The organism is Pseudomonas sp. 7SR1 (genome assembly GCF_900156465.1).
GTDB lineage: Bacteria > Pseudomonadota > Gammaproteobacteria > Pseudomonadales > Pseudomonadaceae > Aquipseudomonas.
Genome location: NZ_LT707064.1, coordinates 2,258,304 through 2,315,974 on the forward strand (window position 1 = coordinate 2,258,304; position 57,671 = coordinate 2,315,974).

Below are 57,671 nucleotides of genomic sequence, written 5' to 3' on the forward strand. Positions count from 1 at the left end.
TACCAGGCTTCATAGGAGGGGTTCGTGTATTGACCCGAGACAATCCGGACTTTGAGGAGATCGCTAACCACGCCGCTCGTAGTGTGGGCGTTGATCATCTTGGGGTCGCGGAGTATGAGGCCTTTGAGGCCCTCAGTCTCAATGCTGCCGGAGAGCTGATTGGCAGCGCGGCCAGAAACGCGATTGTCGCTAGAGCAGCTCCGGCCTTTTGGCAACGGTGCATTGCACTTGGATATCTCGATTTCTGCTCGATTATCTACAGGTCGTATTTGATCCTCCGGGATCATCCTCTTATCACTAGCTCACTTTGCGCGAAATACGCATGGTTCTTGGTGGATGAGTTTCAAGACACCACGGAGCTGCAGATAGAAATTCTGCGTCTGCTTTACCAAGCGGGACGGTCGCGTTTCTTTTTGGTTGGTGATCTCGCCCAGTCCATCTACGCGTTCACCGGCGCCAGACCCGAGCTAGTGCTTCCCTTTGGTCAGGCCATAAATGCTCGACTAGATCTCACGCTAAGTCAGAACTTCCGCTCTAGCGCTCACATCGTTGAACATGCCGAGCGCCTTTTTCCACGCAATCCGCCTATGACTTCTGTTGGCCGCAACCGCGCCTTCATGCAGCAGCCTGTCCTGATCCGCGACGTATCCAACTTCGTCGCGATTACCGAGCACTTTCTTCCGATGCTCACCGCATATGGCATACCTCTTGGTAAGGCCACGATCTTAGGTCGTGAGTGGAGAGGCTTGATCGACTTGGCCCGAGAGCTCCGTGACTTCGGCACGCCAGTAGTGGGGCCAGGCGCCCGCCCTTACAGAAAATCACGGTTGTTTGCCTCGCTGGCTGAGCAACTCTGTGCTGCGGTTGAAGACACGCAGCCAGGAACCATGAGGCAGCTTGAGCGGGCCGTCTTCCATACGGTCCTTGATATCACTGGGCAACCGCGACTTGATGTCTTCTCTCATGAAGGGCGTGTGCTGATCATCCGGCTGCTCCATGCTGCTCGCCGGCACGCACAGTTCGGAGGTGCATTGGCATGGCTGGAGGGGATGTCTCACGAGGCGGGGAGCCTGATGGTCGAGGCAGAGCTCATAGATCGAACACAGGCCGGCCTACTGGTCGCCTCTGTTCAGGAAATGAGGGCAGACATGGCCAGACAGAATATCGATGTGGCTAACCTGCAGATTGGGGATCTTGGTTTGTTCGCTAATCCGGCTACTGCGCTAAGGCTATCGACGATCCACTATGCAAAAGGCCGGGAGTTCGAAGCTGTAGCCATCATCGACGTCAAGCAGGGTAAATTCCCAGACTTTCGTTCTAGAACCCAGGACGCAATCGATGGTGACAAGCGGCTTCTTTATGTCGGGCTCACACGGGCTGAAAAGCTACTAATGTATATTTCTGATCGGGATCGCTGGGCCAATCCTCCCAGTATATTCTTAGGAGCTACTGGGGTAGGGGTGGTCTGAGAGTTAAAAGCACTGGATAAGCTCGTTAGTTAGCCGTGTCGATCAATCTTGAAGAGTGGTCATGATTTTAAAGATATCTAGGCGATTTGGTGCAATTCAGAGTTTTCAAAAAACGTCCCTAGATATCTGAGGCTTATATTTGCTGACTACCAATAAGTAGTCAGCAAGTCTCTCGGCTCGGTTTCACTCGAGTGCGCTTGGGTTCTGCTCTGGTGTTTGAGATAATTCAAAGTTGTCTTTAATTCCGTTTAATCTTTCACGCTGTTCTTTCAGTGTAGGTCGCCCCTCAATAACTCGGGCGATACGTTCCGTAATGTTTTTCCATCCAGGCCAGTAATTATGGTCTCGAAACTGGTTCTCATCCCAAAAGTCCTCCCACCAGCAGCTTTTCTCCTCATGTCGAAGAACGTTCATAGGGTGGCGTTTTCCGGCTAATAGCGAAGAGTATGCGCTCTCGCTAACCAAGTAGCCTTCAACAAATACGCTGCTACCGCCTTTACCTGTCCAGCGTTTGTATAGGCCTTGAAGTACAAGGCTAAGCGAGGCCAAACTTGACTCACCTCCTGCCCCAATAACCTCGCTAACATGGTATGGGGTTGAGAAGGTTTGGGAGTTCCAGTCAGAGAAACTTTTCACAAAAGCGAACTCTCCGGATTCGCTTTTGTTGCGGATCAAGTGGATTTTTGGGCTTTCCCCCGACTCAGATGGAGTTAGAAGCCAGTCTGAACCTAAAAACGCATCTTCAGGTATACGCGTATAAACGGAAGAATATGGACTGCCCTCGCCATGTAGGAGCCAGTCTTTTTTACATCCTAGCAGATCGGCAATTTGCGAGAGTTCTGTCAGAGACGGCTCTTCTTCCCCTGCGAACCAACGCTCAACATTCCCTGCGTGCGTCCACCCTAACGCCTCTGCGAGTCTAGAAGGCGTTGCCAATTTTGAAGGCCGCAATTCACTTATTTCGGTCTGCAAATAGCGTAGGCGCTGACCTATTAAGGTGACTCGTGTATTACGTTCTTCGCCCGCAATTTGTGGTTGTACCCATGCACGTATAGCTTGCCGGGCCTCCGCCTCAAGTGAGCGGTCATGGCGCTCAGCCAATTGACTCAAGGCGTTTAAGACCTCTGATGGCAGATTCCGAACGGTTATTTTTCCAGAGGGGGCATCGCTATTGAACATCTTAGGCACCGGCACGAAGAGATGAAATCCAAGCCTAAAACAAAATGACCTCAAAATGCATCATTTTGTTTTTGTTCTTCTGGTTTGCTCGAACGCTGCCGCATCCCTCCTGCCTGATTGGGCTACATACCCATATGAGTAGCCAAATCGAGCGCTGCCTTCATTACAGGGAAGCGTGCACGAACGTCGCCCCCGCTTCGCCTCAAGCTGGCGCCACAGGAGCTTCTGGATTTTCTGCTTCGTCTCCTGATACATCCGCAAGAACGAAGCGAGTGCCGAAGCCTGGATAAATGGTGTTCACGTCATCAAGTATGCAGTTCACCAGATGCAATGCGTCATCTGTTGTGGGCTCCAACATGCGATGGAAAGGGAGTGGGATGCGATGGAAGCGATGTAGAGGATTCAGGCAGTGAGTGAAGTTGGTGTCCCGAATTGCTCCCCATTGGCCGTGGACAAATCCAGAGGCCCAGCCGTAGTAGCGGTCATAGTCCTCCTTCGTGCCCGATTCCTCCGCCAGCCGTCGAAGGTCTTTCCCGCACCAGTGGCCCAGGTCAATTTCCACGTATTCTTGGAAGTAGTCTTCGTTCGCCAGCGCCTCGAGCGTCGCTTGGGCAACGAACCGAGGCTTTTGGCCCGACATCTCCTCGTGCTTCAGCAGTGCCAACTTGGCCTGGCCGGCACCGTATGAGCGAAACTTCTTCCACATCTCGTCGGTGCCGTTTCGAACGAGGTAGGCCAGGGATATCCGGCATTCTGTGAGCGAGCGGAGCAGTAGTCGGCCAGTGATCGCGGAGCTCAGCGGTCCCATGCTCATCTCGGCTAGGCAGGCCAGTGCGTAGAACCCAAAGCCGAACACACCGTCGTGTTTGGGATTTAGTCCTGTGCTGCTAAGAGAGTCATACCAGTGCTGGAGTAGCGCCTCTCGGACTTCAATGAGATGCTTTTGAATGTCCTCTGGATAGGACTCGCCCGCTCTTGAGTCGAGGGGGGCAGCCACGCAGGTGGTGTGCTGCAGAACGTAGTCCCAAAATAGGTTCGGCCATGGATGGAGAGCCGCGTCGGCAAAGGTCATTTCCATCGCGCGGATGGACGGCCTAACCGATCGCATATCCCCTCTGTAGGGGTAATCCGTGAGTTCGTACCACTCTTCCTCCGGCATGTGGATTTCGCCCAGCGCCATTCTGAAGAGAATGCTGACCCAACGGACATCCGTGGCTTCCTGCGATTGATGGTCAAAGGTGGTTTGAACCGCTTTCCCGAGGGTTTGCCAATCGTCTTCGTTAGGCTCAACTGCCAAGGCGGTTTTCCACCACTGATGTGCTGGTAAACCTTCAAGCAGGAGCAAGGGACGCAGTGCCTGGACACCCGTATGGGTCTGACGCACGATGCCAACAATTTCTTCTACGAGCTCTCGAGATTGGTATTGGAGATCGGAGTGCCGAAGTGTCCATCCGCTGCCATTCTCCTCCGGCGGCCTTCGGTAGCGCACTCCAATTGAGGCGATCTTCCGGAACAGCTCCAAAGCTGCTTCTCGAGGGACGACAGTGATGATGAGACAAGCCCAGAGCATTTCTGGTAGTCGGTCGTTAGACCATGAAGCGAAGCTGATGCCCGGTATTTGCATGAATGGAGGCACCAGCGCCTTGCCTACCCTTTTATGCCCGGCAAGCGGCGTTGTGTTTCGACCGCTACGATGCGTTTTTTTCTTCTTCTTCGACATGCGTGTTCCCCGTCTTTGATCGTCAGTCGTTGGGTGCATCAATTGGGGCGCTGACTGTCCGCACGAGGCCGGGACTTGATGAATCGCGCAACTCACCCTTGTCGGCATCATCGTTCCAATGGTGCATTTGAGGTTTCCCCCTTTTCAGCCATACGAAGCCTTCAGAGCGACGCCAGGATGCGTGCGAATTACCACCTCCGGGCCAAGCACCACGTTCGGCAACAAACACCCAGACGCAAGAGAGACTGTCTTCCTTGAGGAAAGCGTCGAAAAGTTTTCCATCAATGAATGCGTGCGAACCGTCATCTCGGCTTCTGCCGCTCACGAAGCAAGGCGTGCCTGTGCTGTCCAAATAGACGTTGGGGTTGTCAGCATCAACTTTGAGGCCAAGCCGGTGAGCTAACCAAGGGGCAGGTAGCAACGCTTGAGCTCCATCAGGCAGCGAGGCGTCACAGTGCGATTCCCAGTAATACTGATAGCAGGGATAGGCGATCTCAACTTCGCCGATGTCGCGGAATTCCATCAGCGACCACTGCTCCTGATCCCACGTAGAACGCCAAGGCGCCTCGAGTAAAAAAGCGGAGTTGGTGGCGCCCCGAGTTGACCAATCGTTGACCTCAATGTCGTGCTTGGCAAGCAGGTATTCAATGAGTCTTTTCTCATCTTTCTGCCTCACGACTATTGGCAGAAGGAATCGCCACTCCTGTTTTCTGAGTCCGTGCTCACGTTTAGCTTTGTCCTTGTAGTATTCGGATACAGAGCGATGTTCATTGAGAACGACCCATTTGCGTCCTTCGGAATCCACCCTGTCTATGAGGTTCTTCATGTTCACAGAGGGGTCTTCCTCGAAGGGCCATTTGCACAGCTCGGCCTCAGAGGTGTCCCTCATGGAGATTTCATGCTTGGGGATTGAGAGCTTTGGAGCGCGCCGAGCCTCGTCTGGAAGCGAAACTGTGGGATCGATGTCTCTGTGGAATCCTATATCTAGCGGGCCTGAATACTGACGAGAGCCATGGTAGGCCGACTCAGACATCCAATTATTGTCAGCAAGGCTGCACAGAAGCTCGTCGAGAGCTAGCCATTGGTACTTTTTGCCTATTCGCTCACCAGCGGGGCGCTCGCGGCCATGTTGATGCAGGAAGCTTTGGTCATGGGGGAAGCGCTTGGCTGTCCAACCATAACCATAGGCCCGTTTCGCGACCCAAAATTGAGCGGCTTTGGCGTCTATGTGTGGCTGCCTGTCGTGGCGACCCGCTGAGGCATCAAAGCGCGGCTTGTATTCCTTGGTGTATCTCCTCTTCTCAGTCGGGGTCAGTAGTAAGAGAAGCAGAGTTTCGCACCGCTTGAATAATGTCTTATTTTCTTCAGATTCTTCAGCGTTTTCATATTCTAGGAGCATTCTGAATGAATTTTCTCTGAAGGAATGCATCATGCGGAGAGTCTCGGATCTCTCCTGGCAATGATTGATCACATCCTCTTCAAAACGCTTATATAGCTCATCCGCCGAGAGCGGTTCAGGCTTCCTCAGCGAAATGTTCAGGAATGAACCGACCCGAGGTTGAATCTCATAATTGGCGAAATCCCCAATCCATCCAGTGCAGGAGTGACTGATTTGTGAATCACCAGCCTTTTCGACGACTTTTTTGAGAGAATCTTCCGTGACAGTGAGTCGAATTGGTTTCGTCCCGTACGGCGGACGGGCACGCTGGATGTCGATGCTAACAGGTAGGCTCTCGTGGAATTTGGCAAGCTCGATAATTCCAAGTGCCGAGTCCCTGAGATGTATCGACAGAGGCACCACATCACGGTCAAACACGGATCGGTAGGCAACCTCTGCAAATATCGGCAACCGTTCTTTGCTTGGGTCTATACAGCAGGCACCGTAAGCGGCGGTGTGCAAGCGCTCAACGACGTAAAGGTCATCAACGGTCTGGAAGGCCTCACTCAGTTCTTTGTAGAGGCTCAGGTTGTGACGTAGCAACGAGGTGAGGGCCTTCGTTGCTTTGTCCCGAAGCTCCCTACATGTGCTAGAGGTGAACCAAGTGAGGGTAATAGCACAGAGGTACTGAATATTAGGGGCCGCATCCTCACTTTGTTCAAGTGCGCTCCAGTCAATCAGGCGTCGGGCGATACTTCCCTCGTCAAGAGAGAGATTGTTGATCTGGCGAGTCCAGGATGAATCGCGCTCAGCTATCTTCATGCTGAGCAGCTTTTTGTGAGTGAACTGCGCGTTAAAAGGGTGGTCAGGGATCGTGCTGAGTTGAATAATGATATCGAAGTAATTATTGAAATGGCTCTGGAGTGCTTCGTATATTGCTAAAGTTCGTTCAGTAAAGGCACTGCTGTTGCGCCACCTCAGGCTCTCAATAAACGATTCGCGAACTTCATAATCGTTTGCCCAGCAATTGATGTCGCCAGGCAATAGATCTAGCAGTTCTCTGTTGAAGCGCTCAGGAAGCTGTATAGAAAGAGCTTCAACCAGGCCAGTCCACTCCCAATCGAGTTGCTCGCCATCATGAATAAAGCTGAGAGAGCCATTCTCAAGGGCTGTCGAAGGGTCTTGAACCTCTTTGAGCAGGGCGTCAGCCATCAGATGATCCTGCAATCTCTGGAAGCTGAATCGGATGATGTCTTCTGGGTAATCAAATAGGTTGCCATCATCACCTTGTTGGCCTGGATCTACCCTGAACAACCCATTGCGCTGAAGCACTTCAAGCCAGTTTGTGCCTGTTGGTGCAGGGTGACCCTCAAATCTCTGCCCTACGATTTGTATGGCTTGGCTCTGAGGAACGTAGTCACGGCGTTTGTCCGCCATGTCCAAAGCTATTGCGCCCAGAGCTTGGATAGTAGGCGGTACTAAGGTCTCGGTGCCGTCCTGGCCTACCCCTAGATTTCGAGCGATGCTTTTTAGATAGAATATAAATACGTCTCTAGTTCCATTAAGCCCTAGTGGAAATGAGGTTTTTTTATCTTTTTGAAGGGCGATACATGCACTTCTAAGAAAGAGCGGATTAACAAACTCCTCAGATAGCCAGGGGCTGTTTGGCTGAGATATTCCACGCTTGCTAAGATAGATTCGGGCTGCCCTTGCTTGCTCGCCAGTCGTCTCAAAGCCTCGGACTTCAAAAGAGGGCAACCTGTCAAGCACTGGCTCTGGGATTATATTTTTCGTGTACTCTGTTCGGCAGCTGATTACCAGTACCAAGTTACGGTATTTTTCAACTTTAGTGATGAACTCCGCCAGCTCAGCATTCCAGAGCCTCCGGCCAGCCCCTTCATTTATGGCGTCGACTAAAAGTAGGCCTCGTTTACCAGTAGCCTCACATGCAGCGCTTAGAGTTTTAAGGAAGACGTCAGAGGTGATGTCGCCCAGCTCTAGCCTCGAAGTGATCTGTTTCCAGAGGTTGCCGCTGCTAAGATGCTGCCCCAAGATCAATACCGCCCTTCTTCCCTCCAGCGTGGCCCGTTGCGCGATACTCCCCAGTAGGTGAGATTTGCCCGTTCCCGCTCTGCCATATAAGAGGATAGTTCGTGAGTTTTCTCCGTCAAAATACTCGTTTCCGAGTAACGAGAGCAGAGAATCGACTTCTCCGCCAATTTTGCCGAGTCTGTATTCTAAGTCGCTAGAATCTTGGTCATGCCCATTTTTGGGTTTTTCTTTGGATGCGTCAGACTCCCATTTGGCAGACCACAACTGTGACAGTTGTTTACTGATTTCATTGGCGGATTCTGTGCATTCTGCAATGGGCCATGGGCGCCATGGGTCTGTTGTTATGTCTAGCGCCAATATCTCTAGACTTTTAGCTGCGTCGCGGATGTTAATGGCTATTGGGATTGCCTTTTCGCCTAGATTTCTCTCAACCTTTTCCAGGCTAATCGTGTCACAGAGCTTGGCTATTTGCTTCCGGATCTCAGAAGCTACGCTTTCATCATGAAGCGCTACTTTGAATAGCTTTTCGATTCGTACTTCAACGTGATCCTCGGGATGATAGCGCTCTTCCAAAGACTTAACAGACAGCTCAATTTTTTCTCTGAACCAACATTCCGAAAGCTCAACATCGCCAAACCAAAAATTACGAAGCCCTTCAGCGTTCGGTCGTATCAGTCGGTCAGTAATGGTGGAGGCTGTCCAGGGAACAAATTCTACTTGTTTCCCTGTAGGAACAAGGCTTTCCCACTTAGCCTTGTGCGTTGCCCAGTGCTCCCATCCAGTCATGCCTCCACCCTTTCGACCTGTCTTATCAGTAAGGTCACATGGAATGGCAATAACATACTTTGTCAGAGAAGGATGAATCGTGAGAGCTTGTTTAACTGACTCGTCAATATTAGCCCAGTCAATCTCGCTGGACTTTAAATAGTATTTCGCCTGGTAGCCGATTTCGCTTGTGTCTTTGAGCAACCAGTAGGCCTCGATTCCGCCGTCTCCCCCGGCACCTTCAATTCGCCTGAATTCGGCGTCAGCGGCTGGCCGGTCAAGGTGTGCCAGCTGGCAAATGAGTTCTTCGAAAGCGAGGCGCTGTCCTGATTCCATGCCCCTGATGCGTGAGTAATCCATGTGGGTATCCGTAGCAAAAACTGACTGATGGCACCTTGCTTTATTCGAGTGTAAACGTTTGGGCAGGTATCGACATGCAGGAGTGCAGGAATACGATGTGTTCCACGAGGTTTGGACAACTACCGAACCGGCGCCGAGCTCTGCTGGAGGAGCTATTCAATGGGTAGTCCCCCCGGAAATCAGCACTCGCCGGAAGTAGAGGTCAGGCCACGAGGACCAACTGAATCGCCCCGTCTTTCCTAGACACTCTCCAAGCTCTGGAAATAGCGATTCTCAAACCCCACTGACGATAGCTGCATAACGCTGTTGTAGCGGCGTTTGGGGTTATAGGGCATCTCGATGTAATCGAACACATCACTTCGGGCTTCTTCGCGGGTGCCGTAGATTTTCCGCCGGATACGTTCCCGCTTCAGCAACTGGAAAAAGCTTTCCGTTATCGCGTTGTCGTAGCAGTTGCCGCGTCGACTCATTCCTCTGCAAGCCTCGTATGAGATCAGCTACTCGATCATGAAAGGGGGAGCGGACGGCTGGCTGCGAGAGAGCAAGGCAGAGTGCGTAAGCCTTCTGGTGCACGGCCAGTACGTGGTTCACCCGTTTAACACATCATGGAATGTCTTTGTGCAGAGCATTTGCCTCGCTCCCCCTCCCGGCGGGGAAAATCACTCTAATATCTCCGTCGCGGTACTGAAGTCGGGGTCGGTCAGAGTCACCGGGATTCGTTTTCTCACATTCTTAGCTCAAAAATCTCGTCTACGAACTGATTAACCTCGGCTGCCGCGTAAGAGTTAGGTGCTACATCCAAGACAGAATGGAAGTAGCTAAATCCGGTCCATAGGCTACGATTGCGATTGTAATCGTGAGTTACTGTCTCATGCGCCGATGTGAACTTGGACTTTAGTAGTGGAATGCCTAGCTTGGTGATATTAAACAGTATGCTTTCACGCTTTTCCTTCTCGTCGGCTTTGGATTGATCCAGCTCCATTGCGATCTCTTCGCTGATTTCAACGTAGTCGCCAACGTATTCTTCTAGCTCTATGCTTCTGCCTCCAACATCGCATTTTGTAATAAGGCCGAATAACATTGGGTTTTTCTTTTTCTTGAGTAGGCGCTTGAAGTGTGCAATAAAGTTTTCCGCGCTATAAATGGACTGCTGGCAATTGCTGTCTAGAACTAGCACCATGAGATCGACGAGGTCGCGTACCTTTTCTAGGCTACGGTTCATATCGAAAAGAACGTAGTCATAGTTTTTTTTCAGTTGCTCGTAGGTTTTCTTTGCGTTCCTCTTTCGCTCAAGAATTTCAGATAGTTCGCTATGAATCAGTGGTCTGAAGTCTATAGTCGATGTTGGTCTGTGCGCTCTGTTGCGGTTTAATTCTTTCTCTAATTTTCCAATTTCAGACTTGGAGAAAAGAATATCTAGCTCCTCATAAAAGCTAATTTGGCTTACCAGTGAACCAGGTTCTGGGCTATCCCCTCTCTCAATTTTGCACGTATAAACGGGGTCGTTGGTCACAATGGCTACCTTGAATCCGCGCTGGACCAAGCAGGAGGCTACAGCAACAGTTATTGGGGACTTTCCTACTCCCCCTTTGTATGCTGTGATGGATAAGGTTTGCCCAGACTCAGATTTAAAAATGTAATCTTTCAGTTCAGGCGGAATGGCTATGCCTGAACGGTGAAAGAAGCACCAGAGAGAGCGGCGCGTTGGATTTCTTGATGATGAGTCAAAGGTCGATTCATACGATCTCCATGTGCGGTCTTTCACTCCCGCCCAGTAGGCGGCCTGAGGCACGCTGATGAAGTTCGATTCGCGTGCATGTTTCAAGCATTTACGAAGATGATTATCCATGGTGTCTCCTCATGCGTTTTATCAAAGGATATGAGGAGGGCGAGCGCAGCAACAGTTGAGCTTTGTGCCACGTTTGCGGGCAGCGTCCCTTGAGGGCTCCTCAGCTAGATCCGCTGGGAGCCATTGATTTGCATGAGTCGGCCTGTGGGGATGAGCGTCTGGCCCCCTCCACGATTGGGATGGCACTGCTTTACAGGGTGACGGCCGCTGCTGAAACAAGCAAAATGTAAACAACCCGTCCCGTTGCAGGGGGCTTATTTACATCTTTTCTGTTCGGAGATCGTTATGTGTGTCCAAGGCCTTGATTTTCAAAGGGTATTCGACCTGTTTACGCTCTCCATGTATACAGAACCGTTTTAAGAGTCGCTGAATACCGCATCGCACAAAAAACCGCGCTTCGTTTTCGAAACGCGGTTTTTTTACGCCTGGCCCTTGGTGCTCAGGCCCTGCCACCTAGAAATTGCTCCGCGCTCACGACGTTTGCATAGGCAAACCCCAGCGCCGCCATGAAGGCCGCATGCACTTGGGCGGCGGGGACGACGACGCCGTTGAATTCCAGGTCCAGGGTGGCGCAAGCGTCGTGGATCACCGTGACGTCATAACCCAGATCCGCCGCCGCACGGGTGACACCGTCGACGCACATATGGCTCATGCTGCCGACGATGACCAATTGTTCGATACCGTGCTGGTCGAGGAGGGCCTGCAGCTCGGTTTCACGGAACGAATTGACATAATGCTTGAGCACCACCGGCTCATCGGCGCGGTTGAGCACCTTGGAATGCAGCTTCGCGCCTTCGGAGCCTGGCGTGAAGAACGGAGCATCTTCGGAGGTGAATTCGTGGCGAATATGCACCACTTGCTTGCCGGCCTGGCGAAAGGCTTCAATGATCCGGGCGGCCTTGTCGGCGGCGGCCTCGACTCCGCTCAATGGCCATTTTCCCTGGGGGAAGTAGTCGTTCTGGATATCGACTACGATGAGCGCTTGCTTGGACATGGGGCTTTCCTCGATCAGGTTGGAAGTGAGGCCATCATCGGCTTTTGCCGCCGCGTCGAGGATTGGCCGCAACGACAATAAGCGAGGGAAAACTGACAATGGTGCAACAAAGGGCGGTCGCGGAGCTCGGGGTGTTGATCTATCCGGGCGCGCAGTTGGCGGCGGTGCATGGCTTGACCGACCTGTTCGCCGTGGCGGACCGGATCGCGCTGGAGCATGCCAGCGCGCCGTTGCCGCGTTTGCGGGTCAGCCATTGGCGGGCGGAGCACGGTGAGGCACCGTCACGGGTGTTCGACAGCGCAGCCGGGCCGGCGGGCCAACTGGCCGCGCTGCTGATCCCGCCATCCCTCGACGGTTTCAGCGAAGGCCAGGCTGCCGACGGACTGATGAACTGGCTGCGGATACAGCATGCCGGCGGCACGGTACTGGGCGGGGTCTGCGTCGGTTCGATCCTGCTGGCCGAAAGCGGCTTGCTCGATGGGCGTAGCGCCACCACTCACTGGACGTCCGCCAAGAGTTTCGCCGCCCGCTACCCCAAGGTCAGGCTCCAGGCGGACAAGCCCATCGTCGACGATGGCGACCTGATTACCACGGCCGGACTGATGGCCTGGTCGGAGCTGGGGTTGCGCCTGGTGGACCGCCTGCTCGGGCCGAGCATCGCCACACGCACAGCGCAATTTCTGGTGATCGAGCATAGCGACAGCGCCAGCCAGTGCGGCAGCAACTTCGCGCCGATCCTCGGGCATGGGGATGCGGCGATTCTCAAGGTCCAGCACTGGCTGCAAGGCAGCGGAGCGGTGGATGTGTCTCTGGGCGCGATGGCCGAACGGGCAGGGCTGGAAGAACGCACCTTCCTGCGAAGGTTCCGCGCCGCCACCGGCCTCAAGCCTACCGAATACTGCCAGCATCTGCGGGTTGGCAAGGCACGGGAAATGCTGGAATTCACCAACGGCACCATCGACCACATCGCCTGGACCGTGGGCTATCAGGATGCAAGCGCCTTCCGGGCGATCTTCAGGAAAATCACCGGGCTGGCGCCGAGCGACTACCGGACGAGATTCGGTGTGAGCCCGCCGAGCGGTTCAAAGGGATAGCGACGCCTTTATCCCCAGTCGTGCAAATTGCGGGATGCTTTGCGCTGGTCGTGCAGAATGAAACAGGCCAGATGCTATTAATCCTCCGACGGGACGCCCATTTTCCTGACCGTTCGTCCCCCGCCGAGCCTTGGCCTGATCTCTGCACCCCTTTACTTGAAGCCATCGAGGTAAGGGCAACGCATGACGTCAGTCAAACGCAACAAAACGGTAGTGGCGCATTCCATCAATCCTCACGCGCCCGTCCATGAGGTGCAGACCAATCGAGCCTTGGCCCATTGGTTGGCGCAGATCCTCGGGTTTGAATACGGCGGCAGCTATGACCGCGAGCAACATGCGGGGCGCGACTTGTATCTGCTGCCTACGCAAACCCTGATCGGCGCCGAAGCCGCGCGGCAGTTCGGTGTCCATGGGCCGGACGATCTGTGGGGCGGCTATGTCGAGCATGATTTCATCTGCACCAAGGCCATCACCCACGGTCTGTTGAACAAGTACGCCGTCGCGCCCGAGGGGTGGTCGCCGTTGTTCGCCAAATTGAGCCGCGGCGTGGTGCTCGACGGTGTCAGTGTCTTTTCGCTCAAGGACGCGCGCCCCGCAGCCGAACATCTGCTGTACGCCGGGCCGATCCGCTTCAAGCCCATCCATGCCTGTGCCGGGCGCGACCAGCGCGTGATCGAGAGCATCGCCCAGTTCGACGAAATCGTCGCCGCGCCCGATGCCCAGGCGTTGTTCAGCGCCGGAGTGGTATTGGAGCAGAACCTGCGGGAGGTCAAGACCCAGAGCGTTGGCCAGAGCTGCATCGGCGGCAAGGTCATCAGCTATTGCGGCGTGCAACACCTCACCCGTGACAGCGAGGGGCTGGAGGTCTACGGCGGTTCGGACCTGCTGGTGGTGCAGGGCGGTTACATCGAGTTGCTCAGGCTTGAACTGGCCGACGACGTTCGCGAAGCGGTGCGACTGGCCCAGGTGTTCGACGATGCCGCCAACCAGGCCTATCCCGGTTTCTTCGCGTCGCGGCGCAACTACGACATTGCCCAGGGCCTCGACGCCGGCGGCCAGCCCCGTGGCGGTGTGCTGGAACAATCCTGGCGCATGGGCGGGGCCAGCAGTGCCGAGCTTGCGGCGTTGCAAGTATTCGTCGAGGACCCCTCCACCAGTGTGGTGCGCGTGTCCTCGGTGGAAACCTATACCGACCAACCGCTACCCGCCGGTGCCCGGGAGGTGTATCGCGGCGCGGCGGAAAATGGTGATTTCCTACTCAAATACGTAACGGTTCAATCCCATGACGGCTAGAAGCGAAACCATTCAGATCGAGATCGATGATGAGCACATGAACGGGACGTTCCTCAGTCCCAAATCGAAAGTGCCCGGCGTGTTGTTCGTACACGGTTGGGGTGGCAGCCAGGAGCGTGATCTGGAACGGGCCAAAGGCATCGCCGGCCTGGGCTGCGTGTGCCTGACCTTCGACTTGCGCGGCCACACCGGCGGGGCGGGCATTCCGTTGTCCCGGGTCACCCGGGAAGACAATCTGCGGGATTTGCTGGCGGCCTATGACCGGTTGCTCGCCCATCCGGCCCTGGACACCTCGGCGATTGCTGTGGTGGGTACCAGCTACGGCGGTTACCTGGCAGCCATCCTGACCTCGCTGCGACCGGTACGCTGGCTGGCCCTGCGGGTGCCGGCCCTGTACCGCGACGAGCAATGGCATACTCCCAAGCGCGACCTGGACAAGACTGACCTGCTGGATTATCGCAGCACCCTGGTCCACGCCCATACCAATCGTGCCTTGCACGCGTGTTCGCAGTTCACGGGGGACGTGCTGTTGGTGGAGTCGGAGACCGACGATCATGTACCCCACGCCACCATCATGAGCTACCGCGCCGCGTGCCAGCAGACCCACTCGCTGACGCACCGGATCATCGACGGAGCCGACCATGCCCTGAGCGATCCCGTGTCACAGCAGGCTTACACCTCGATCCTGGTGGACTGGATCACGGAAATGGTGGTGGGAGAGCGGTTGAGCATCATCCAGGAGCGCTGATCATGTGGGTGTGTGCGGGGCTTATCGCGAGCAGGCTCGCTCCCACACCGGACTGCGACGGGCGCCAACCCCATGTCCAATGCCATCTCCTGTGGGAGCGAGCTTGCTCGCGATGGGGCCGGGCGTGGCACCTCAGCGCTTGACCCCAGGCTTGACCCGCAACGCCTTGGCCTTCGCCTCGATCACCAGATACATCACCACCGTGATCAGCAACGGCAGGATGAAATAGATCGCCCGATAGGCGATCAACCCCGCCAGCAAGCTGCCCCGAGAGACTTCGTGTTGCAGCAGCGCGATGAACACCGCTTCCAACACGCCGAGCCCCGCAGGAATGTGCGTAATCACCCCGGCGATGCTGCTGATGAGCAATACGCCCAGCACCAGCGGATAGTCCAGTTTGCTCGGCAGCAAGGTAAAGATCACCGCCGCCATCAGCGACCAGTTCAACGCGCCGAGCGCCAACTGCAGCACCGCCATGCGCAGGGACGGCAGATTGATTTCCATGCCCCGGATCGTCCAGGCCCGACGTTTGGAGAACCGGCAGGCCAGCAGATAACCGGCACTCACCAACAGCAGCAGCACACCGACACCCTGCAAGGCATTGCTGCTGAGTTTCCAGCCCGGTGGCAGGGTGACCAGCCCGCTGCTGAACACCACGCCGGCCAGGGTCATGTAGCCGAACCAGTTGGTGGCCAGGCTCAGGCCTAGGATCTTGGCGATGTTGCCGGTGCTGACCCCCAGCCGCGAATAGAGCCGGTAGCGCATGGCGATGCCGCCGACCCAGGCGCTGAGGTTGAGGTTGAAGGCGTAGCTGATCACCCCCACCGGCAGGATCTGCCGCCACCCCAGTTTCTGCCGGATGTAGGTCCGTCCGATCAGGTCGAAGCAGGCATAGGTAATGAAGCTGGTAATGGTCAGGGCTGCGGCGATGAGCAATGTGCGAATCTTGAAATCGGCCAGGGTGGCCAGGACCTCCGCCCAGTCGATACGCCTCGCCAGGGCTGTGAACAGTACGATCAGCAGCAGGAAGAACGCCAGGGTCAGCGGTCTTTTCCAGCGGCTCCAGCGCGATGCGGGCCTGGATGCGGTGTTGGCCTGGTCCGGCCCGTGGGCGTCCCTCGGCACGGAATGCGCTTCAGAGTGGTTCATGGGGTTCGCTCCGAACCGCCGTCGGCGGCGAAAAAGGTTTCAGACGCGGTTTATGGGCCGGCAGCCATCCGGCCCAGGCCGGAAAATGCCGCAGGAAGTGGAACACCATGAAACCGATGGTCATGCGCCACAGCAGCCCGCGTGGGGCATGGTTGGGGCGCATGACGGTGCAATGGTTGTGGCTCAGGTGTTCGAGCCGCTGGAACAGTTCGCGGTTGAAGGCCCGGTCGCGGATCAGCACATTGGCTTCCAGGTTCAGCGACAGGCTCAGGGGGTCGAGGTTGCTGGACCCGACCGTGCTCCAATCCTCGTCCACCAGGGCCACCTTGCCGTGCAGGGGGCGCTCGCAGTATTCGTAGATCACCACTCCGGCCTTGAGCAGATAGTCGTAGAGCATGCGCGCCGCGAGCTTGGCGATCATCATGTCCGGCTGGCCCTGCAGGATCAGCCGCACCTCCACGCCACGCCGCGCCGCATTGCGGATTTCGCGCAGCAACCGGTAGCCGGGGAAGAAATAGGCATTGGCGATCACCACTCTGCGCTTGGCGCTACGCAGCACTTGCAGGTAGACCTCTTCGATATCGGTCTGGTGCTCGTGGTTGTCGCGATAGACCAGGCGCACCTGGCCATCATGTTCGTTGAACGCCAGTTCGCTGCGGCGGCTGCGGCGTCGCTGCCACCAGTATTTGGCCCGGGCCGGCCGGCCGCTTTGCAACAGGGCGAAGTGATGGATATCCACCACTGCCGGGCCTTTGACTTCCACGGAGTAGTCCTGCTTGGCCTCGGGGCCGAAGTCGCCCAGGTGGTCGGCGGAAAAATTGATCCCGCCAATGAACGCGATCACCCCGTCCACCACCACGATCTTGCGGTGCAACCGCCGGAACCAGTTGGTGCGGATGCCCAGGTGCCGGGGTGCCGGGTCGAACATCTGCAGGCGCACCCCCGCGTCGCTCAGCGATGTCAGGAACTGCGGCGTCAGTTCGCCGCAGCCGAAGCCGTCGAGACTGACGGTGATGCGCACGCCCCGTTGGGCGGCGTCCACCAGCAGGTCCCGCAGTTCGTAGCCGACCTTGTCCTCGAACAGGATGAAGGTTTCCAGGAGGATCTCCTGCTCGGCCCGGCGTATGGCCTCGAAGACCCTGGGAAAGTATTGCTCGCCATTCTCCAGCAGTGTGACGCGGTTATTGCCATGCCAACCGTATTCGATGTCCACCAGCGCCGGATTGCGCTCGGTGGGTGGAACCTCGACCTGTTCCACCGTCGCCTTGTTCATCGTCGCGCTCATAACTCGATCTCCACCGACAAAGGGGCATGGTCGGAAAGGTGTGACCAGGGTCGTACGCTCAAGACCTTGGGATGATGGGCCTTGAGGTTGCGCACGTAGATGCGGTCCAGGCGCAGGATGGGCAGGCGCGCCGGAAAGCTGCGGGCCGGTTTGCCCCATTGCTCGGCGAACACTTCCCGCAGGCCGCAGGGCGCAAGCAGCTCGTTGGCCTTGCCGCGCCAGTCGTTGAAATCCCCGGCCACGATCACCGGCGCCTCGGGCGGCAATTCGCTCAACCGTTGGCAGAGCAGTTTCAATTGCTCGACACGATGGTTCTCGCGCAATCCCAGGTGTACGCAGATGGCATGCACCTGCGGGGCATCGCCATCCGGCAGGCGCAGCACGCTATGGAGCATGCCGCGGTTTTCATGGCCGCTGATGGAGACGTCCAGGTTGTCGTGACGGATGATCTGGAATTTCGACAGCAGCGCGTTACCGTGGTCCCCCGCCGGGTAGACCGCGTTGCGCCCGTAGGCGAACTGTGGCCACAGGCTGTCGGCCAGGAATTCGTATTGCGGCATGCTCGGCCAGTTGCTATAGCGCTGGGGATGATGCTCGTGTGTGCCATGGACTTCCTGCAGGAACACCACATCGGCGGACACGCTGCGCACCGCTTCGCGCAGCTCCGGCAGGATGAAGCGCCGGTTCAGGGCGGTGAACCCCTTGTGGGTATTGACCGTCAGCACCGTGAAACGGCGGATCCGGCCAAGATCCCGGGCCTGGCCCTGGATCGCGTCACCCCTTGGGTCCAGGCCCGTTTCGGAGGGGATCGTGCTCATGGCAACACTCCCTCGGCGGGACGCTGGCCGGGAGCTGTGGCCAGGTCCTTGTCCAGATCGAAGCGCTCCAGCAGATGGCGTGCGTCGTAAGGGGCGCGAACCTTGATGTCGTTGTCGAAATAGCAGAACACTTCCCGGTGCTTGCGCGCCCTGGGTCGGGTTGTCGGATCGATCAGTTGGGCATCCTCCGGTTGCTTGCCGTGGCTCCAGGCTTCGATCCGGTCACCCCAGCGCTTCAAGGCCTCGTCGGTATAACCGCTGGCATACAGTTCCTCGGCGCCGTGCAGGCGCAGGTAGACGAAATCGCTGGTGACGTCTTCGCGATACGGCCATTTACCAGCGGTGTCGGCGATCACCAGGGCGACGTCGTAGCGCTTGAGCAGCGCGACGAAGCGCGGGTCGATGAAACTTTCATGGCGGATTTCGACCGCATGGCGCAGCGGGCGTTTCTTGTCGGTTTCGGTACTGGCGTGGCCTTCCATGCGCGGTTCGTGCTCCCGGGCCAGGGCCGCGGCCGCTTCGGTGTCGTGGGGCAGTTGCTTGAGAAAGTCTTCGAACAGCTCAGGGTCGAATTTGAAGCTGGGGGGGAATTGCCAGAGGATCGCCCCCAGCTTTTCCTTGAGCTCCAGCACCCCGGAGGCGAAGAAATTGGCCAGGGGCTTGCGGATGTCCCGCAGACGCTTGATGTGCGTGATGAAGCGCGGCGCCTTGACGCTGAACACGAAGCCCGGCGGTGTTTCGGCGTACCACTGGGCATACCGTTCAGGGCGTTGCAGGGCATAGAACGATCCGTTGATCTCGATGCTGTTGACCGCTCGCGAGGCGAACTGCAATTCACGCTTTTGGGTCAGTCCCTTGGGGTAGAAGTCCCCCCGCCAAGGCGTGTATCGCCAACCGGAAATACCGATGTGGATCGCCGTCATGTGTCCCTCCCGCGCCAGATGACCTCGTACTGCCTGTGTCTTGTGATGACCTTCGCGCGGTGGAGAAAGTTTCGACGGGATGCCCGGCGGTGAGGCCCATGAGGTCCTGTGGAGAAAGGTATTGATGGCAGTGAGCATTGTGGCGAGGGGATTTATCCCCGCTGCGCCGCGAGGCACGCCTTATAGGGCTGCTGCGCAGCGGGGATGAATCCCCTCGCCAAAGGATCTGGTCTTGACTGAAGTCCCGGAGGCTTTCCCGATTCACCCGGCAAAGCGAACTTGCCGGCTCGTTTTGAATCAGTTCCTTACCAATCCCGTGTGAAGGAGCCTCGCGTTTTGTCTCGATTGAGCACTGCCTTGCTGCTGGTCCTGTCGCTGCTGACGGGCGGTATTGCCCACGCTGCGGCCGCCGCGCCTGCCGCATCGGCGCCCAGTGAGGCCTCCGCCGAGCCCGAGCCACTGGTGCAGGGCGGTTTACTGGGCGCCATCAGTTCGAGCATCGACGATGTCCAGGACAAGCTCGACCTCAACCAGAGCCTGATCGATGCCTGGCGCCTGCGGGCGGACCGAGCGGCGGACGAAGTGGACAGGCTGGTGGACCAGACCGCCCGGTCCTCCTGGCGCGTGGCGGGGGATTTCCTGTTGCTTTCCGGCGTCTGGCTGGGTGCCTTTGCGCTGATCTGGGCCGGGGCCCGGCTGCTGCTGCGCCATCTGGGCCATCGTCGTTGGCTGCGCAGCCGGCAACGGATACGGGACCTGCTCGGCTACCTGCTGCCCTACACCGTGCCGGCGCTGGTCTGCCTGCCGCTGACCCTGTATGTCAGTCACTTCCTGCAAGTTTCGGTCGGGCGTGCCCTGGCCCTGTGTTTTGCCTATGCCACCAGCAGCGGGATCTTCTCCACCTCGGTGCTGCTCTGCGTGATCGTGATGTTCAATGCCGGCCACAAACGTCGGGCGGTGTCGATCATTCGCCATTTCATTCCCCGTCCGTTGTTCCTGTTCGGTTTCCTCGCCGCCCTCAGCGATGCACTGACCAGTCCGCAGATCGCCCGGCAACTGGGGGGCAACATCACCGCCAGCGTCGCGGTGTTCACCGGGCTGTTCGCCTCGGTGCTGTTTGGCTGGCTGGTGATCCGCATGCGCCGGCCCGTGGCGCATCTGATTCGCAACCGCCCGCTGGCCCAACGCTTGAAACAGCCGGCCCTGCAGGAGTCGCTGCGGGTTTTTTCCGGGCTGTGGAACTGGCCGATATTGCTGATGGTGCTGGTCTCGGCGGTGAGCCTGATCGGCGTGGGCGAGGATAACCAGAGGGCCCTGCGCTGTGCGTTGTTCACCACTATCCTGCTGATCGCCACGGTATTTCTCAGCACCGTGTTCCAACAGGTGTTCAAGTCTCCCAAGGCCGAAGCCATCCAGCGCAACAGTGCCTACAAGGGCCGGTTGTTGAGCCTGTTGCATGCCTTGCTGCGGATTGTCATGGCGGTGGCGTTCATCGAGATCCTCGGCAGGATCTGGGGGCTTTCGTTGTTCGAATTCGCTTCGCGCAATGCCGTGGGGCGGGCGATCAGCGATTCCTTGAGTCGCATCGGGTTGATCCTGCTGGTGACCTGGCTCATGTGGGTGGTGCTCGATACGGCCATCCAGGAAGCCCTGAAACCGCCGCTCAACAAACGTGGGGCGCGCCAGCCCAGTACGCGGGTCAAGACCATCCTGCCGCTGTTGCGCAACGCGGCGAAAATCATCCTGGTGGTGATTTGCGCAATCACCACCATGGCCAACCTGGGTATCAACGTCGCCCCGTTGCTGGCCGGTGCCGGGGTGGTGGGGTTGGCGATCGGTTTCGGTTCGCAGCAATTGGTGCAGGATGTGATCACCGGGCTGTTCATCATCATTGAAGACACGCTGTCCATCGGCGACTGGGTGGTGCTCAGCTCCGGCCACGCCGGCACCGTCGAAGGCCTGACCATCCGCACCCTGCGCCTGCGCGACGGCAAGGGGTTCGTGCACTCGGTACCGTTCGGCCAGATTAAGGCGGTGACCAACCAGTCCCGGCAATTCGCCTTTGCATTTTTCTCGGTGCAGTTCACCTACGACACCGATGTCGACCAGGCCATCGAGCTGATTCGCGAGGCCGGGCGTTCGATCGCTGAAGATCCGTTTCTCAAGTTCAACCTGCAAGGGCCGCTGGATGTGTTCGGCGTGGACAAGATGGACCTCAACGGCGTGGTGCTCACGGCGCAGTTCCGCACGGTCTCCGGCGGGCAGTACGCGGTGAGCCGCGCGTTCAACCATCAATTGAAGAAGCTTGTGGATAACCACCCGGCGGTGCACTTTGCGCAGACTTATCCACAGCAGGTGATGATGCCCAAGCGATTCGTGGAAGAGCCGAAAGAGGGGGAGCAGGTGCCTGATCAATCTCGGTAGTGGGTGAGGTTCGGGCGGGGGCCCGTCCAGACACCCTCAACCTTTCTGAATAAGCTTGTTCCGGACCTCAGCCATCCCTTGAGCATCCAGCTCCATCCAAAGATGCTGCTTGCCGGCGATCTGCGCCGCTACCGGCAGCCCATCCAGATACACCAGCCGATTACTCGCCAGCGCCGGTACTTTCGCCCCTGGCAGCAGGGTGCCGGCCAGGTTCAATGGGTCGACCCCGCACACGGCGATCAGGCTGCCGTCGGTGGGGCGGCGGCGCACTTCGCGCAGCAGCGGGATGGCTTCCGGCAGGGCGAATTGCTCGCCTGCCAGGCCGCTGACGAAGCGCCCGCCGCGAATTTCCCCGCGGGCTTCCAGGCGATGGAACGTGCGCAGCAGCTCGCGCCAGCTCGGCAGCCAGTCGGCTTCGCGCTCCAGCATGCGCCAGAACACCACCCCGTAGCGGCGCAACAGGGTCATGGCGATGTGTTCCAGCGTCTCGGGCGGGGTCGATGCGGGGCGATTGCCTTCTTCGGGGGCGGGTTGGCTGCGGCGGAGCAGGGCCCAGCGGCCGGCGTCGTCCATGCCGCCGACAAACGCCCCGCGCCCACGCCGACTGCTGCGGGCCTGGCGTTTGCTGGCAGGGGTGATCAACGCCCGTAACCCGGCGAAACTGTCGGCGTTCACCAGTCCGGCGCCCACCAGCTCCTGCAAGGCGATCTCCAGTTCACTGCGCAACAGATGCGCTTCGTGCAGCAGTTCGTCGAAGAACAGGGCGCCGTGCTCGCTGAGGGCCCGATGGACCTTTTGCGTCTTCAGGGACAGTTCGCCGGGGGGCGTTTGCTCGGCCAGGCCACTCCACAGGGCGACCCGGTTGCGCGGCAGCAATACGATCGGCGTGCTGCGCAGGGCGCCGGCCGATGGTTTCTGCCGGGCATTGAGGCGCGTCCACACCAGTTTGCCGCTGCGACACAGTTCGTCGAGCCAGGTGGGCGAATAGTCCTTGATCCGCGCCGGCAGCAGCTCACCGTCCCAGGCCGAGGCGGCGGCCGGGTAGCCTTCGAACTGACCAACGATCGACGGCAGGACGGCCGCGCCCCGGCCCTGGGTGGCGGGCGACAGGTGTTGCCAGTCGAACAAAAAGCGCATGAAGTCCTTAAGCGACACCGGTTCGATTTCCCGGCGCAGACGCTTGACGGTATAGCGATGGATGCGCGCCAGCAGGTGTCGCTCGCACCATTGCTCCTGCCCGCCACCCGGTGTGAACCGCCCCCGCAGCACGTAGCCTTGCTGTTCGAGTTGCGCCAAGGCCTGGGTGACCTGTGGCGTCGACAAGCCCAACGGGTAAGCGATGGCCATGAGGGGCTGCGGACCGAAGGCGCTGAGGCGAGCGCGGAGCAGTTCCACCACGGCCTCGTCGGGATCCCAGGCTTCGTCGAAACCGGCCAGGGGAGTCAATGGCGGTTGCCATGAAGCCTGTGGATAAATCGCCTGCAGGCAGGTCAACCGTTCCAGGGGCAGCCACAGGCCGCGTTCGGTGCTGAGCTGAATGTGACAGGCGCGACCGCTGTCGGCCAACGTCCGCAACCAACCCGGCCATGAGGCATGGGCGGTGGCTTCGTGGTCGGCGATACAGGCCAGGCTCATCAGCGTTTCATGCATTTCATCGACAGTGGCCGGTGTCGGCCAGGCTTCGTCCTGGACGGCCTGGATGGCCTCGGCGTCCAGCGCGCCAAGGTCATCGGTGGACTGTGGGTCGCTCCAGCGGCGATTGATCACCGCCTGGGTGCGACGCTCTTCCAGCGGTGCATCGTCGAGGAACGTGTAGGGCCGGGCGCTGAGGATTTCCGCCGCCAGGGGCGAGGGGGCCGGCAGGTCCCGGCTGATCAGGCGGATTTCCCCCGCTTCCATGCGTCGCAACAGTGTCAGCCAGCCTTCGCTGTCCATGGCTTCATGCAGGCAATCGTCGAGCGTCTGTTCCACCAGGGGATGATCGGGGATCTCCCGTTCACCGGCGAGGTTTTCCAGGCAGGCGATCTGGTCGGGAAACACGCTGGCGATCAGGTCTTCGCTTTTCATCCGCTGGATCTGCGGCGCGACCTTGCGCCCGCCGGTGTAGCGCGGCAAGGCCAGGGCCACGCCGGCGTTCCAGCGCCAGCGCACGCCGAACAATGGCGCATCCAGCACGGCCTGGACGAGGACCTGCTCGGCGCTCTGGCTGTTGAGGTAGCGCCAGACCTCGTCCAGCTCGAAGCTATGACCGGTGGACAGCGAAAGCACGATGGCGTCTTCGCTGGCGGCGGCCTGCAGCTCGAAATTGAAGGTGCGGCAGAACCGCTTGCGCAGGGCCAGGCCCCAGGCGCGGTTGATGCGGCTGCCGAAAGGGCTGTGGATGATCAGTTGGGTGCCGCCGGACTCGTCGAAAAAGCGTTCCATCAGCAAGGTGTCCTGGGACGGCAAGGCGCCGAAGGCCAGCCGGGCCGGGGCCAGGTAATCCACCAACTGCTCGGCGCTGGCCTGGTTCAACTGCAGGGTGCCGGTCAGCCAGTCCAGGGCCGGTTGCAGATTGCCCGGCGTCGCGCCCAACAGACGGTCGAGCTGAGCCTGCAGGCGCGCCACCGCCATGGACAGCTCGGCGCTGCGCCCTGGCGCTTCGCCGAGCCAGAACGGAATGGTCGGGGGCTGGCCCTGGGCGTCCTCGACCCGCACGCGGCCGGTCTCGACGCGAATGATGCGGTAGGACGTGTTGCCCAGCTGGAACACGTCGCCGGCGATGCTTTCCACCGCGAAGTCTTCGTTGACGCTGCCGATGTTCAACCCCTGGGGTTCGAGCAGCACGCTGTAGTCGGCGTTGTCCGGGATGGTGCCGCCGCTGGTCACCGCCGTCAGCTTGCTGCCCCGGCGCCCGCGCAGGGTACGGCTGACAGCGTCTCGGTGCAGGTATGCGCTGCGCACGCCCTGGCGGCCGTTGACGCCTTCGGCGAGCATCTGCAGCAATGCCTGGTAGTGCCCTTCGTCCAGGGCGGCGTAGGGCGACGCGCGACGGAAGGTCTCCAGCAGCGCCTGTTCCTGCCATTCCTGGCAACTGACCTCCGCGACGATCTGCTGGGCCAGCACATCCAGCGGCGCGGTGGGAATGTGCAGGATGTCCAGCTCGCCACGGCGCACGCAATCGAGCAGGGCGGCGCATTCGATAAGGTCGTCGCGGGTGGTGGCGAACAGGCGCCCCTTGGGCGTCCCTCCGACCTGGTGGCCGGAGCGGCCGACCCGCTGCAGGAACGCCGAAATCGAGCGGGGCGAGGCGATCTGGCACACCAGGTCGACATCACCGATGTCGATCCCCAGTTCCAGGGACGCGGTGGCGATCAATACCTGCAGTTCGCCGCGCTTGAGACGCTGCTCGGCGTCGAGGCGGAACTCCTTCGCGAGGCTGCCGTGATGGGCCGCCACCGCGTCCTTGCCCAGGCGTTCGCTCAGATGGCGACTCAGGCGTTCGGCCAGGCGTCGGGTATTGACGAACACCAGCGTGGTGCGGTGCTCACGGGCCAGGTCGGCGAGGCGGTTGTAGACCAGCTCCCACACATCGTTGGCCATTACCGCCGAGAGCGGTACCGGAGGCACTTCGATGCCCAGGTCCCGGGGGCGGGCGTGGCCGATGTCGACGATTTCACACGGGCGTCCTGCGCCCACCAGAAAGCGCGACACCGCTTCGATGGGTTTCTGCGTGGCGGACAGGCCGATGCGCACCAGCGGTTCGGCACACAACGCCTGCAGGCGCTCCAGGCTCAAGGCCAGGTGACTGCCGCGCTTGCTCGCCGCGATGGCATGTATCTCGTCGACGATGACCGTACGGGTGCTGGCGAGCATCTGCCGGCCCGAATCGGAGCCCAGCAACACATAGAGCGATTCAGGGGTGGTCACCAGGATGTGCGGCGCGGTCTTGCGCATGGCCGAGCGTTCTTTCTGCGGCGTGTCGCCGGTGCGCACGGCGGTGGTGATGTGCAGGGGCGGCAGGTCCATCCGCCGCAGTTGTTCGGTGATGCCGGCCAGTGGATTCTGCAGGTTGATCCGGATGTCGTTGCTCAGCGCCTTGAGCGGTGAGACGTAGACCACCAGCGTCTGGTCCGGCAGGCCGCCCTGTTCAAGGCCGCGATGCACCAGTTCATCGAGCACCGCGAGGAAGGCGGTCAGGGTCTTGCCCGAGCCGGTGGGCGCGGCCACCAGGGTCGAACGGCGCTGGCCGATCAGCGGCCAGGCCCGGGCCTGGGCGGCCGTGATCGCCGGGAATGTCTGGCTGAACCAGGCGCGGACGGCAGGGTGGAAGCCTGCCATGGCGTGGTCGGCGGCAAGGGGCAGATTCATGTGGCAGTTTATGCGGGCGCAGTGGGGAAGATGCAAGTACTGATACTGCGTCTGTGGCGAGGGGCAGTTATCCCCGCCGGGCTGCAAGACAGCCCCGGACGAATGGAATGGACCTGACCCGCCCGGGTGGCAATCAAAGGGGCCGCTTCGCAGCCCAACGGGGATAAATCCCCTCGCCACAGGCCAGCTACCAACCTTGTAGGATGCGATCCACACTTTACGGATGACGGTTGCGCACTAAACCCGCAAAATGCAAGGATTCCGACGACGCCCGTGGGCGTTGTCGACCAAATTCTTGTGCCAACAGACTGGGCCTGCTGACTTTATGCGAATGCGCCTTATGTTACTGGGCGGCGGAAATGCCCTTGGGCAGGCGCTGATTCGCCTCGGTGCGGAAGAAGACATCGGTTTTCTCGCCCCCCGCCCGCCCGAAGACGGCTGGGATGCCGCGAGCCTGACGCAGCTGCTCGACGACACCCGCCCGGACGCCGTGATCAACCTGGCGTACTACTTCGACTGGTTCCAGGCCGAGGCGGTGAGCGAACAGCGCCTGGCCAGCCAGGAGCGTGCCGTCGAGCGCCTGGCCGAGTTGTGCCAGCATCACAATATCGTCTTGCTGCAACCGTCGAGCTATCGCGTCTTCGACGGTTCCCGCGCCACCGCCTACAGCGAAAAGGACGAACCGGTGCCCCTGGGCCTGCGCGGCCAGGCACTGTGGCGGATCGAGCAGAGCGTGCGGGCCACCTGCCCGCAGCATGTGCTGCTGCGTTTCGGCTGGCTGCTGGACGACAGCCCCGACGGCATCCTGGGGCGCTTCCTGGCCCGGGCCGAACACCCCGAGGAATTACTGCTGGCCGACGACCGTCGCGGCAATCCAACGCCGGTCGATGACGCGGCGCGGGTCATCATCTCCGTGCTCAAGCAGCTCGACTGTGCGGCGCCGCTGTGGGGCACCTACCATTACGCCGGACACGAGGCGACCACGCCGCTGGCGCTGGGGCAGGCGATCCTGACCGAAGCCCGCGCCCTGCATCCGCTGGCGATCGAGTCGCCCACGCCCCAGGCCCACGCCGCACGGCCGGACGCCGCGGAAGAACCGCAGCACGCGGTCCTGGCCTGCAAGAAAATTCTGCATACCTTCGGGATCAAGCCCCGCGCCTGGCGCGCGGCCCTCCCGTCTCTCCTGGATAGGTTCTATCGTCATGGCTAAAGGCCCTGTTCTCATTACCGGCGGTGCGGGTTTCATCGGTTCGCACCTGACCGACGCGTTGCTCGCCCAGGGCCATTCGGTGCGAATCCTCGACGATTTGTCTACCGGCAAGCGCAGCAACCTGCCCCTGGACAACCCTGCCGTGGAGCTGATCGAGGGCGATGTCGCCGACGCGGCGCTGGTGGCCCGGGCCATGGCCGGTTGCAGTGCCGTCGCGCACCTGGCCGCCGTGGCCTCGGTGCAGGCTTCGGTGGACGACCCGGTGCGCACCCACCAGAGCAATTTCATTGGCACCCTGAACGTCTGTGAAGCCATGCGCCAGGCCGGCGTCAAGCGGGTGCTGTTCGCTTCCAGCGCGGCGGTCTATGGCAACAACGGCGAAGGCCAGTCCATCGACGAAGACACCCCCAAGGCGCCGCTCACGCCGTATGCCTCGGACAAGCTGGCCAGCGAGTTCTACCTGGATTTCTATCGTCGCCAGCATGACCTGGAGCCGGTGGTGTTCCGCTTCTTCAATATCTACGGCCCGCGCCAGGATCCGTCCTCACCGTATTCCGGTGTGATCAGCATCTTCAGCGAACGGGCGCAGAAAGGCCTGCCGATTACCATCTTCGGCGATGGTGAGCAGACCCGGGACTTTGTCTATGTCGAAGACCTGGTGGACCTGCTGGTGCAGGCCATCGAGAAAACCGAGGTTGAAGTCGGGGCGGTGAACGTGGGCTGGAACCAGGCCACGACCCTCAAGCAGATGCTTCAGGCGCTGGCCGCGGTGGTCGGTGACTTGCCGCCGATCAGCCATGGTCCGGCGCGTCCTGGCGATATCCGGCACTCACGGGCCGACAATCACCGGCTGTTGCAGCGCTTCCGCTTTCCCCCACAGACACCGATGAGCGTGGGGCTGGCTCGGCTGCTGGGCCGCTGAATGAGAAAAGGCGCCTTTCGAGGCGCCTTTTTTTTGTCACGGCATACGCTGTTGTGTGTTTTCAACTTGCCATCGTGCTGCAGGTCAGAACTTGTAGCCCAAGCCCACCATGTAGATCCATGGATCCACGTCGACGTTCACCTTGGCCCGGGTGCCGCCGGCCACGGCGTTGTTGTCGACATAGGCGGTAGTGTCGATGTCGATATAGCGAACCTGACCGTTGATCATGATGTTGTCGGTCAGCATGTAGTCAGCGCCCACCTGCCACGCCATGCCCCAGCTGTTGCTCGCGCGGAAGTTGCTGAAGCCGTTGGCGCTGGCTTCGCTGCCCACGTGTTCGTCGTAGATCCAGGTGTAGTTGATGCCGGCGCCGACATAAGGCTGGAAGGCCGACTTCGCGTCGAGCGGGTAGTAGACCAGGCTCAGGGTCGGAGGCAAGTGCTTCAGGGTACCGAGCTTGTTGTTGGCCGCGCCCAAGGCGGTGCCCTTGATCTTCACATCGTGCTCGAACGGCGACGCCGCCAGCAGCTCGATCCCCAGGTTGTTGGTGATCATGTAGGCGAAGTTCAGGCCCAGTTGAGTGTCGCTGCTCATGGTCGCCTTGCCGCCCAGGTCGGCACCGGCCAGCGGACCACGGTCGACCTTGACGCTGGAACTGTCGGCCTCCGGATTGACGGTGATGGCGCCGGCGCGAACGATGATATCGCCGGCCGTATGGGCCTGGGCGATGGGGGCAGCGAGTGCGAGGGCGACCAGGGAGGCGCTGAGCAAGGACTTGTGCATGGGGGCTCCAGAGAACATTTGAAATTGATGTCCTATGGTACGAAGGCGTCTGCCCCGGTCTTTTGACTCAGCTCAATGAGTCTTGGTCGATTAATTGACTCAGCTCAATGAAGTGATGATGAGCAAGCCTTGACGGCCCCATCGCGAGCAAGCTACCCGACGGACTGCACATCACCAGCCGATTCACTCCGGCAACTCATACACGTAGATCTTCTCGGCCTCCATCTGGTACCCGGCATCGGCCAGTTCACTGGTGGACGGCTTGACCTGCATCGGCCCTTCGACCCAATACGGCTGGTACAGCTCATCGAGCTTGACCCCGACTTCGCTTTTCACATGCACGATCTGGTTCGAGGGCGGAGGCGGTACATGGATGCAGGCGCCGAAATACGGCACCAGCAGGAAGTCCGTGGTCCGGCCTTCCTCGCTCACTTCCAGGGGCACGATGTAGCCCGGCAAACGAATCTGCTGGCCATCGAGTTCCTTGACCACCGGCGCATTGGGCATGTCCTGCCTGGCCGCCGGGGCGGATTCGGCGGCCAAGGCATCGCCCATCTGCGACAGGTCGTGCAGCGGGGTCATGTTCGGCACCTCGGGCGGTGCCCCGGCCGGGATCATTTCCGACCAGGCCAGGTCTCTCGGTTCGGCCGCCCACAGGGGCAGGGCGACCATCAGCAGCAGTGCAAGCACGGCGCGGGGCATGTTCAACGTCCTCATAAACGGATCGACAGGCCATCGGCCAGGGATTGGCGATAGGCGCGCCAGGCCGGCACGGTGCCCATCAGCAGGGCGGCGACCAGGATGCCAGCCATGAGCGTCCATTCATACTCGCTCGGCCAGGCCAGCGGCAGGTACAAGCCGTAGGTCGACTGCACGTAGCCCTGTGCCGCGGCAATGCCGACATAGAGCAAGACCAGCCCCGCGGCCACCCCGGCCAGCGCCAGGGCGAAGGCCTCGAGCACCAGCAGGCTCGCGATGTGCCACGGCCGGGCACCCACCGAGCGCAGGATCGCCATTTCCCGGCGGCGCTCGTTGAGGCTGGTGAGGATTGCCGTGAGCATGCCGATCAGGCCGGTCAGCACGACGAACAGGGATATCACGAACAGGGCCTTTTCCGCCGTGCCCATCAGGCTCCACAGCTCCTGCAACGCCACGCCGGGCAGGATCGCCAGCAGGGGTTCGCCTCGGAACTCATTGACCTCGCGCTGCAGGGCAAAGGTGGAAATCTTGTTGTTGAGGCCGAGCATGAACGCGGTGATCGCCTGGGGCGTGAGGTCCATGTTGCGAGCCTGGTCGGCGCTGATGCGACCGTTGCCCTGGGCCGGCACGCCATTCTTCCAGTCGATATGGATCGCCTCCATGCCGCCGAGGCTGATGTGCAGCGTGCGATCCACCGGAGTGCCGGTGCGCTTGAGGATGCCGACCACGGTGAAGGGCTTGTCGTCATGCTTGACCAGGCTGACTGTCGCCACGCCGTGGGCCAATACCAGTTTGTCGCCGAGCTTGTAGTGCAACGCTTCGGCCACTTCGGCGCCAAGCACCACTTCGAAGGGATCGGTGGCGAACGCCCGGCCATCGGCCAGCGCCAGGTGTTGCTGGCGGCCATACCGGTAATGCTCGAAGTAGGCCTCGGTGGTCCCCATGACCCGGTAGCCGCGATGGGAATCGCCCAGGGACATGGGAATGGCCCATTTGACCTTCGGATTGCTGGCGAAGTGTTCGAAGCTGTCCCAGCGAATGTTATTGGTGGCGTTGCCGATGCGGAATACCGAATACAGCAACAGGTTCACCGAGCCTGAGCGGGCGCCGACGATCAGGTCGGTGCCACTGATGGTGCTGGCGAAACTGGCGCGGGCCTCGGTGCGCACTCGCTCCACCGCCAGCAACAGGCAGACCGACAGGGCAATGGCAAAGGCGGTGAGGAACGCGGTGAAGCGGCGGTTCGCCAGGCTGGCCATGGCTAGACGGAACAGATACATCTCAGACCTCGAGTGGCTTGGCGGCGCGATTGAGATCGGCCAACGAGAGGTTGCGGTCGAACAGCGGCGCCAGGCTCCGGTCATGGCTGACAAACAACAGGCTCGACCCCGCTTCGTGGCATTCGGCGAACAACAGCCGCAGGAAGTTTTCCCGAGCATCGTGGTCCAGTGCCGAAGTCGGCTCGTCGGCGATCACCAGTTCCGGCTGGCCAATCAGGGCCCGGGCGGCAGCGACCCGTTGCTGCTGGCCGATGGATAATGAGTCGGCGCGGCGCCCGAGCAGGTCCGGATCGGCCAACCCCAGGTGCGTCAGCAGCGTAGCGGCGGCCTGGCCGACACTGCCATGGCGCTGCACGGCACGTTGCGCGCGCAACCGGGAAAAGTGGCAGGGCAGCTCGACGTTTTCCCGCACCGAAAGGAACGGCAGCAGGTTGAATTGCTGGAAGATATAGCCGGTGTGGTCCACCCGAAAGCGATCGCGGCTGGCGGCGCTCAGCGTGCTGAGCTCCTGACCGAGCAGGCGAATGCTGCCCCGGTCCGGTGTCTGTACTGCGCCCAGCAGCCCCAGCAGGGTGGTCTTGCCGCTACCGCTGGGGCCTTTCAGGAACAGGGTCTCGCCGGCTTCCAGGCGAAATGCCGGGATGTCCAGCAAGGGCGGATGTCCGGGCCAGCTGAAGACCAGGTCGGACAGTTCGATGAGAGCTTGGGTCATATGAAACCGGTCAGATCAAGGTGAACCCTGTGGGAGCGAGCTTGCTCGCGATGGCGGTGTCAGGCAGCATCCGTTCGGATGTGTCGGCCTGATCGCGAGCAAGCTCGCTCCCCCATGGGGTTTGCAGTGAATCAGAATTTCAGGCTGGCTGCCTTGGGCGTCAATTCCGCGCCTTGCTGGCCGCTCGGGCCGATCAGTTGTACCTGGATTTTCTGGGTGGCGGGGAAGATCTTGAACAGGGGCGCCAGGTCCAGGTGGGTCAGGGCGCCAGGCGCGACACAGGTGAACTGGTAACGGGCGTGGATCTCGCTGTGTTCGTGGTGCTCGTCGCCATCGTCGTCTTCGTCATGGCCTGCATGCTCCGGCTCGTCGCCGAACAGCGGGCTTTCCAGCTCCTGCTGGGCCAGGGAGCATTTGGCATCGGCCAGGTTGAACAAGGCCTGGGGCTTTTCCAGCTGGGCCCGGACGGCGGCGACCTTCTTCTTGTCGGCGTCGCTGGTGGCGGCATGTTCGAAGCCCACCAGGTTCATGGCCGGGCTGTCCAGGTCCAGTTCCAGGGTCTGGCCGTCCAGCACGGCGCTCAAGCGGCCGACCCCGTGTTCGTGGGCGCCGAGGCTGCCATGTTCATGGTCATGGTCGTGATCATGCTCGGCGGCCGCATGGGCGACAGCCAAAGGCAGCAGGGCAAACGGCAGGGCGAGAAGCAGACGGCGCATGACGAGTCTCCGGACAGGTGAATATGTGTTATGTAATCTTATAACGAAAGTGCGGAGAGTTTGACCGGCTGCTTGGCGTCGCGCAAGGCCCATGGGAGCATGGCAACATTAAATCTTCAGGAGCACGGTGATGTTGCGCATACGCGGAACCGTCGGCGATTGGCCGGTGGACTTGTCGATCGAAATGGATGAGGGCGACTGGGCGCAGCTCGGCGCGCAGTTGCAAGTGGCCAAGTCCGAAGGCACGGCGGCACCGGCGACCAAACCGACGAACCAGGACGATGCCCAATGGCAGATCGCCAGGGAACTGCTGCGCAAGGCTGGGCAACTGAGCGGCCCGGACCTGCTGGAACAGCTCGAAGGCCTGACCGGCAGCGCGTCGGCGGGCAAGCGTCTGCTGGTGCGGTTGCGCCATTGCGCCGAGGTGAAAGTATCGAGCGGCGGCGATACGCCGCTCTATAGCTGGGTCGCAGAGTAGGTTTCAAGCTACAGGCTAAAACCGTCTTGACGCTTGTAGCGTGAAGCTTGCAACTGCCTCTTCAATACAACGCTGCGAACAGCTTGCGACGATAGGTCGTCACCAGCGGATGGTCGTTGCCCAGCAGTTCGAACACCTGCAGCAGCGTCTTGTGAGGCAAGCCTTCGCTGTAGGCGCGGTTGCGGGTGAACAGCTTGAGCAGCGCATCGAGGGCCGGTTCGTACTGCTGGCGGGCCAGTTGCTGGACAGCCAGTTGATACACCGCTTCATCGTCCTGCGGGTCCTTGGCCAGGCGTGCCTTGAGGTCGGCGGCATCCGGCAGGTTCCGGGCCAGGGCGAGAAACTGGATCTGCGCCTTGGCCCCGGCAAGGGCGGCCTTGTGCTCATCGCTTTTCACCGCGTCGAGCACGGTTTGCGCTTCGCCCAGTTCACCGCGTTCGGTCAGGCAACGGGCGTACAGGATCAGCGCCTTGGCGTTGGTGTTGTCTTCACCCAGCAGCGTCTTGAGCAGGGCTTCAGCGTCGGCATAGCGCCCCTCGTCGAACAGTGCCTGGGCTTGCTCGAACGGGTCGGCGGCGGCTGGCGGCGGCATCTGTACGTGGGGTTCGAGCATCGCCCGCACCGCCGATTCGGGCTGGGCCCCGGCGAAACCATCGACGGGCTGGCCATCCTTGAACAGCACCACCGTGGGCAGGCTGCGGATACCGAAGCGGGCGACGATGTCCTGTTCGATATCGCAGTTCACCTTGGCCAGCAGCAGTTCGCCCCGATAACTCTCGGCGATCCCTTGCAGCATCGGCATCAGCGCCTTGCACGGGGCGCACCACTCGGCCCAGAAATCGACCAGCACGGGCTTGTGGAAAGAGTTCGCGATCACCGACTGGTCGAAATCGGCGGTGGTGGCGTCGAAGATGTAGGGCGTGTCCTGGGTCATGGGAATCTCATAGAACGCTTGAATGGAGCAACTATACGGCTTGGTGGGGGTGGCTGAAAGCGGGGTGTCGGTAAGAGGCGTGTTGATGGGCAGGGCCCCATCGTGAGCAAGCTCGCTCCCACGGGGCTCGCATGAGCACTTGAGATCCCTTGTGGAAGCGAGCTTGCTCGCGAGGCTTCTAGAACTGGCGCTGCGCGTGGTACAGGCTCACATGCCGAAACTCTTCTGGCTCGGCCAGGTCCGGCAAGGTCATGGCCTCGAGCAGTTCGATACGTCGGTACAGCGGATGCCGGAAGTCCCGTACCCGGGAGTCGGCCACCAGGGCCTCGCGGCCGCGGCTGAGGAAGTGATCGAGCAGTGGCAGGTTGGCCCGGTCGTAGAGCACATCGGCCACCAGGACCAGGTCGAAGCGATCGGCCTCGGCGAAAAAGTCCGTCGAATACCCCAGCTCCACGCCATTGAGCGCCGCATTGGCCCGGCACGCGGCAATCGCCAGCGGATCGAGGTCGCACGCCACCACTTCCAGCGCCCCGGCCTTGACCGCCGCGATGCCCGCCACGCCGGAGCCGGCGCCGAAGTCCAGTACCCGCTTGCCTTCCACCCAGTGCGGCCGCTCAGCCAGATAGCGGGCCATCGCCAGGCCGCTGGCCCAGCAGAAGCTCCAGTACGGCGGTTCGTGAAGGATGCGCCGGGTTTCTTCCGGGCTGAAGGCCCGGTCCATGTTGTCGCCGTCGATCAGCCACAGCCCCAGGTCCGTACCGGGCAGCGGGCAGGCCGTCAGCCGCGCGTCGCCCAGCAGTTCGCCCAGGGCCTGTTGCAGGGTCTGCGGTGCCTGCATGCCTTGGCGGATCACGGCGCCTTGACGAATTGCAGCGAGCCCAGGGCCTGGGTGGTCGGTTGCGTGATCCGCTGTTCCGGCAGGTGCAGGATCAACTGGCCCGACTGGGTGGCGCGTCCGCGCAACTCCACCCGTGCGCCGACCGGGAAGGCCTGTGGGTTGAAGCGCAGGCGGAAGGGCAGGGTCTGGTTGGTACCGATCAGGCTCGAACTGGCGAGCAGTTGCTGGGGACGATCCTTGTCGTCGATCACCAGCAGTGCCAACTCCACTTCGGCCCCGGCCGGTACACCGTCGAGGGTACCGCTCAGCTCTCGTTGGTGGGCGGGCAACGGCCCCAGCTCCGCGGCTTGCCGGGCTTTCTCCTGGGCCTGTTTCGGCGCCGGAGCCGGTGCTGGCGCAGCGGGTTTCGGGGCGTCGCTGCTGCACGCCACCAGCAGGCTGAAAAGACTGAGCAGAACGAGCGATCGTAGCGGCATGTGTGGCTCCAGCAAGGTGAATTCCATGGGTCAGGCGATAAGCCCGTCTGTATACCGTAAACCCTATGGCTTGTCTTGCCAGTGGGATGCGCTACCATGGCCCTCCCTTTTTTTGTTGCCTGCCACCATGCACTGTCCCTTCTGCGGTGCCAACGACACCAAGGTCATCGACTCGCGACTGGTCGCCGAGGGCGAACAGGTGCGCCGCCGGCGCGAATGCCTGGCCTGCGGCGAACGCTTCACCACGTTCGAGACCGCTGAACTGGTGTTGCCGCGCCTGATCAAGACCGACGGCAGTCGCCAGCCGTTCGACGAAGAAAAACTGCGCGCCGGTATGCAGCGCGCCCTGGAAAAACGCCCGGTGAGCGTCGAGCGCCTGGAAGCGGCGCTGGTGCACATCAAGCACAAGCTGCGGGCCACCGGCGAGCGGGAAGTCAAATCCCTGGTGGTCGGTGAGCTGGTGATGGCCGAGCTGCAGAAGCTCGACGAAGTCGCCTATATTCGCTTCGCCTCGGTGTATCGGCGCTTCCAGGACCTGAACGAGTTCCGCGAGGAAATCGACCGCCTGGCCCGCGAACCGGTGAAAGAATGACCGTTACGGCGCAACAGGCCATCCTCGATGCCCGGTACATGGCCCGTGCCCTGGAGCTGGCGCGGCGTGGTCACTACACCACCCATCCAAATCCGCGGGTCGGTTGCGTGATCGTGCGTGACGGACAGATTGTCGGGGAAGGCTGGCATGTCCGCGCCGGGGAGCCCCACGCCGAAGTCCATGCCCTGCGCGCCGCCGGTGAACTGGCCCGGGGCGCCACGGCCTACGTGACCCTGGAACCTTGCAGCCACCATGGGCGTACGCCGCCCTGTGCCGATGCGCTGGTCAATGCCGGTGTCGCCAGGGTCGTGGCGGCGATGCAGGACCCGAACCCGGAAGTCGCCGGTCGCGGCCTGCAGCGGCTGGCCCAGGCCGGCATCGCCACCCAAAGCGGCGTGCTGGAGGGCGAGGCGCGCAAGCTCAACGAAGGTTTCCTCAAGCGCATGGAACACGGCCTGCCCTTCGTGCGGGTCAAGCTCGCCATGAGCCTCGATGGCCGCACCGCCATGCAAAGCGGCGAAAGCCAATGGATCACCGGTCCCGCCGCGCGTTCGGCGGTACAGCGCCTGCGCGCCCAGGCCAGCGTGGTCTTGACCGGCGCCGACACGGTGCTGGCGGACAATGCCCGGCTGACCGTGCGCGCCGACGAACTGGGGCTGGATGCGCAGCAGACGGCGCTGGTCATGAGCCGTCCGCCGCTGCGGGTGCTGGTGGACGGGCGCCTGCGGGTGCCGCTGGACGCGCCTTTCTTCAAGGCCGGTCCGGCGCTGGTCGCCACCTGCATGGCGGTTGAAGAACAGTATGCCAATGGCCCTGAGTGCATGATCGTGGCGGGGGATGACGGCCAGGTCGATCTGCATCGCCTGCTCAAGGCACTGGCGGCCCGTGGCGTCAATGAAGTGCTGGTGGAGGCCGGTCCGCGCCTGGCGGGGGCATTTGCCCGGCAAGGGTTGGTCGACGAATTCCAGATTTTCATCGCCGGCAAGTTCCTGGGCTCTTCGGCGCGACCGTTGCTGGACTGGCCGCTGGCGCAGATGAAGGACGCTGCGGAACTGAAAATCACCGAAATCCGTGCCGTGGGCGATGACTGGCGAGTCATCGCCATTCCCGTTCCGCTGGCCAGCGTATAATTGCCGGCCTTCGCTCAAGCGGCGGCCTGTTCTCGAGGAGGACTCCATGTTTACCGGCATCATCGAATCCATCGGCAGCATCCGCGCACTCACCCCCAAGGGCGGTGATGTGCGGGTCTACGTCGAAACCGGCAAGCTCGACCTGAGCGACGTCAAGCTGGGCGACAGCATCGCCGTGAACGGCGTGTGCCTGACGGCCGTCGAACTGCCGGGCAACGGTTTCATGGCCGATGTCAGTCGCGAGACGCTCGACTGCACCGCCATGAACGACCTCAAGAGCGGCAGCCCGGTCAACCTGGAAAAGGCCCTGACTCCCACCACGCGACTGGGCGGGCATCTGGTCAGCGGTCATGTGGATGGCGTCGGCGAAGTGGTTTCCCGCACCGATAACGCCCGGGCGGTGGAGTTTCGCATCCGCGCCCCGAAAGAACTGGCCAAGTACATTGCCCATAAAGGCTCGATCACCGTCGACGGCACCAGCCTGACGGTCAACGCGGTGGATGGCGCCGAGTTCCTGCTGACGATCATTCCCCATACCTTGAGCGAAACCATCATGGCCTCGTATCGGCCGGGGCGCCGGGTCAACCTGGAAGTCGACCTGCTGGCCCGTTACCTGGAGCGCCTGCTGCTGGGGGACAAGGCCGCGGAGTCGGGCTCCTCGCAAAAGCCTGGCAACATCACTGAAAGTTTTCTGGCCGCCAACGGCTACCTCAAATCCTGACCCAAGGGGGTGCCGCGTGGCGCTCAATAGCATCGAAGAACTGGTTGAAGACATCCGCCAAGGCAAGATGGTCATCCTCATGGATGACGAAGACCGCGAGAACGAAGGCGACCTGATCATGGCCGCCGAGTGCTGCAAGGCCGAGCACATCAACTTCATGGCCAAGCATGCCCGTGGGCTTATCTGCATGCCGATGACCCGCGAGCGCTGCGAACTGCTGAAGCTGCCACTGATGGCGCCGCGCAATGGCTCCGGCTTCGGCACCAAGTTCACCGTCTCCATCGAGGCCGCCGAAGGCGTGACCACCGGCATTTCCGCCGCGGACCGTGCGCGCACCGTGCAGGCCGCCGCCGCAAAGGACGCCAAGGCCGAAGACATCGTCAGCCCCGGTCACATCTTCCCGCTGATGGCCCAGGCCGGCGGCACCCTGGCCCGCGCCGGCCACACCGAAGCGGCTTGCGACCTGGCGCGCATGGCCGGTTTCGAGCCTGCCGGGGTGATCTGCGAAGTGATGAACGACGACGGCACCATGTCCCGTCGCGCGGAACTGGAAGCCTTCGCCGCCGAACACAACATCAAGATCGGCACCATCGCCGACCTGATCCACTACCGGATGATCCACGAACGTACCGTTCAGCGGATCGCCGAGCAGCCACTGGACAGCGAGCTGGGCCATTTCAACCTGGTGACCTACCGCGACTCGGTGGAGGGTGATGTGCACATGGCGCTGACCCTGGGCACCGTGTGCGCCGAAGAGCCAACCCTGGTCCGGGTGCACAACATGGACCCGCTGCGCGACCTGCTGATGGTCAAGCAGCCTGGCCGCTGGAGCCTGCGCGCCGCCATGGCCGCGGTGGCCGAGGCCGGCAGCGGCGTGGTGCTGCTGCTCGGACATCCCCTCGACGGTGACGTGCTGCTGGCCCACATCCGTGAAACCGCCGATCAGACCGCCGTGAAAAAACCGACCACCTACAGCATCGTCGGTGCCGGTTCGCAGATCCTTCGCGACCTGGGCGTGCGTAAAATGCGCCTGATGAGTGCGCCGATGAAGTTCAATGCGATATCCGGTTTCGATCTGGAAGTTGTAGAATACGTGCCCTCCGAATAAAGGCCCGGAGATTTCAGCATTGTTGTTCAGGCTTGTCGGATTATTGTGGCGAGGGGATTCATCCCCGCTGGACTGCGCAGCAGTCCCAGGAAAAGGGGCCGCTTTGCAGCCCAGCGGGGAAGCCCCTCGCCACAAACGTGACGCAAGCGAGCGGCAATGGCGGGATCTGCGGTGCTGTAATTCGAAGCTAATATCACTGAAAGAGCGCGTATAGAACGCGCTCTGGCTCTTTAAGAGATCTGACGAATGACCCTGAAGACCATCGAAGGTACCTTCATCGCCCCCAAAGGCCGCTACGCTCTGGTAGTGGGCCGTTTCAACAGCTTCGTGGTCGAGAGCCTGGTTGACGGTGCGGTCGATGCCCTGGTTCGCCACGGCGTGAGCGAAAGCGACATCACCATCATCCGTGCCCCTGGCGCCTTCGAAATTCCGCTGGTTGCGCAGAAAGTCGCTCAAAAGGGCGAATTTGCGGCAATCATCGCCCTCGGCGCGGTCATTCGCGGCGGTACTCCGCACTTCGAATACGTGGCCGGCGAGTGCACCAAGGGCCTGGCCCAGGTCTCCATGGAGTTCGGCGTGCCGGTCGCCTTCGGCGTGCTGACCGTTGACTCCATCGAGCAAGCCATCGAGCGTTCCGGCACCAAGGCCGGTAACAAAGGTGCCGAAGCTGCCCTGTCCGCCCTGGAAATGGTCAGCCTGCTGGCGCAGTTGGAGGCCAAGTGATTAGCGACGAAAGCGATCGTTTCAACCCGCGCGATCCCAAGCCGGCCGATGCCGGCAAGCCGTCGAAAAGCGCCAAGCGTCGCGAAGCCCGTCAGCTCGCGACCCAGGCCCTGTATCAATGGCACATGGCCCGGCAATCGTTGAACGAGATCGAAGCTCAGTTTCGGGTCGATAACGATTTCAGCGATGTCGACGGTGCGTATTTCCGCGAGATCCTGCACGGCGTCCCGGCTCACAAGACCGAGATCGACAAGGCCCTGGCCCCTTGCCTGGACCTGACCATCGAAGAGCTGGATCCGGTTGAGCTGGCGGTATTGCGGCTGTCCACCTGGGAACTGATGCACCGCGTCGATGTACCCTATCGTGTGGTGATCAACGAGGGGATCGAGCTGGCGAAGGTCTTCGGTTCCACCGATGGCCACAAATTTGTCAACGGCGTACTCGACAAGCTCGCACCGCGTCTGCGCGAAGCCGAAGTGAAGGCGTTCAAGCGCTGAATGGGTGAGTTTGAGCTGATCCGCAGCTACTTCGCCGCCGCGCCTTGTGCGCAGGGCGGCGAGGGCGTTGCGCTGGGGATCGGCGACGATTGTGCCTTGCTGGCGGTCCCTGCCGGGGAACAGTTGGCCGTTTCCACCGACACCCTCGTGGCCGGTGTGCATTTTCCCGACCCTTGCGATCCCTATCTGCTGGGCCAGCGCTCGCTGGCCGTGGCGGTCAGTGACCTGGCTGCCATGGGGGCGACCCCGCTGGCCTTTACCCTTGCCTTGACCTTGCCGACGGTGACCGCCGATTGGTTGCAGGCCTATGCCCGCGGCTTGAACCAGATGGCCCAGGCCTGCGGTGTCGGGTTGGTGGGCGGGGATACCACCCGAGGGCCGCTGAGCCTGACCATGACCGTGTTCGGCCGCGTGCCGACCGGCCAGGCCCTGACTCGAAGCGGCGCGCGCCCCGGCGACTGGCTGTGTGTCGGTGGTGAACTGGGTAACGCTGCCGGTGCGCTGCCCCTGGTGCTCGGCCAGCGAGCAGCCGAACCGGCGGTCGCCGAGCCATTGCTGGCGCAGTACTGGTCGCCACGGCCCCAGGTCGACCTGGGCCTGGCGTTGCGAGGCCTGGCGAGTGCGGCGATGGACATTTCCGATGGACTGCTGGCCGACTGCGGGCATATCGCATTGGCGTCCGGCGTCGCATTAAAGGTTGAACGGGACCGCCTGCCGTTGTCCAAGGCTTTGCTGGCATTGCTTGGGCGTGCCCAGGCCGAACAGGCCGCGCTGAGTGGTGGGGACGACTATGTGCTGCTCTTCACCCTACCGCCTGTCCGATTGTCGCAATTGCAGGCGCAAGGTTGGCCCGTCCACGTGGTCGGCCGTGTCGAAGCAGGGCAGGGCGTCAGCCTGGTCGACCCGGACGGACGCGACATCACCCCGAAAATCCGGGGTTATCAACATTTTCGGGAGACACCGTGACAGATCATCCCAACCAGGTCCCGGCTGAATTCGTACCCCCGTCGGTCTGGCGCAATCCCTGGCATTTCGTGGCGTTTGGCTTCGGTTCCGGCACGTTGCCCAAGGCCCCGGGCACCTGGGGCTCGCTGGTTGCGCTACCCTTCATACCGTTGTGGCAGATGTTGCCGGACTGGGGCTACTGGCTGGCGCTGGGCATCACCATGCTGTTCGGCTTCTGGTTGTGTGGCAAGGTCGCGGACGACCTGCGGGTGCACGATCATGAAGGTATCGTCTGGGACGAAATGGTCGGCATGTGGATCACCCTGTGGCTGGTGCCGGAGGGCTGGTACTGGTTGTTGACGGGGTTTTTGGTGTTCCGCTTCTTCGATATCCTCAAGCCATGGCCGATTCGCTGGGTCGACCGTCACGTACACGGCGGTGTCGGTATCATGCTTGACGATGTGTTGGCGGGTGTTTTCGCCTGGTTGGCAATGCAGGGGTTGGTGTGGTGTTTCACCTGAGGGATTCAGGCATGGGCGTAAGCCGCGCACTGTTGCTGTTGCTGTGTCTAGGAGCTGGCCTTGGCATCCGGGTGGCCGACTCGGCGCCGCTGCCCGACAAGGTCCGTGCCGCCAGCGAGGAATGGTCCGACTACACCCAGGCTGATGGCAAGGGCATGGCTTGGGACATCCTGCGGGAAGTGTTCGAGCCCGAAGGCGTCCGGTTGGAGATCCGCAGCGTGCCCTACACCCGTTCGATCGGGTTGGTGCAGCGCGGCGAGGCCGACGTGCAGGTCGGCGCGTACCTCGATGAGTCCGAGGGCGTGCTGTACCCGAAGTGGCATTACGATGTCGATCACATCTATGCCCTGGGGTTGGCCTCCAAGCCAACGCCGACCCTGGCGACCATAGGCAATTATCGCCTGGTGTGGATGCGCGGGTACGAATACAACAACTACCTGCCCAATATCCGGCGCTTCAATGAAATCCACCGCTCCGTGGGCATCCTGCCGATGTTGCTGCATGATCGGGCCGACTTCTACATCGACGCCTTGATGGAAATCGAGGATGTACTGTCCAAGGCCGATAATCCCCAGCAGTACAAGCTCTCGCCGCTGATCAACCTGCCGTTGTACCTGGGCTTCGCCAACACCGAAAACGGAAAGGCGTTGAGCGCGCTGTTCGACCGCCGCATGGAGATCCTGGTCAGGAGCGGCCAGTTGAAACCGATTTTCGAGCGTTGGAAACAACCTTATCCTTTCGACGCACACGGCAAGCCGCCGAAACCGTGATCAACCTTTTCGATGGTAATGGCCGATAATTCAGCCTAAGCGTCCATCGGAAGCTGCTGTTACAATGCCCCCCTCTGCGAATCTCCAGTACTAGATCAGGAGCACACCGGTGCCTGTCGTTTTTGTTGCCGCTTCCAAGCTGCCAACGCCCTTTGCGCAATTCACCATGCATGGTTTCCTCGATGAAGCCACCGGTCGCGAACACGTCGTGCTGAGCCTGGGTGATGTTGCCGATGGTGCGCCGGTGCTTGGTCGCCTTCACTCCGAATGCCTGACGGGCGATGCCCTGTTCAGCCAGCGCTGCGACTGCGGTTCGCAACTCGAAGCCGCGCTGCAGGCCATCGCCCGGGAAGGCCGCGGCGTGCTGTTGTACCTGCGCCAGGAAGGGCGCGGCATTGGCCTGTTGAACAAGATCCGCGCCTATGAATTGCAGGATGGTGGCGCCGATACCGTGGAAGCCAACGAGCGCCTCGGGTTCGCCGCCGACCTGCGCGACTACAGCATCTGCCAGCCCATGCTCGAACACCTGGGCATCAAGTCCCTGCGGTTGATGACCAACAACCCGCGCAAGGTCAAGGCGCTGACCGACATGGGCATCGTGGTGGCCGAGCGTGTGCCGCTGCACACCGGCCACAATCCTCACAACAAGCTCTACCTGGCGACCAAGGCCAGCAAGCTCGACCATATGATGGGCAACGAGCACCAGGGCGAGGTCGACCGCGCGTGACGCGGGGTCAGGTCCGCAGGCGGCTGGCCGTCAGTTGGTGGAAATACCTGGCGCTGGCCTTGCTGCCGCTGTTCGTGATCAACGCGGTGTTTGGTCAGGGCGAGGCGATCCTGCCGGTGCTGGCGATGCCGCTGTTCATCGCCGGCGTGGCCTCGATGTTCGTCAGCCTGCGATTCTTCGGCGCGTACAAGCTTGCCCTGATTGCCACGCAGAAGTCTCTCGACACCCCTGAAGAGCCCCAGGCCTGGATCGAGCTGGCGGCCCGCCGCCGTGCCGCTTTCCTGGCCGCCGGCTTGCCGGCCTGGATCGGTGCGCTGGCGGTGTTCGTCGGCCTGGAGGCCGTGCCGTTGATGCTGCTGGCCTTGTCTACTGCGGTGCTGTTCTACCTGTATCGCCTACCGCGCCAACTCGGCTGATGGGCCGCTGGCTGGCGGTCTTGCTGCTGGTCGCCAGCGCCTCGACTGCCGCGGCCCCGCGGGTGGTCAGCCTGGCGCCGTCAATGTCGGAAATCGTCGTTGAGCTGGACTCCGCCGACCTGCTGGTGGGGGTGCTGGATGGCGGTGAGCGTCCGCCCGTGCTGAAGGATCTGCCTTCCGTAGGACGTTACGGGCAGCTGGATATGGAGCGGTTGCTCAGCCTGCGGCCCGATCTGCTCCTGCTCTGGCCCGGCAGCGTCGGCAAGGCGCAACGCGAGCAGCTCAAACGCCTGGCTATCCCGGTCTATGTGGCCGAGCCCCACAACCTCGACCAACTCATCGGTCAGATCGAAGACATTGCCGCGCGGCTCGGCCGTCCCGAACGAGGGCAGCAGCGAGCGGCGCTGTTGCGCGAGCGTCTCGAGGCGTTGCGCCGCCGCTATCGGCGCGCTGAGCCATTGCCGGTGTTCTACCAGGTCTGGGATCGGCCGCTGTACACCGTCGGCGGTGGGCAGGTCATCAGCGATGCCCTGGCGGTTTGCGGGGCGCGTAACGTCTTTGCCGACCTGACCCTGCCGGCGCCGCAGGTCAGCGTGGAATCGGTTTTGCAGCGCGATCCCCAGGTCATCCTGGCCACCGAACAGGCCCAGCTCGACGCGTGGAAAGCCTGGCCGCAGCTGGCGGCGGTGAAGCAGGGGCGCTTGTTGCGGGTCAGTGACAAGGGCCTGGAGCGGCCCAGTGGGCAGATGATCGAGGCGACGGCGGGGTTGTGCGGGTTGATCGCGCCAGACCGTTAGAGCGCGGTGCGCCCTTGGCGAGCATGCCCGCTCTTGCATGGGCGTTTTGCAATGCATGGCATGTTGGATTTTGTGCCAGCCCCAGGTCCGTGGGAGCTTGCTCGCGAAAGGGGCGCTGCCGGCACTGAAGATCGTGGATCAGAGTGACGGTGTCCAAGTCACCCCGAACAACCAGGCCCGACCTTCCTCCCGATACCCATACTGCCCACCTTCATGGCTGTACAACGCCCGGCTGTAAGCCTTGTCCAGCAGGTTATCCACCTTCATCTCCAACTTCACTTCCCGGGTCAGTGCCCAGCTGCCGCGCAGCCCGAGCAGGGTATAGCCGCCGAGGGTGTTGCGGTTGCCTTCGTCGTCATAGCTGCTGCTGACCGCTTGCCAGGTGGCACCCAGGCCCAGTCGGTCGAATTGCCGGTCCAGGTCCAGGCTCAAGGTCCGGCGGGCGCGACGGGCCAGGGTGTGGCCGCTGTCCCGGTCCCGTGGGTCGATCACCGCCAGGCCCAGGTTGCTTTGCCAGCCGTGAAAGTCCTGCAGGAGTGCCATTTCAAACCCGTCGATGCGCGCCGAGGCGACGTTCTGGGGACGTGAGTCGCTGCCAAAAATGATCGCGTCTTGCAGGTCGGTACGGTACAGCGAGGCCTCCAGGCGGGTGTTATCGGCCAATTGGCTGCGCCACTGCAGCTCGTAGCTTCTGGCGGTCTCGGGCTTGAGGTCCGGGTTGCTGAATTTCGGGTAGTACAGGTCATTGAAGGTCGGCGCGCGAAAGCTTTCGCTGTAGGTCAGCAGCAGGTCGTTGCGCGGGTCAACCGGCAGGGTGGCGGTAGCGCTCCAACTGTTCTGGCCGCCGAATTGCTGGTTCTGGTCGCGGCGCAGGCCCAGTTCGGTGGAAAAGGTTTCAGCCTGGAAACGATGCTGGATAAACGCCGCGCGGTTCCAGCGGCTGTCTTCGTCGAACGGTGTGCTGCTGTTGACCCGGTCCTGGTACCAGTCGCCTCCCAGGATCAGGCTGTTGCGAGCATCCAGCGCCAGGTCGTTCTGCCAGGTCAGCGAGTCACGGTAGGTATTGAATACTTCCCGGACATCGCTGAGCTTGTCGAAGGTTTTCTCGCGGTTCTCGCTGTGACCCAGCTCCAGGCGGGATTTCCAGGCGTCGTTGATCCGGCCATCCACGTAACTGCTGAAACTGCTCACGGCAAAATCGCTGTAGGGCTGCTGGGGCAGTGATTCGAATGCAGTCGGGTCGAAGCGGCCGAACGGGTTGTCGAACTCGTTCTTGCCGCGGTTATCCAGCAGGTTCAGGCCGACTTCCACGTTATCGTCGATGACATGGCTCAAGCTCAGGCTCAAGGACTGGTTGCGATTGGCGTCACGGTCCCGGTCGCTGCCATAGGACTCATGGGTGCGATTGGCCCCGGCGGTTTCAGTCAGGCTGGCGCCGAGGTTGACGCGGGTCCGCTCGTCCCCACCGGACAGGCCCAGGCTGCGCTCCCAGGTCCGGTGGCTACCGGCCCCCAGGTGCAGGCGCGGTTGCAGGCCGGGTTCATTGCCGCGTCGGGTGAAGATCTGGATCACCCCGCCCACCGCGTCGGCGCCGTAGATCACCGAGCGCGAGCCGCGCAGCACTTCTACCCGTTCGATCTGGTTGATGTCCAGGCGCTGCAGGTTGCTGTCGCCGGAGGTGGCATTGCCGATGCGCTGGCCATCCACCAGCACCAGGCTCTGGGCCGACTTGGTGCCGCGAATGTAGATGCCCGGCAGGCTGCCGCGCCCACCCTGGGGCGCCACCTGCACGCCGGGCACACGGCTGAGCAGGTCGGTGACACTGGCCGGTTGCAGGCGGTCGATATCGTCGCGGGTGAAGACTGTGTTGGCAGCGCTGCTGTCATTGCGCGCCTCGACCTGGCGGTTGGCGCTGATGACCACGTCCGGCAGTTTCAGGGCCTGCTCGCGTTCGAAGGTGTCGGCCAGCAGTTCGGGGGTTGGCAGTAGGGTCAGGGTGAGGGCGAGGCGGAGTTTCATGGGTGTTCCGGATATTTCTGGTCTGCACAAACCCTTGTGGGAGCGAGCTTGCTCGCGATGACGGAAGATCAGTCAAGCCATCCATTGGTTGACACACCGCTATCGCGAGCAAGCTCGCTCCCACAGGGAGTTTGTGTTGGCTGAACTTACAGGCCCAGCAGCTTTAGCCGCTGGCGCACCGACGCCTCGATCCCGGCCTCGTCCAGCCCGCACTCAGCCAGCATCTGCGCAGGCTTGGCATGTTCGACGTAGATGTCCGGCAGGCCCAGGTGCAGCACGGGCTTGAGGATATTCTCCCGGGCCAGGAATTCGCTGACCGCCGCGCCGGCGCCGCCCATGATGGCGTTTTCCTCGATGGTCACCAGCAATTCGTGATGGCTGGCCATCTCGCGCACCAGGGCTTCGTCCAGGGGTTTGACGAAACGCATGTCCACCACCGTGGCATCCAGGGTCTGTGCCACTTTCATGGCTTCGGCCAGTTGCACGCCGAACACCAGCAGGGCGGTCTGCCTGCCCTGGCGACGAATCACGCCCTTGCCGATCTCGATGGGCTCCAGGTCGGTTTCGATGGTCGCGTTCGGGCCGCTGCCACGAGGGTAGCGTACCGCTGCGGGGCCATCGAACAGGTGGCCGGTGGTGAGCATCTTGCGCAGCTCGTTTTCATCGCTCGGCGTCATGACCAGCATGCCGGGGATGCAGCGCAGGTACGAAAGATCGAAGCTGCCGGCGTGGGTGGGTCCGTCTTCGCCCACCAGGCCCGCGCGATCGATGGCGAACAGCACGTCCAGGTTCTGCACCGCGACGTCGTGCACCAGTTGGTCATAGCCGCGTTGCAGGAACGTCGAATAGATCGCGACCACCGGCTTGGCCCCTTCGCAGGCCATGCCGGCGGCGAGGGTCACGGCGTGCTGCTCGGCGATCGCCACGTCGAAATAACGCTGTGGATAACGTTCGCTGAACGCCACCAGGTCCGAACCTTCCTTCATCGCCGGGGTGATACCCAGCAGGCGCGGATCGGCTGCCGCCATGTCGCACAGCCACTGGCCGAACACGGCGGAATACTTCGGACCGCCGGCCTTCTTCGGCGCGGCAGCCGGTGCATCCAGCGGTTCGAGCTTGGTGATGGCGTGGTAGCCGATGGGGTCGACTTCCGCCGGGGCGAAGCCTTTGCCTTTCTTGGTCACCACGTGCAGGAACTGCGGCCCCTTGAGGTCGCGCATGTTGCGCAGGGTGGCGATCAGCGTGGGCAGGTCATGGCCGTCGATGGGGCCGATGTAGTTCCAGCCCAGCTCTTCGAACAGCGTGCCGGGCACCAGCATGCCCTTGGCGTATTCCTCGGTGCGGCGGGCGATTTCCCAGGCGCCGGGCAGGCGCGACAGGACCTTCTTGCTGCCTTCGCGCATGCTGGCGTAGGTGCGGCTGGAGAGGATTTTCGCCAGGTAGTTGGACAGCCCGCCAACGTTGCGCGAGATCGACATGTCATTGTCGTTGAGGATCACCAGCATGTTGGCGTCGACTTCCGGCGCATGGTTCAGCGCCTCGAAAGCCATGCCCGCCGTCAGCGCGCCGTCGCCGATCACGGCAATGGCCTTGCGCTCGCTGTTCTGCAGGCGGGCGGCAATCGCCATGCCCAGGGCAGCGCTGATGGAGGTGCTGGAATGACCGACCCCGAAGGTGTCGTACTCGCTTTCGGAGCGCCGTGGGAACGCGGCGATGCCGCCTTTCTGGCGAAGCGTGCTCATGCGCTCGCGGCGACCGGTGAGGATCTTGTGCGGGTAAGCCTGATGGCCGACGTCCCACACCAGCCGGTCGTCTGGCGTGTCGAAGACGTAGTGCAGCGCGATGGTCAGCTCGATGACGCCCAGGCCGGCACCGAAGTGCCCGCCGGTCTGGCCGACCGTATAAAGCAGCTCCAGACGCAGCTCATCGGCCAGGGTTTCCAGCTCGGCTTCACCTAACCGACGCAGGCCGTCCGGCGTGGCAGCGCGGTCCAGCAGGGGCGTGGTCGGGCGTTTGCGGGGAATCTCTTGGAACGTCGTGGGCATCAGGCGAATCGTTATAGGTATAAAAGAGGCGGCAGTTTACCTCATGCATCGCCAACTGCCCACGCGTTGGCCGGAACTTGGCTACCTGTGATCAGCTGCGACGCTCGACGATATATCGCGCCAGATCGCGCAGCGGCTCGGCCGCCGCGGCAAACGGTCGCAACGCGGCCAGGGCCTGGTCGCGCAGTTCCAGGGCGTAGGCCTTGGCCACATCCAGGCCGAGCAGGGCCGGATAGGTGGGTTTGTCCCGGGCGATATCGGCGCCCTGGCGTTTGCCCAGGGTCTGGGTATCGCTTTCCACATCGAGGATGTCGTCCTGCACCTGGAATGCCAGGCCGATTGCCCGGGCATAGACCTGCAAGGCCTGCAACTGCTGCGGGGTGGCCCGGCCGCTGGCGAGGGCGCCGAGCCGGACGCTGGCTTCGATCAGTGCGCCGGTCTTGTACCGGTGCATCTGTTCCAGGGCATTCTGGTCGAGTTTGAGTCCCACCGAGCCGAGGTCGATGGCCTGGCCTCCCACCATCCCGGCGGGCCCTGCCGCGTGCGCCAGGGTACTGACCATGTCCAGGCGGGTCTGCGCCGGGCAATCGCTCAGGGCCGGGTCCAGCAGGGCGCTGAACGCCAGGCTCTGCAAGCCATCGCCGGCCAGGATCGCGCAGGCTTCGTCGTACTGCTTGTGAGTGGTCGGCTGGCCGCGACGCAGGTCGTCGTCGTCCATGGCCGGCAGGTCGTCATGGACCAGGGAATACGCGTGGATCAGTTCCACCGCGCACGCCGCGCCGTTGGCCTGCTCGGCCTGGCCGCCCAGTGCCTCGCAGGCGGCATAGGCCAGCAACGGACGCACGCGCTTGCCACCGTTCATCACGCTGTAGCGCATGGCTTCATACAGGCGGGCCAGCTCGGGGCTCGGGGCGTTGAACAACGTCTCCAGCGCAGCATTGACCCGGGCCTGACTGCTGGCCTGATACGCGCCGATCATTCAGGCTGTTCCGCGTCGAAGGGCTCTTCGGCCAATTCCCCGTCGCGTTCGAGCAGCAACTGCACTTTCTGCTCGGCCTGGGCCAGCGCCGCCTGGCAGTCGCGAGTCAGGCCGATACCTTGCTCGAAGGCGGTCAGCGAGTCTTCCAGCGACAATTCGCCGTTCTCCAGCCGTTCGACCAGTGTTTGCAGGTCGGCCAGGGATTGTTCGAAGTCCAATGCAGCTTTTTTGCGGGCCATGGCGGCTGATTCCGGTTGACTGTTAAACCGGCGCGACACTAGCAGACATGGGGGTTCGGGGCAAATCAGGACAGGGCTGGAGGGGGAGTGTTCCTCTGTGGCGTGTCTTTGCCGCAGCAACCTCCGCTTACCACAAACACAGTCTCACGCAGCTGGATAATGGATTCGGTACCGAGTACTGCGTCCTCCTCCCGGTAATCGCTCCAGACAGCCTTTTTCCAGCAACTCCGCCAGGTGTCGGGTTGCGGTTGCCTTGGAAACCTTGGCCACGGCCTGGTACTGCGCTGCGCTGATACCGTGCTCAAAACCTTTTTCACCACCATCGAGCAACCGGTTCAGCACTTTGGTCTGTTCTGGGGTGAGTCCCGAGGCGCGGTGAACCTGCCAGAATCGAGCCTTGCCCAACACGCTTTCGATCTGGGCCATGGCTTTGTGCAAGCTGCGCGACAGGGTCCGCAAAAACCAGGTAAGCCAATCGGTGATATCCAGCGTGGCTTTCTGAGCGCTTTCAAGTGCTCGGTAGTAGCCAGCGCGGTCATCAAGAATGCTCACGGACATGGCGTAGAAACGGATCGCCTGGGCTTCGCCCTGGGCCAGTGCGAGATCGGTGAGGGTGCGTGTCAGGCGCCCGTTGCCATCGTCAAACGGATGCAGGGTGACAAACCAGAAGTGGGCGATACCGGCCCGCAACAAAGGATCGAGTCCGGATTGATGACGGCTGGCCTCAAACCAGTCGAGGAAGGTTTGCAGTTGTTGTTCGAGACCTTGGCGAGGCGGGGCCTCGAAATGAACAGTGGGACGGTCCAATCTGCCCGAGACCACTTGCATTGGCTCGTCTCCCCGCAGCGAACCTACGCGAATGTGCTGATGGGCCAGGTCGCTCGCCTGTTCAGGGAATAGCCACTCGTGCCATTCAAGCAGCCGCTCGACGGTCAGGGGCTGGCTGAAGTGTCGGGTAGCATCCAGCAAAAGGTTCGCCAGGCCCTCACTGCGCGGGCTGACCGGAGTGTCACTGGCCCGCTCCAGGCCCAGGCGTCGGGCCAGAGACGACCGCACCGAGCCCACATTTAATTGCTCCCCTTCAATGGCCGATGAGGTCACGATGTTCTGCAACAACGTATCCAATTCGTTCTGGGCGTTGAGCGACGCGGTGACAGCGCCGGTCATGCCGAGCAGTTGACCTTGGGTTTGCACGCATTCGCGTAGCAGAGCCGCCAATGTTTCGGGCTGCCAGTGAAAGTTGGGCCAGTCGGGCTGTTGCCAGATCCAATAGGGTTCCATGAGCCTGTCCATACCGGGGATGAGCCGAATAATAACGTTATTCGGCTCATTTCGTGAGCCGAATAACTTCGCTAATCGGCTCACGCTCTCCCCAAGACGTGATTTCCCACACAGAATCACGCGTTCCCCGATTGTGAATAATGCGCCGAATCGCTAACCTTCGCGCCATCTACAGCCCCCGTATGGCGGGCTCCTGACGAAACCTGAAAAAAGATAATCAATGCGCCGAGGAAGGGCGCCAGGTTGCGTTGCGCATGGCAGGAGGCATACATGCGTTTTCTTTCATTGCTGATCGCGCTGATGGCCGCATCGTTGGTGTGGGCGGAGCCTGCGGCCGAGATGTCGGAGCCGGTGGGCGGCTGGCGCTTCAACGGTCTGCTCGATCGCACTGAAAACCCGCAGGTGGCCTATCCCACGCCGCCCATCGACCGGGGCGTGCAGCGTAATCGCACGATGATCGAAGGCCGGCTCAAGGACATCGGCACGGCCCGACAACCCCACAGCCTGGCGGTCAACGGCAATCCACTGAATCTCTATACCGACGATGAGGGGCGTTTCGGCCGGCCCTACGCGTTCGGTGCTGGCTCCAACAGCGTCGAGGTGCGCAGCTCAGAAGGCAAGTCCCTCAAGCGCGTGCAGTTCTATGAAGCCAACAACCTGCGAACGCCGGCGCAGATTCGCGTAGTGCTGGGCTGGGACGATCCCAAGGCCGAGCTGGATCTGCATATCGTCACACCCGACGGCCAGCATGCCTTCTTCGGTCGCCCGGCACTGACCAATGGCGGCGGCCTCGACCCGGATGGCGTCGATGGCCCCGGCCCCGAGATGTTCACCATGACCGCGCCGATGCACGGCACGTACCTGGTCTACGTCAACTATTGGGGTAACTACGGCAGCGGCGGCTACAACTTCGACGAAACCAGCAACCAGAACGAGGTGATCACTTCCCAGATCAACCTGGTGCTCAACGAAAACACTGTCGATGAAAAACGCGAGACCTTCGTCGTGCCCTTGCGCGCCATCGGCGACCTGCTGCTGGTCAAGACTTTCAACTATTAAGTATCCCGCTCCACGGATGAATAGGCCCTTGTGAATATGAGCGACAACACTGCTTCCCCGACCACGCCGACACCTGTCGCTAAACCTGCGCGCCGCTGGCCGGCGATGCTGATCGGGCTGTGCCTGGTTGCCGGTGTGGCTGCCGGGCTGGGCTGGTTCATGAACAAGCCCAAGGCGCCGCCCATGGCGCTGGCATTGGAAAAGCTCGGCCTGAGTCGCCCCGATGGCTTGCTCGAGGCCCACTCCCTGAGCCAGTTGCCCAAGGATCTGCTGGCGGTGCCATTTCTCAAGGCCACGCTCACCGAGGACTTCGTCTTCTATTACCAGGCCCATGCCGACCGCCTCGGGCTGATTGGCAGCCTGCGCCGGATCATCTACGAGCATGACCTCAAATTGCAGGACAGCCTGATCGAGGAACTGTTCGACCAGCCGGCCGACGTGGCCCTGTGGCGCGGTGCCGATGGTCGCCTCAAGGATTTCCTGCTGGTGATGGATCGCGGCGGATTGGCCAAGGTCCTGGAGCCCCTGGCGAAAGTCGCGCTGGACGACACGCAGTTGAGCAAGCTCAGCGACCTGAAGGTCGGTGGCGATGAGGTCGCGCTTTATCAACTCAGCTACAACGCCAGCAAATCACTGGTCTTCGCGTCCCATGGCGACAAACTGGTGGTGCTGTCCAACCCGACGAAGCTCTATGACCCGGCCAACGGGCCCTCGCAGGAGCGCGGCAGTGTCTCGACGACCGCCCTGGCAGCCTTGCTCAGTGGCGAAAAACTCTTTCCGGAAGCCTTCGGCCTGCCGCCCAGGGCGCCTGAGGTCAAGCAACGCATCGCGGTCAATGCCAGCGTCCTCGCCATGGGTTACCAGCGTTTCATCCCGAATTTCGCCGGGGTGCGTTTCGACATGGACGACAAGGGCTGGCACAGCTTCCTGGCCCTGGATGAGCTGGAGAACCAGCCGGACTTCGACTTCAAGCCAATCTGGCAAGCCATGCCCATGGGCGCCAGCGCCTGCGTGTCCTTGCCCCTGGCGGCCGAACAACAGAAGCCGCTGCTGGTGAAACTCGGCGCCGATGAAAAAGCCGCCCAGGCCATGACCGAACACATGGCCGGCGCGGCGGGCCTGTGCTGGTACGCCGATTCGCGGCTGTACACACCGCTGCTGGTAGCGAGCCTGAACGCGGACGACGGCAAGCTCGACGCCGACCTGGGCGGCCTGTTCGGTTCGATGGTGGGCGCCTATGAAAACAATGTCGCCGAGCACGCGTTCCCGGTCGTGGAGAAGCAGGAAGGCCCGATGCATCACTGGCAACGCCAGGTGAGTTCCAACTTCGGCCCCTACCTGGCCAAGGACTCGCTGCAGCCCGAATCCATCACCGGCAAGGCCTTCATGCGGGTCAGCCTGGCGCGTCACGGCTCCACCCTGCTGTTTTCCCTGGACGACAAGCTGGTGGACAAGGCCCTCGGCACGCTCGACAAGCGCTTCCCGCCCATGGCCGACGTCTTGCCCAAGGATGTGCTGATGCCGGTCTACTTCGGCCCGGACGCCATGGCGCAACTGATGCAGCGTGAAACCCTGGACAGCCTGCCCCAGGACATGGAACCGGTGTTCTACAACGCCGCGCAGACCTACCTGATCCCGAAACTGCGCACCCTCGGCGGTTATGGCAAGTACGCCCTGACGCTGCCCGAAGGCAGCGAGCCGGACGGCCACTGGCAATGGCTGCCGCTGGAATGGAAAGCGCTGTGATCGGACTGCTCCGCAATCGCCACTGGGTGCTGACGCTCGCGTTGCTGCTGGGCGGACCGGCGTTCGCCGTCGAGACGCCGCCCCTGGATGTCCAGCAATCCCAGGTCTTTCGTGCCTGGTTCGTGCGCATCGCCCAGGAACAGCTCAGTCGTGGCCCGAGTCCGCGCTGGTACCAGCAGGACTGTGCCGGCCTGGTGCGTTTCGCCGCCAACGAAGCGCTCAAGGTCCATAACGAAAAATGGCTGCGCAGCAACGGCATGTCCAACCGCTACCTGCCGCCGGAGCTCGAACTGAGCGACGCCCAGCGACGCCTGGCCCAGCAGTGGCAGCAGGGTGGCGGCAAGGTCGGGCCCTACGTCAACGCCATCAAGCTGATCCAGTTCAACAGTCGCCTGGTGGGCCGTGACGTGACTCAGGCCCGCCCCGGCGATTTGATGTTCTTCGATCAGGGCGACGACCAGCACCTGATGATCTGGATGGGCCGCTACATCGCCTATCACACCGGCACCACTACCCCTACCGACAACGGCATGCGCTCCGCAAGCCTGCAACAACTCATGAACTGGAAGGACACCCGATGGATACCCGACGCAGCCAACCCCAACTTCATCGGCGTCTATCGACTCAACTTTCTCTCCCAATGACCGGTGCCCGCATGCTGCGCTTGTGTTCGAAACTGCCCCTGCTGTTTGCCCTGTTGCTGGCCCCTGTCGTCAATGCCGAAGACACCGTGGAGCCCAGCGGCTACACACCCGTGGCCGGTGAAAGCTTTTTCCTGCTGGCCGACAGCAGTTTCGCCAGCGACGAGCAGGCCATGGTTCGCCTCGAAGCGCCGGGCCGCGATTATCGCCGGTTTCGCATGGAGCCCTACGGCGGCGCCGACATCCGGGTCTATCGCATCGAAAAACCCCTGGACTTCCTCAAGCGCCAGAAAAACCTGCACCGGGTGGTCAGCGACGGTCAGTTCAAGGGCGAAGGCCTGTCCAATACCCTCGCGTACCTGTGGGACAACTGGTATCGCAAGTCACGTCGGGTGATGCAGCGGGCGTTCTCCTACGAGTCCCGCCAACAGGTCACCGAACAAGTGCCCGAGCTGAAAATGGGCGATGCGATGGTCGCGCCGACGCCTTACGAGGCCTCGCCGCAATTCGCCTTGATCCCGGGCCTGCCGGTGGTCAGCCAGTTCCGTTACCCGCTGTGGCAGGCCAAGCCGATCCAGCCGCCGGCAGGCGTCAATCTGGCCGGTTCTTCCAGTGAGTTCGTCAGCGTCGCGCCGGGCAACGTCTATATTCCCCTGGGGCAGCTCAAGCCTGGCCTGTATCTGGTGGAGGCGCTGATCGGCAAATATCGCGCGACCACCATGGTCTTCGTTTCCAACACCGTGGCGGTGAGCAAGATCGCCGGCGACGAACTGCTGGTCTGGGCCGCGCGCAAGCATGAAGGTCGTTCGGTGCCCAAGGTCAACGTGCTCTGGACCGATGGCCTGGGCGTGATGAGCAGCGGTGCCACCGATGAAGACGGCTTGCTGCGTCTCAAGCACGTCAGCCCCGAGCGTTCCTTCGTCATTGGCGAAGACGAGGAGGGCGGCGTATTCGTCTCCGAGAACTTCTACTACGACAGCGAAATCTACGACACCAAGCTCTACGCCTTCACCGACCGGCCGCTGTATCGCCCTGGAGACTGGGTGTCGCTGAAGATCGTCGGCCGCGAATTCAAGAATGCCCGTGATTCGGTGCAGCCGGCGGCGGCTGACGTCAACGTCAGCGTGCTGGATGCCACCGGCACCGCGTTGCAGACCCTGGCCCTGAAGCTGGACGCCAAGGCCGGTACCCAGGGACGCTTCCAGTTGCCGGAAAACGCCGTGGCCGGTGGTTACGAGCTGCGTTTGAGCTACAAGGACCAGCTCTACAGCAGCGCCTTTCGCGTGGCCGAGTACATCAAGCCGCATTTCGAAATCGCCTTGAACCTCGACAAGCAGGATTACCGCACGGGCGAGCCGGTCAAGGGCAAGCTGGTGCTGTTGTATCCGGACGGCAAGCCGGTGGCCGACGCTACCGTGAGCCTGAGCCTGCGGGCCCAGCAATTGTCGATGGTGGACAACGAGCTGCAATACCTGGGGCAGTTCCCGGTGGAGCTGACCAGCAGCGAAGTGACCACCGATGAGCAGGGCGTCGCGACCCTCGACCTGCCGGCCGCGGACAAACCGAGTCGCTACACCCTGACGGTATTCGCCAGCGATGGCGCGGCCTATCGGGTCAAGACCACCAAGGAAATCCTCATCGACCGTGGCGCGGCGAACTTTCGCCTGAGCGCCCCCCAGCGCTTCAGTGCGGCGGGGGAGAAGGTCGCTTTCAGCTATGTCAACGAAGGCGGCAACGAGCCGAGCAAAGCCGTGACGCCGGCCGGCTACGCCTGGGTGAGACTGGAAGACCAGAGCACGGGCGAAGGCAAGCTGACGGCCAAGGACAAGGGCTTCAGCCTGGCCTTCGAGCGGCCCGGTACCTATAACCTCACGCTCAAGGATGACCATGGTCGAGTCATTGGCGCCACCGGGCATTCGGTGACCGGTGAAGGCGTCAAGGCGGTGCCGGGTACCGTGGAGATTGTCCTCGACAAACCCGAGTACAAGGCTGGAGACGAAGCGCTGGCGCTGATCACCTTCCCTGAGCCGGTCACTGACGCACTGTTGTCCCTGGAGCGGGACAAGGTCGAGGCCACGGCGCTGCTGTCGAAGGGGGGCGACTGGCTGAAAATGGAAAGCCTCAGCCCCACCCAATACCGCGCGCGCATCCCGGTCAAGGACGCCTTCGCGCCGAACATGACCTTCTCGGTCCTGTACACCAAGGGCGGCCAATACAGCTTCCAGAATGCTGGCATCAAGGTGGTCGCGCCACAGATCGAGGTCGCCGTCACCACCGACAAGGCCACTTACCGGCCCGGTGACACGGTGACCGTCGACCTGAGCACCCAGTTCGCCGGCAAGGCGATACCGGCCCACCTGACGGTCAGCGTCGTGGACGAAATGGTCTATGCCCTGCAACCGGAGGTGGCCCCGACCATCGACCAGTTCTTCTATCACCCGCGGCGCAACAACGTACGCACCAGCGCCAGCCTCTCGTTCATCAGCTACGACGTCGCGTTGCCGGGCAGCCCCGGCGCGCCGGGCAAGGCCAACCGCAGCGAGCGTGGTGTCAAGGTGCTGGAGCGACCACGTCGCGAGGACGTGGACACCGCCGCCTGGCAGCCGGAACTGGTAACCGATGCCAACGGCAAGGCCCGTTTCACCTTCAAGATGCCGGACTCGCTGACGCGCTGGCGCATCACCGCGCGTGCCATTTCCGACGACGGCCAAGTGGGACAGAAAAAGCAGTTCATCGCTTCACAAAAGCCGCTGTACCTGAAGTGGAGCGGTCCGACCCGGTTCCGCAACGGCGACAAGCCGCAGTTGGGCCTGTTCGCTTTCAGCCAGTCGGAAAAGCCGCTGAAGGCCGAGTTGCTGATCCGCTACGCAGGCACTGAACAACGCGTGGTGGCCGAGCTGAAACACGGCATCAACTATGTCGCGTTGCCGGCGCTGGCGTTGAGCAACGGCGACCTGGACGTGCAGTTGCAGTTGAACGGTGAAACCCAGGACGCCCTGGCCGTTCGCCTGAACGCCAGCGGCAACGGCTGGCAAGTCACCCAGAACCAGCGCCTCGACGTGGCCACGGGCGATACCCCACTGGCATTGCCAGCAGATGCCAGCGATATCCGCCTGCGCCTGGACGACAGCCCGCAAGCGCTGTTCCGTTCGGCCCTGGACGATCTGTTGAGCTACCCGTACGGCGGCGTCGAGCAGACTGCCAGCCGCCTGCTGCCGTTGAGCATCGCTTACCCGACCCTGGCCTCGGATTCGCAGACCCGCGACCGCTTGCGCCTGGTCATGCAGAACAGCCGTCTGCGCCTGGTGCAGATGGCCGGTCCTTCGGCGAGCTTTACCTGGTGGGGCCAGGAAGGGGAGCCGGATGCCTTCCTGACCGCCTACGCCTATTACGCCGACTGGCACGCCAGCAAGGCCCTGGACCTGAACCTGCCGCCGGAACACTGGCAGCGGGTGCTGGAGGTCTACGCCAAGCAGGCGGGCAACACTGCGCTGTTGCAGCGTGCGTTGATCCTGTCGTTCGCCCGGCAGATGCAATTGCCGGTGAACACCTTGCTCAGCGGCTTGATGGAAGATCTGGCGAAGGCAGGCGAGGGCAGCGCCGGGAGCGTGATGGAGGATGGCGCGGACAGCCTGATCATGAGCGCCCCGGATTCGGCCCTCGGATTGGCCAGTGCCCGTGTACTGACCGCCTCCCTGGCCCGCCAGGCGAAGGTGCCGCTGCCGGACGCCTTCAACCGTCAGCTGGCCGCTGCCCAGCAGCAACTGGATGTCAGCTCGCAGCCGTTCGTCGAGGCGCTGCTGGCGTCGTTGCAAGC

47 protein-coding genes and 1 pseudogene (2 of these 48 cut by a window edge) are annotated in these 57,671 nt (G+C 61.6%); 24 read left to right on the forward strand and 24 right to left on the reverse strand.

The annotated features are described in order from the left end of the window. Positions 1–1,469, forward strand: partial view of a UvrD-helicase domain-containing protein gene (locus BW992_RS10285; RefSeq protein ID WP_076406132.1) — the 3' portion only. It extends 295 nt beyond the left edge of the window; the window shows 1,469 of its 1,764 coding nt (coding positions 296–1,764); its start codon lies off the left edge, out of view; its stop codon occupies positions 1,467–1,469. 183 nt (positions 1,470–1,652) lie between these two features. On the opposite strand, the gene BW992_RS26885 is transcribed toward BW992_RS10285, so the two are convergent. The 6 genes and pseudogenes from BW992_RS26885 to BW992_RS10310 form a co-directional block, all read right to left on the reverse strand. Further along, positions 1,653–2,648, reverse strand: a complete 996-nt coding sequence (locus BW992_RS26885) for a FitA-like ribbon-helix-helix domain-containing protein (protein ID WP_148049130.1) — start codon at positions 2,646–2,648, stop codon at positions 1,653–1,655. 202 nt (positions 2,649–2,850) lie between these two features. Beyond that, positions 2,851–4,368 (reverse strand): DUF5677 domain-containing protein, encoded by a 1,518-nt coding sequence (locus BW992_RS10290; RefSeq protein ID WP_076406134.1) that lies wholly within the window; start codon positions 4,366–4,368, stop codon positions 2,851–2,853. Between the two features lie 22 nt (positions 4,369–4,390). Then, entirely contained in the window at positions 4,391–8,923 is a 4,533-nt protein-coding gene (locus BW992_RS10295) for an ATP-binding protein (protein ID WP_076406136.1), read from the reverse strand. Between the two features lie 239 nt (positions 8,924–9,162). After that, positions 9,163–9,393: pseudogene (locus BW992_RS10300) on the reverse strand (IS3 family transposase); the annotation flags it as partial. Positions 9,394–9,647: 254 nt separating this feature from the next. Then, positions 9,648–10,772, reverse strand: a complete 1,125-nt coding sequence (locus BW992_RS10305) for an AAA family ATPase (protein WP_076406138.1) — start codon at positions 10,770–10,772, stop codon at positions 9,648–9,650. Between the two features lie 439 nt (positions 10,773–11,211). After that, complete coding sequence (locus BW992_RS10310) at positions 11,212–11,766, reverse strand: cysteine hydrolase family protein (protein ID WP_076406140.1); 555 nt, start codon at positions 11,764–11,766, stop codon at positions 11,212–11,214. 98 nt (positions 11,767–11,864) lie between these two features. On the opposite strand from BW992_RS10310, the gene BW992_RS10315 reads away from it, so the two are divergent. From BW992_RS10315 to BW992_RS10325, 3 genes are all read left to right on the forward strand, one after another. Then, entirely contained in the window at positions 11,865–12,860 is a 996-nt protein-coding gene (locus BW992_RS10315) for a GlxA family transcriptional regulator (RefSeq protein WP_072431443.1), read from the forward strand. A gap of 183 nt (positions 12,861–13,043) precedes the next feature. Then, positions 13,044–14,153, forward strand: coding sequence for a DUF3182 family protein (locus tag BW992_RS10320; protein WP_072431442.1), 1,110 nt, complete (start codon positions 13,044–13,046; stop codon positions 14,151–14,153). Then, the gene (locus tag BW992_RS10325; protein WP_072395509.1) at positions 14,143–14,901 is read left to right on the forward strand and encodes an alpha/beta hydrolase family protein; all 759 of its coding nucleotides are present in this window, start codon (positions 14,143–14,145) and stop codon (positions 14,899–14,901) included. The genes BW992_RS10320 and BW992_RS10325 overlap by 11 nt, the downstream gene beginning before the upstream one ends. A gap of 132 nt (positions 14,902–15,033) precedes the next feature. Here the strand turns inward: BW992_RS10325 and BW992_RS10330 are convergent, their stop codons facing one another. From BW992_RS10330 to BW992_RS10345, 4 genes are read right to left on the reverse strand one after another with little or no spacing between them, the layout of a single operon-like run. Further along, complete coding sequence (locus BW992_RS10330) at positions 15,034–16,050, reverse strand: lysylphosphatidylglycerol synthase domain-containing protein (RefSeq protein WP_072431441.1); 1,017 nt, start codon at positions 16,048–16,050, stop codon at positions 15,034–15,036. After that, positions 16,037–17,335, reverse strand: coding sequence for a cardiolipin synthase ClsB (clsB, locus tag BW992_RS10335; RefSeq protein ID WP_072431440.1), 1,299 nt, complete (start codon positions 17,333–17,335; stop codon positions 16,037–16,039). The genes BW992_RS10330 and clsB overlap by 14 nt, the downstream gene beginning before the upstream one ends. Further along, positions 17,332–18,153 (reverse strand): endonuclease/exonuclease/phosphatase family protein, encoded by an 822-nt coding sequence (locus tag BW992_RS10340; protein WP_231991113.1) that lies wholly within the window; start codon positions 18,151–18,153, stop codon positions 17,332–17,334. The genes clsB and BW992_RS10340 overlap by 4 nt, the downstream gene beginning before the upstream one ends. After that, positions 18,150–19,076, reverse strand: a complete 927-nt coding sequence (locus BW992_RS10345) for a DUF72 domain-containing protein (protein WP_072395515.1) — start codon at positions 19,074–19,076, stop codon at positions 18,150–18,152. The genes BW992_RS10340 and BW992_RS10345 overlap by 4 nt, the downstream gene beginning before the upstream one ends. Positions 19,077–19,412: 336 nt before the next feature. Here BW992_RS10345 and BW992_RS10350 point away from each other — a divergent pair, with 336 nt between their 5' ends. Continuing rightward, on the forward strand, positions 19,413–21,500 hold the full coding sequence (locus BW992_RS10350) for a mechanosensitive ion channel family protein (protein WP_076406142.1): 2,088 nt from the start codon (positions 19,413–19,415) through the stop codon (positions 21,498–21,500). A 36-nt stretch (positions 21,501–21,536) separates the two neighbouring features. Here the strand turns inward: BW992_RS10350 and BW992_RS10355 are convergent, their stop codons facing one another. Further along, positions 21,537–25,850, reverse strand: coding sequence for a DEAD/DEAH box helicase (locus BW992_RS10355; RefSeq protein ID WP_072458879.1), 4,314 nt, complete (start codon positions 25,848–25,850; stop codon positions 21,537–21,539). A 325-nt stretch (positions 25,851–26,175) separates the two neighbouring features. Here BW992_RS10355 and BW992_RS10360 point away from each other — a divergent pair, with 325 nt between their 5' ends. Together BW992_RS10360 and BW992_RS10365 are read left to right on the forward strand one after the other, a co-directional pair. Then, entirely contained in the window at positions 26,176–27,060 is an 885-nt protein-coding gene (locus tag BW992_RS10360) for a sugar nucleotide-binding protein (protein WP_072395531.1), read from the forward strand. Continuing rightward, complete coding sequence (locus BW992_RS10365; RefSeq protein ID WP_072395542.1) at positions 27,053–27,982, forward strand: NAD-dependent epimerase/dehydratase family protein; 930 nt, start codon at positions 27,053–27,055, stop codon at positions 27,980–27,982. Before BW992_RS10360 ends, BW992_RS10365 begins: the two co-directional genes overlap by 8 nt. Positions 27,983–28,066: 84 nt before the next feature. Here BW992_RS10365 and BW992_RS10370 read toward each other — a convergent pair whose 3' ends face one another. From BW992_RS10370 to BW992_RS10390, 5 genes are all read right to left on the reverse strand, one after another. After that, positions 28,067–28,765 carry an OmpW/AlkL family protein gene (locus tag BW992_RS10370; RefSeq protein WP_072395544.1) on the reverse strand — a complete coding sequence of 233 codons (699 nt, stop codon included), beginning with the start codon at positions 28,763–28,765 and terminating at the stop codon, positions 28,067–28,069. A 183-nt stretch (positions 28,766–28,948) separates the two neighbouring features. Next, complete coding sequence (locus BW992_RS10375) at positions 28,949–29,467, reverse strand: DUF3299 domain-containing protein (protein WP_072395546.1); 519 nt, start codon at positions 29,465–29,467, stop codon at positions 28,949–28,951. An 11-nt stretch (positions 29,468–29,478) separates the two neighbouring features. Next, complete coding sequence (locus BW992_RS10380; RefSeq protein WP_072395549.1) at positions 29,479–30,744, reverse strand: ABC transporter permease; 1,266 nt, start codon at positions 30,742–30,744, stop codon at positions 29,479–29,481. A gap of 1 nt (position 30,745) precedes the next feature. After that, positions 30,746–31,456, reverse strand: coding sequence for an ABC transporter ATP-binding protein (locus BW992_RS10385; RefSeq protein ID WP_076406144.1), 711 nt, complete (start codon positions 31,454–31,456; stop codon positions 30,746–30,748). A gap of 131 nt (positions 31,457–31,587) precedes the next feature. After that, positions 31,588–32,172 (reverse strand): DUF2796 domain-containing protein, encoded by a 585-nt coding sequence (locus BW992_RS10390; protein ID WP_072395553.1) that lies wholly within the window; start codon positions 32,170–32,172, stop codon positions 31,588–31,590. Positions 32,173–32,302: 130 nt separating this feature from the next. Between BW992_RS10390 and BW992_RS10395 the strand changes: the two genes are divergently transcribed. Further along, the gene (locus BW992_RS10395) at positions 32,303–32,650 is read left to right on the forward strand and encodes a hypothetical protein (RefSeq protein ID WP_072395555.1); all 348 of its coding nucleotides are present in this window, start codon (positions 32,303–32,305) and stop codon (positions 32,648–32,650) included. A gap of 61 nt (positions 32,651–32,711) precedes the next feature. On the opposite strand, the gene trxA is transcribed toward BW992_RS10395, so the two are convergent. The 3 genes from trxA to BW992_RS10410 form a co-directional block, all read right to left on the reverse strand. Next, complete coding sequence (gene trxA / locus BW992_RS10400; protein WP_072395557.1) at positions 32,712–33,584, reverse strand: thioredoxin; 873 nt, start codon at positions 33,582–33,584, stop codon at positions 32,712–32,714. A gap of 178 nt (positions 33,585–33,762) precedes the next feature. Then, a complete protein-coding gene (locus BW992_RS10405) occupies positions 33,763–34,422 on the reverse strand; it encodes a class I SAM-dependent methyltransferase (protein WP_072431449.1) in 660 nt (219 codons plus the stop codon). A gap of 11 nt (positions 34,423–34,433) precedes the next feature. After that, the gene (locus BW992_RS10410) at positions 34,434–34,898 is read right to left on the reverse strand and encodes a YbaY family lipoprotein (RefSeq protein ID WP_072395568.1); all 465 of its coding nucleotides are present in this window, start codon (positions 34,896–34,898) and stop codon (positions 34,434–34,436) included. Positions 34,899–35,025: 127 nt separating this feature from the next. Between BW992_RS10410 and nrdR the strand changes: the two genes are divergently transcribed. From nrdR to BW992_RS10470, 12 genes are all read left to right on the forward strand, one after another. Further along, positions 35,026–35,490, forward strand: coding sequence for a transcriptional regulator NrdR (nrdR, locus tag BW992_RS10415; RefSeq protein ID WP_013694316.1), 465 nt, complete (start codon positions 35,026–35,028; stop codon positions 35,488–35,490). Continuing rightward, complete coding sequence (gene ribD / locus BW992_RS10420) at positions 35,487–36,620, forward strand: bifunctional diaminohydroxyphosphoribosylaminopyrimidine deaminase/5-amino-6-(5-phosphoribosylamino)uracil reductase RibD (protein WP_076406146.1); 1,134 nt, start codon at positions 35,487–35,489, stop codon at positions 36,618–36,620. Before nrdR ends, ribD begins: the two co-directional genes overlap by 4 nt. A gap of 46 nt (positions 36,621–36,666) precedes the next feature. Further along, positions 36,667–37,341 (forward strand): riboflavin synthase, encoded by a 675-nt coding sequence (locus BW992_RS10425; protein WP_072395572.1) that lies wholly within the window; start codon positions 36,667–36,669, stop codon positions 37,339–37,341. Between the two features lie 16 nt (positions 37,342–37,357). Beyond that, positions 37,358–38,449: a bifunctional 3,4-dihydroxy-2-butanone-4-phosphate synthase/GTP cyclohydrolase II gene (gene ribBA, locus BW992_RS10430; protein WP_072395574.1), complete on the forward strand. Its 1,092-nt coding sequence runs from the start codon at positions 37,358–37,360 to the stop codon at positions 38,447–38,449. A gap of 246 nt (positions 38,450–38,695) precedes the next feature. Next, positions 38,696–39,172: a 6,7-dimethyl-8-ribityllumazine synthase gene (gene ribH, locus BW992_RS10435; protein WP_072395576.1), complete on the forward strand. Its 477-nt coding sequence runs from the start codon at positions 38,696–38,698 to the stop codon at positions 39,170–39,172. Then, positions 39,169–39,669: a transcription antitermination factor NusB gene (nusB, locus tag BW992_RS10440; protein WP_072395578.1), complete on the forward strand. Its 501-nt coding sequence runs from the start codon at positions 39,169–39,171 to the stop codon at positions 39,667–39,669. Before ribH ends, nusB begins: the two co-directional genes overlap by 4 nt. Beyond that, the gene (thiL, locus tag BW992_RS10445) at positions 39,670–40,635 is read left to right on the forward strand and encodes a thiamine-phosphate kinase (RefSeq protein ID WP_076406148.1); all 966 of its coding nucleotides are present in this window, start codon (positions 39,670–39,672) and stop codon (positions 40,633–40,635) included. It abuts the gene before it with no gap. Continuing rightward, a complete protein-coding gene (locus tag BW992_RS10450) occupies positions 40,632–41,135 on the forward strand; it encodes a phosphatidylglycerophosphatase A family protein (RefSeq protein ID WP_072395583.1) in 504 nt (167 codons plus the stop codon). Before thiL ends, BW992_RS10450 begins: the two co-directional genes overlap by 4 nt. Before the next feature lie 11 nt (positions 41,136–41,146). Next, on the forward strand, positions 41,147–41,905 hold the full coding sequence (locus BW992_RS10455; RefSeq protein WP_072395585.1) for a substrate-binding periplasmic protein: 759 nt from the start codon (positions 41,147–41,149) through the stop codon (positions 41,903–41,905). Between the two features lie 109 nt (positions 41,906–42,014). Then, a complete protein-coding gene (ribA, locus tag BW992_RS10460; RefSeq protein ID WP_072395587.1) occupies positions 42,015–42,632 on the forward strand; it encodes a GTP cyclohydrolase II in 618 nt (205 codons plus the stop codon). Then, positions 42,629–43,048, forward strand: coding sequence for an MFS transporter (locus tag BW992_RS10465; RefSeq protein ID WP_072395589.1), 420 nt, complete (start codon positions 42,629–42,631; stop codon positions 43,046–43,048). Before ribA ends, BW992_RS10465 begins: the two co-directional genes overlap by 4 nt. Then, positions 43,048–43,845, forward strand: a complete 798-nt coding sequence (locus tag BW992_RS10470) for a helical backbone metal receptor (RefSeq protein ID WP_072395591.1) — start codon at positions 43,048–43,050, stop codon at positions 43,843–43,845. Before BW992_RS10465 ends, BW992_RS10470 begins: the two co-directional genes overlap by 1 nt. A 138-nt stretch (positions 43,846–43,983) precedes the next feature. Here the strand turns inward: BW992_RS10470 and BW992_RS10475 are convergent, their stop codons facing one another. From BW992_RS10475 to BW992_RS10495, 5 genes are all read right to left on the reverse strand, one after another. Then, positions 43,984–45,864, reverse strand: coding sequence for a TonB-dependent receptor domain-containing protein (locus BW992_RS10475; RefSeq protein ID WP_072458875.1), 1,881 nt, complete (start codon positions 45,862–45,864; stop codon positions 43,984–43,986). Between the two features lie 146 nt (positions 45,865–46,010). After that, complete coding sequence (gene dxs, locus BW992_RS10480; RefSeq protein WP_072431431.1) at positions 46,011–47,909, reverse strand: 1-deoxy-D-xylulose-5-phosphate synthase; 1,899 nt, start codon at positions 47,907–47,909, stop codon at positions 46,011–46,013. A gap of 91 nt (positions 47,910–48,000) precedes the next feature. Further along, positions 48,001–48,888: a (2E,6E)-farnesyl diphosphate synthase gene (ispA, locus tag BW992_RS10485; protein ID WP_076406150.1), complete on the reverse strand. Its 888-nt coding sequence runs from the start codon at positions 48,886–48,888 to the stop codon at positions 48,001–48,003. Further along, entirely contained in the window at positions 48,885–49,127 is a 243-nt protein-coding gene (locus BW992_RS10490) for an exodeoxyribonuclease VII small subunit (RefSeq protein ID WP_072395599.1), read from the reverse strand. The genes ispA and BW992_RS10490 overlap by 4 nt, the downstream gene beginning before the upstream one ends. A 144-nt stretch (positions 49,128–49,271) precedes the next feature. Then, positions 49,272–50,408, reverse strand: a complete 1,137-nt coding sequence (locus tag BW992_RS10495; RefSeq protein ID WP_076406152.1) for a Fic family protein — start codon at positions 50,406–50,408, stop codon at positions 49,272–49,274. Between the two features lie 270 nt (positions 50,409–50,678). On the opposite strand from BW992_RS10495, the gene BW992_RS10500 reads away from it, so the two are divergent. The 4 genes in view from BW992_RS10500 to BW992_RS10515 are tightly spaced (at most 36 nt apart) and all read left to right on the forward strand, a layout consistent with a single transcriptional unit that may run on beyond the window. Beyond that, entirely contained in the window at positions 50,679–51,467 is a 789-nt protein-coding gene (locus BW992_RS10500) for a YfaP family protein (protein WP_076406154.1), read from the forward strand. 36 nt (positions 51,468–51,503) lie between these two features. Continuing rightward, positions 51,504–53,213: a DUF2138 domain-containing protein gene (locus tag BW992_RS10505; RefSeq protein ID WP_072395605.1), complete on the forward strand. Its 1,710-nt coding sequence runs from the start codon at positions 51,504–51,506 to the stop codon at positions 53,211–53,213. Further along, the gene (locus tag BW992_RS10510; protein WP_072458873.1) at positions 53,198–53,857 is read left to right on the forward strand and encodes a DUF1175 domain-containing protein; all 660 of its coding nucleotides are present in this window, start codon (positions 53,198–53,200) and stop codon (positions 53,855–53,857) included. Before BW992_RS10505 ends, BW992_RS10510 begins: the two co-directional genes overlap by 16 nt. Continuing rightward, positions 53,854–57,671, forward strand: partial view of an alpha-2-macroglobulin family protein gene (locus BW992_RS10515; protein WP_076406156.1) — the 5' portion only. It continues 751 nt past the right edge of the window; 3,818 of the gene's 4,569 nt are visible here — the first part of the coding sequence; its start codon is at positions 53,854–53,856; its stop codon lies beyond the right edge, outside the window. Before BW992_RS10510 ends, BW992_RS10515 begins: the two co-directional genes overlap by 4 nt.

What these genes read in the sequence shown, in the direction of transcription:
- ribD (WP_076406146.1), top strand. Translation starts at nt 35,487, where the DNA reads ATGACCGTTACGGCGCAACAGGCCATCCTCGATGCCCGGTACATGGCC.
- BW992_RS10380 (WP_072395549.1), bottom strand. Translation starts at nt 30,744, where the DNA reads ATGTATCTGTTCCGTCTAGCCATGGCCAGCCTGGCGAACCGCCGCTTC.
- BW992_RS10385 (WP_076406144.1), bottom strand. Translation starts at nt 31,456, where the DNA reads ATGACCCAAGCTCTCATCGAACTGTCCGACCTGGTCTTCAGCTGGCCC.
- BW992_RS10470 (WP_072395591.1), top strand. Translation starts at nt 43,048, where the DNA reads ATGGGCCGCTGGCTGGCGGTCTTGCTGCTGGTCGCCAGCGCCTCGACT.
- BW992_RS10490 (WP_072395599.1), bottom strand. Translation starts at nt 49,127, where the DNA reads ATGGCCCGCAAAAAAGCTGCATTGGACTTCGAACAATCCCTGGCCGAC.
- trxA (WP_072395557.1), bottom strand. Translation starts at nt 33,584, where the DNA reads ATGACCCAGGACACGCCCTACATCTTCGACGCCACCACCGCCGATTTC.
- nrdR (WP_013694316.1), top strand. Translation starts at nt 35,026, where the DNA reads ATGCACTGTCCCTTCTGCGGTGCCAACGACACCAAGGTCATCGACTCG.
- thiL (WP_076406148.1), top strand. Translation starts at nt 39,670, where the DNA reads ATGGGTGAGTTTGAGCTGATCCGCAGCTACTTCGCCGCCGCGCCTTGT.
- clsB (WP_072431440.1), bottom strand. Translation starts at nt 17,335, where the DNA reads ATGAGCGCGACGATGAACAAGGCGACGGTGGAACAGGTCGAGGTTCCA.
- BW992_RS10390 (WP_072395553.1), bottom strand. Translation starts at nt 32,172, where the DNA reads ATGCGCCGTCTGCTTCTCGCCCTGCCGTTTGCCCTGCTGCCTTTGGCT.
- BW992_RS26885 (WP_148049130.1), bottom strand. Translation starts at nt 2,648, where the DNA reads ATGTTCAATAGCGATGCCCCCTCTGGAAAAATAACCGTTCGGAATCTG.
- BW992_RS10295 (WP_076406136.1), bottom strand. Translation starts at nt 8,923, where the DNA reads ATGGATTACTCACGCATCAGGGGCATGGAATCAGGACAGCGCCTCGCT.
- BW992_RS10345 (WP_072395515.1), bottom strand. Translation starts at nt 19,076, where the DNA reads ATGACGGCGATCCACATCGGTATTTCCGGTTGGCGATACACGCCTTGG.
- BW992_RS10355 (WP_072458879.1), bottom strand. Translation starts at nt 25,850, where the DNA reads ATGAATCTGCCCCTTGCCGCCGACCACGCCATGGCAGGCTTCCACCCT.
- BW992_RS10425 (WP_072395572.1), top strand. Translation starts at nt 36,667, where the DNA reads ATGTTTACCGGCATCATCGAATCCATCGGCAGCATCCGCGCACTCACC.
- BW992_RS10475 (WP_072458875.1), bottom strand. Translation starts at nt 45,864, where the DNA reads ATGAAACTCCGCCTCGCCCTCACCCTGACCCTACTGCCAACCCCCGAA.
- BW992_RS10340 (WP_231991113.1), bottom strand. Translation starts at nt 18,153, where the DNA reads ATGAGCACGATCCCCTCCGAAACGGGCCTGGACCCAAGGGGTGACGCG.
- ispA (WP_076406150.1), bottom strand. Translation starts at nt 48,888, where the DNA reads ATGATCGGCGCGTATCAGGCCAGCAGTCAGGCCCGGGTCAATGCTGCG.
- ribH (WP_072395576.1), top strand. Translation starts at nt 38,696, where the DNA reads ATGACCCTGAAGACCATCGAAGGTACCTTCATCGCCCCCAAAGGCCGC.
- BW992_RS10510 (WP_072458873.1), top strand. Translation starts at nt 53,198, where the DNA reads ATGGAAAGCGCTGTGATCGGACTGCTCCGCAATCGCCACTGGGTGCTG.
- BW992_RS10495 (WP_076406152.1), bottom strand. Translation starts at nt 50,408, where the DNA reads ATGGAACCCTATTGGATCTGGCAACAGCCCGACTGGCCCAACTTTCAC.
- BW992_RS10455 (WP_072395585.1), top strand. Translation starts at nt 41,147, where the DNA reads ATGGGCGTAAGCCGCGCACTGTTGCTGTTGCTGTGTCTAGGAGCTGGC.
- BW992_RS10290 (WP_076406134.1), bottom strand. Translation starts at nt 4,368, where the DNA reads ATGTCGAAGAAGAAGAAAAAAACGCATCGTAGCGGTCGAAACACAACG.
- BW992_RS10310 (WP_076406140.1), bottom strand. Translation starts at nt 11,766, where the DNA reads ATGTCCAAGCAAGCGCTCATCGTAGTCGATATCCAGAACGACTACTTC.
- BW992_RS10305 (WP_076406138.1), bottom strand. Translation starts at nt 10,772, where the DNA reads ATGGATAATCATCTTCGTAAATGCTTGAAACATGCACGCGAATCGAAC.
- BW992_RS10360 (WP_072395531.1), top strand. Translation starts at nt 26,176, where the DNA reads ATGCGAATGCGCCTTATGTTACTGGGCGGCGGAAATGCCCTTGGGCAG.
- BW992_RS10395 (WP_072395555.1), top strand. Translation starts at nt 32,303, where the DNA reads ATGTTGCGCATACGCGGAACCGTCGGCGATTGGCCGGTGGACTTGTCG.
- BW992_RS10375 (WP_072395546.1), bottom strand. Translation starts at nt 29,467, where the DNA reads ATGCCCCGCGCCGTGCTTGCACTGCTGCTGATGGTCGCCCTGCCCCTG.
- BW992_RS10505 (WP_072395605.1), top strand. Translation starts at nt 51,504, where the DNA reads ATGAGCGACAACACTGCTTCCCCGACCACGCCGACACCTGTCGCTAAA.
- BW992_RS10370 (WP_072395544.1), bottom strand. Translation starts at nt 28,765, where the DNA reads ATGCACAAGTCCTTGCTCAGCGCCTCCCTGGTCGCCCTCGCACTCGCT.
- BW992_RS10315 (WP_072431443.1), top strand. Translation starts at nt 11,865, where the DNA reads ATGGTGCAACAAAGGGCGGTCGCGGAGCTCGGGGTGTTGATCTATCCG.
- BW992_RS10325 (WP_072395509.1), top strand. Translation starts at nt 14,143, where the DNA reads ATGACGGCTAGAAGCGAAACCATTCAGATCGAGATCGATGATGAGCAC.
- BW992_RS10365 (WP_072395542.1), top strand. Translation starts at nt 27,053, where the DNA reads ATGGCTAAAGGCCCTGTTCTCATTACCGGCGGTGCGGGTTTCATCGGT.
- BW992_RS10320 (WP_072431442.1), top strand. Translation starts at nt 13,044, where the DNA reads ATGACGTCAGTCAAACGCAACAAAACGGTAGTGGCGCATTCCATCAAT.
- BW992_RS10500 (WP_076406154.1), top strand. Translation starts at nt 50,679, where the DNA reads ATGCGTTTTCTTTCATTGCTGATCGCGCTGATGGCCGCATCGTTGGTG.
- dxs (WP_072431431.1), bottom strand. Translation starts at nt 47,909, where the DNA reads ATGCCCACGACGTTCCAAGAGATTCCCCGCAAACGCCCGACCACGCCC.
- BW992_RS10410 (WP_072395568.1), bottom strand. Translation starts at nt 34,898, where the DNA reads ATGCCGCTACGATCGCTCGTTCTGCTCAGTCTTTTCAGCCTGCTGGTG.
- BW992_RS10405 (WP_072431449.1), bottom strand. Translation starts at nt 34,422, where the DNA reads ATGCAGGCACCGCAGACCCTGCAACAGGCCCTGGGCGAACTGCTGGGC.
- BW992_RS10330 (WP_072431441.1), bottom strand. Translation starts at nt 16,050, where the DNA reads ATGAACCACTCTGAAGCGCATTCCGTGCCGAGGGACGCCCACGGGCCG.